The organism is Motilimonas pumila (assembly GCF_003596335.1).
GTDB lineage: Bacteria > Pseudomonadota > Gammaproteobacteria > Enterobacterales > CBDFNC01 > Motilimonas > Motilimonas pumila.
Map to the genome: position 1 here is coordinate 1 of NZ_QZCH01000018.1, position 57,540 is coordinate 57,540.

57 protein-coding genes, 1 tRNA gene and 1 pseudogene (1 of these 59 only partly in view) are annotated in these 57,540 nt (G+C 46.1%); 35 read left to right on the plus strand and 24 right to left on the minus strand.

Features of this window, described 5'->3' with window-relative positions; translation table 11 throughout:
* Position 1: 1 nt before the first annotated feature.
* Positions 2-77, minus strand: a tRNA-Gly gene (locus tag D1Z90_RS13480).
* Between the two features lie 136 nt (positions 78-213).
* Positions 214-759: an oligoribonuclease gene (gene orn / locus D1Z90_RS13485; protein WP_119911303.1), complete on the minus strand. Its 546-nt coding sequence runs from the start codon at positions 757-759 to the stop codon at positions 214-216.
* A 111-nt stretch (positions 760-870) separates the two neighbouring features.
* Here orn and rsgA point away from each other — a divergent pair, with 111 nt between their 5' ends.
* The 8 genes from rsgA (at position 871) to D1Z90_RS13525 (ending at position 12,176) form a co-directional block, all read left to right on the plus strand.
* Positions 871-1,911 (plus strand): small ribosomal subunit biogenesis GTPase RsgA, encoded by a 1,041-nt coding sequence (gene rsgA / locus D1Z90_RS13490; RefSeq protein ID WP_119911304.1) that lies wholly within the window; start codon positions 871-873, stop codon positions 1,909-1,911.
* 82 nt (positions 1,912-1,993) lie between these two features.
* Positions 1,994-2,854 carry an archaetidylserine decarboxylase gene (gene asd / locus D1Z90_RS13495; protein ID WP_198419191.1) on the plus strand — a complete coding sequence of 287 codons (861 nt, stop codon included), beginning with the start codon at positions 1,994-1,996 and terminating at the stop codon, positions 2,852-2,854.
* 45 nt (positions 2,855-2,899) lie between these two features.
* Positions 2,900-3,787, plus strand: a complete 888-nt coding sequence (locus tag D1Z90_RS13500) for a DMT family transporter (protein ID WP_119911306.1) — start codon at positions 2,900-2,902, stop codon at positions 3,785-3,787.
* A 71-nt stretch (positions 3,788-3,858) separates the two neighbouring features.
* On the plus strand, positions 3,859-7,137 hold the full coding sequence (mscM, locus tag D1Z90_RS13505; RefSeq protein WP_119911307.1) for a miniconductance mechanosensitive channel MscM: 3,279 nt from the start codon (positions 3,859-3,861) through the stop codon (positions 7,135-7,137).
* A 102-nt stretch (positions 7,138-7,239) separates the two neighbouring features.
* Positions 7,240-8,649, plus strand: a complete 1,410-nt coding sequence (locus tag D1Z90_RS13510) for an SLC13 family permease (RefSeq protein ID WP_119911308.1) — start codon at positions 7,240-7,242, stop codon at positions 8,647-8,649.
* 61 nt (positions 8,650-8,710) lie between these two features.
* Positions 8,711-10,660: an ATP-binding protein gene (locus D1Z90_RS13515; RefSeq protein WP_119911309.1), complete on the plus strand. Its 1,950-nt coding sequence runs from the start codon at positions 8,711-8,713 to the stop codon at positions 10,658-10,660.
* A 15-nt stretch (positions 10,661-10,675) separates the two neighbouring features.
* Positions 10,676-11,179, plus strand: coding sequence for a response regulator (locus tag D1Z90_RS13520; RefSeq protein ID WP_119911310.1), 504 nt, complete (start codon positions 10,676-10,678; stop codon positions 11,177-11,179).
* 70 nt (positions 11,180-11,249) lie between these two features.
* Complete coding sequence (locus D1Z90_RS13525; RefSeq protein ID WP_119911311.1) at positions 11,250-12,176, plus strand: hypothetical protein; 927 nt, start codon at positions 11,250-11,252, stop codon at positions 12,174-12,176.
* Here the strand turns inward: D1Z90_RS13525 and D1Z90_RS13530 are convergent.
* Positions 12,156-12,410 carry a DUF4404 family protein gene (locus D1Z90_RS13530; RefSeq protein ID WP_158587143.1) on the minus strand — a complete coding sequence of 85 codons (255 nt, stop codon included), beginning with the start codon at positions 12,408-12,410 and terminating at the stop codon, positions 12,156-12,158. The two genes, D1Z90_RS13525 and D1Z90_RS13530, sit on opposite strands and share 21 nt — an antisense overlap.
* Before the next feature lie 270 nt (positions 12,411-12,680).
* Between D1Z90_RS13530 and D1Z90_RS13535 the strand changes: the two genes are divergently transcribed.
* Positions 12,681-13,202 carry a YfiR family protein gene (locus D1Z90_RS13535; RefSeq protein ID WP_119911313.1) on the plus strand — a complete coding sequence of 174 codons (522 nt, stop codon included), beginning with the start codon at positions 12,681-12,683 and terminating at the stop codon, positions 13,200-13,202.
* Complete coding sequence (locus tag D1Z90_RS13540; RefSeq protein ID WP_119911314.1) at positions 13,202-15,124, plus strand: diguanylate cyclase domain-containing protein; 1,923 nt, start codon at positions 13,202-13,204, stop codon at positions 15,122-15,124. The genes D1Z90_RS13535 and D1Z90_RS13540 overlap by 1 nt, the downstream gene beginning before the upstream one ends.
* A 71-nt stretch (positions 15,125-15,195) precedes the next feature.
* On the opposite strand, the gene D1Z90_RS13545 is transcribed toward D1Z90_RS13540, so the two are convergent.
* Positions 15,196-15,411, minus strand: a complete 216-nt coding sequence (locus D1Z90_RS13545) for a hypothetical protein (protein ID WP_119911315.1) — start codon at positions 15,409-15,411, stop codon at positions 15,196-15,198.
* Between the two features lie 14 nt (positions 15,412-15,425).
* Positions 15,426-16,388, minus strand: coding sequence for an elongation factor P--(R)-beta-lysine ligase (gene epmA / locus D1Z90_RS13550; protein ID WP_119911392.1), 963 nt, complete (start codon positions 16,386-16,388; stop codon positions 15,426-15,428).
* Between the two features lie 353 nt (positions 16,389-16,741).
* On the opposite strand from epmA, the gene frdA reads away from it, so the two are divergent.
* The 6 genes and pseudogenes from frdA to D1Z90_RS13580 form a co-directional block, all read left to right on the plus strand.
* Entirely contained in the window at positions 16,742-18,532 is a 1,791-nt protein-coding gene (frdA, locus tag D1Z90_RS13555; protein ID WP_119911316.1) for a fumarate reductase (quinol) flavoprotein subunit, read from the plus strand.
* Entirely contained in the window at positions 18,525-19,262 is a 738-nt protein-coding gene (locus tag D1Z90_RS13560; protein WP_119911317.1) for a succinate dehydrogenase/fumarate reductase iron-sulfur subunit, read from the plus strand. The genes frdA and D1Z90_RS13560 overlap by 8 nt, the downstream gene beginning before the upstream one ends.
* A gap of 11 nt (positions 19,263-19,273) precedes the next feature.
* Positions 19,274-19,666: a fumarate reductase subunit C gene (locus D1Z90_RS13565; RefSeq protein ID WP_119911318.1), complete on the plus strand. Its 393-nt coding sequence runs from the start codon at positions 19,274-19,276 to the stop codon at positions 19,664-19,666.
* A gap of 8 nt (positions 19,667-19,674) precedes the next feature.
* The gene (gene frdD / locus D1Z90_RS13570; RefSeq protein ID WP_119911319.1) at positions 19,675-20,052 is read left to right on the plus strand and encodes a fumarate reductase subunit FrdD; all 378 of its coding nucleotides are present in this window, start codon (positions 19,675-19,677) and stop codon (positions 20,050-20,052) included.
* A 262-nt stretch (positions 20,053-20,314) separates the two neighbouring features.
* The gene (locus D1Z90_RS13575; protein ID WP_119911320.1) at positions 20,315-20,998 is read left to right on the plus strand and encodes a GAF domain-containing protein; all 684 of its coding nucleotides are present in this window, start codon (positions 20,315-20,317) and stop codon (positions 20,996-20,998) included.
* 264 nt (positions 20,999-21,262) lie between these two features.
* Positions 21,263-22,789, plus strand: a pseudogene (locus tag D1Z90_RS13580) (methyl-accepting chemotaxis protein); the annotation flags it as partial.
* A 90-nt stretch (positions 22,790-22,879) separates the two neighbouring features.
* Here D1Z90_RS13580 and efp read toward each other — a convergent pair.
* Positions 22,880-23,446, minus strand: coding sequence for an elongation factor P (efp, locus tag D1Z90_RS13585; protein ID WP_119911322.1), 567 nt, complete (start codon positions 23,444-23,446; stop codon positions 22,880-22,882).
* A gap of 31 nt (positions 23,447-23,477) precedes the next feature.
* Here efp and epmB point away from each other — a divergent pair, with 31 nt between their 5' ends.
* Positions 23,478-24,497 (plus strand): EF-P beta-lysylation protein EpmB, encoded by a 1,020-nt coding sequence (epmB, locus tag D1Z90_RS13590; RefSeq protein ID WP_198419192.1) that lies wholly within the window; start codon positions 23,478-23,480, stop codon positions 24,495-24,497.
* Between the two features lie 36 nt (positions 24,498-24,533).
* Here epmB and D1Z90_RS13595 read toward each other — a convergent pair whose 3' ends face one another.
* A complete protein-coding gene (locus D1Z90_RS13595; protein ID WP_119911323.1) occupies positions 24,534-24,719 on the minus strand; it encodes a hypothetical protein in 186 nt (61 codons plus the stop codon).
* Between the two features lie 87 nt (positions 24,720-24,806).
* Here D1Z90_RS13595 and D1Z90_RS13600 point away from each other — a divergent pair, with 87 nt between their 5' ends.
* Positions 24,807-25,127, plus strand: coding sequence for a hypothetical protein (locus D1Z90_RS13600; protein ID WP_147378769.1), 321 nt, complete (start codon positions 24,807-24,809; stop codon positions 25,125-25,127).
* A 5-nt stretch (positions 25,128-25,132) separates the two neighbouring features.
* Here the strand turns inward: D1Z90_RS13600 and D1Z90_RS13605 are convergent, their stop codons facing one another.
* Positions 25,133-25,777 (minus strand): flagellar brake domain-containing protein, encoded by a 645-nt coding sequence (locus tag D1Z90_RS13605; RefSeq protein ID WP_119911325.1) that lies wholly within the window; start codon positions 25,775-25,777, stop codon positions 25,133-25,135.
* A gap of 8 nt (positions 25,778-25,785) precedes the next feature.
* On the minus strand, positions 25,786-26,286 hold the full coding sequence (locus D1Z90_RS13610; protein ID WP_119911326.1) for a DUF3087 family protein: 501 nt from the start codon (positions 26,284-26,286) through the stop codon (positions 25,786-25,788).
* A 112-nt stretch (positions 26,287-26,398) separates the two neighbouring features.
* Between D1Z90_RS13610 and rluA the strand changes: the two genes are divergently transcribed.
* Positions 26,399-27,064: a bifunctional tRNA pseudouridine(32) synthase/23S rRNA pseudouridine(746) synthase RluA gene (rluA, locus tag D1Z90_RS13615; RefSeq protein WP_119911394.1), complete on the plus strand. Its 666-nt coding sequence runs from the start codon at positions 26,399-26,401 to the stop codon at positions 27,062-27,064.
* A 14-nt stretch (positions 27,065-27,078) separates the two neighbouring features.
* Here the strand turns inward: rluA and D1Z90_RS13620 are convergent, their stop codons facing one another.
* The gene (locus D1Z90_RS13620) at positions 27,079-27,465 is read right to left on the minus strand and encodes a DUF2799 domain-containing protein (protein ID WP_119911327.1); all 387 of its coding nucleotides are present in this window, start codon (positions 27,463-27,465) and stop codon (positions 27,079-27,081) included.
* Positions 27,466-27,869: 404 nt separating this feature from the next.
* Between D1Z90_RS13620 and D1Z90_RS13625 the strand changes: the two genes are divergently transcribed.
* From D1Z90_RS13625 to D1Z90_RS13635, 3 genes are all read left to right on the plus strand, one after another.
* Positions 27,870-28,583, plus strand: a complete 714-nt coding sequence (locus tag D1Z90_RS13625) for a substrate-binding periplasmic protein (protein ID WP_147378770.1) — start codon at positions 27,870-27,872, stop codon at positions 28,581-28,583.
* 1 nt (position 28,584) lies between these two features.
* Positions 28,585-30,120, plus strand: a complete 1,536-nt coding sequence (locus D1Z90_RS13630; RefSeq protein WP_119911329.1) for a phospholipase D family protein — start codon at positions 28,585-28,587, stop codon at positions 30,118-30,120.
* A gap of 123 nt (positions 30,121-30,243) precedes the next feature.
* Entirely contained in the window at positions 30,244-30,612 is a 369-nt protein-coding gene (locus D1Z90_RS13635; protein WP_119911330.1) for a DUF2799 domain-containing protein, read from the plus strand.
* Positions 30,613-30,648: 36 nt separating this feature from the next.
* Here the strand turns inward: D1Z90_RS13635 and D1Z90_RS21330 are convergent, their stop codons facing one another.
* Both D1Z90_RS21330 and D1Z90_RS13640 read right to left on the minus strand, forming a co-directional pair.
* On the minus strand, positions 30,649-30,807 hold the full coding sequence (locus D1Z90_RS21330) for a hypothetical protein (protein ID WP_158587144.1): 159 nt from the start codon (positions 30,805-30,807) through the stop codon (positions 30,649-30,651).
* Between the two features lie 130 nt (positions 30,808-30,937).
* Positions 30,938-32,020 (minus strand): beta-N-acetylglucosaminidase domain-containing protein, encoded by a 1,083-nt coding sequence (locus tag D1Z90_RS13640; RefSeq protein WP_119911331.1) that lies wholly within the window; start codon positions 32,018-32,020, stop codon positions 30,938-30,940.
* A 566-nt stretch (positions 32,021-32,586) separates the two neighbouring features.
* Here D1Z90_RS13640 and D1Z90_RS13650 point away from each other — a divergent pair.
* Positions 32,587-33,180, plus strand: coding sequence for a superinfection exclusion B family protein (locus tag D1Z90_RS13650; protein WP_119911333.1), 594 nt, complete (start codon positions 32,587-32,589; stop codon positions 33,178-33,180).
* A gap of 155 nt (positions 33,181-33,335) precedes the next feature.
* Here the strand turns inward: D1Z90_RS13650 and D1Z90_RS13655 are convergent, their stop codons facing one another.
* The 4 genes from D1Z90_RS13655 to D1Z90_RS21335 form a co-directional block, all read right to left on the minus strand.
* Complete coding sequence (locus D1Z90_RS13655; protein ID WP_119911334.1) at positions 33,336-35,225, minus strand: hybrid-cluster NAD(P)-dependent oxidoreductase; 1,890 nt, start codon at positions 35,223-35,225, stop codon at positions 33,336-33,338.
* Between the two features lie 87 nt (positions 35,226-35,312).
* A complete protein-coding gene (locus D1Z90_RS13660) occupies positions 35,313-35,891 on the minus strand; it encodes an HAD family hydrolase (RefSeq protein ID WP_119911335.1) in 579 nt (192 codons plus the stop codon).
* A 74-nt stretch (positions 35,892-35,965) separates the two neighbouring features.
* Entirely contained in the window at positions 35,966-36,427 is a 462-nt protein-coding gene (locus tag D1Z90_RS13665) for a methylglyoxal synthase (RefSeq protein ID WP_119911336.1), read from the minus strand.
* Positions 36,428-36,437: 10 nt separating this feature from the next.
* The gene (locus D1Z90_RS21335) at positions 36,438-36,599 is read right to left on the minus strand and encodes a hypothetical protein (protein WP_158587145.1); all 162 of its coding nucleotides are present in this window, start codon (positions 36,597-36,599) and stop codon (positions 36,438-36,440) included.
* 48 nt (positions 36,600-36,647) lie between these two features.
* On the opposite strand from D1Z90_RS21335, the gene D1Z90_RS13670 reads away from it, so the two are divergent.
* Together D1Z90_RS13670 and aroG are read left to right on the plus strand one after the other, a co-directional pair.
* Positions 36,648-37,133, plus strand: coding sequence for a hypothetical protein (locus tag D1Z90_RS13670; RefSeq protein ID WP_119911337.1), 486 nt, complete (start codon positions 36,648-36,650; stop codon positions 37,131-37,133).
* Positions 37,134-37,286: 153 nt separating this feature from the next.
* Positions 37,287-38,342 (plus strand): 3-deoxy-7-phosphoheptulonate synthase AroG, encoded by a 1,056-nt coding sequence (gene aroG, locus D1Z90_RS13675; RefSeq protein ID WP_119911338.1) that lies wholly within the window; start codon positions 37,287-37,289, stop codon positions 38,340-38,342.
* A 42-nt stretch (positions 38,343-38,384) separates the two neighbouring features.
* On the opposite strand, the gene D1Z90_RS13680 is transcribed toward aroG, so the two are convergent.
* Both D1Z90_RS13680 and D1Z90_RS13685 read right to left on the minus strand, forming a co-directional pair.
* Positions 38,385-40,211 carry an ABC transporter ATP-binding protein gene (locus tag D1Z90_RS13680; RefSeq protein WP_119911339.1) on the minus strand — a complete coding sequence of 609 codons (1,827 nt, stop codon included), beginning with the start codon at positions 40,209-40,211 and terminating at the stop codon, positions 38,385-38,387.
* A 217-nt stretch (positions 40,212-40,428) separates the two neighbouring features.
* Positions 40,429-41,025 (minus strand): LysE family translocator, encoded by a 597-nt coding sequence (locus D1Z90_RS13685; RefSeq protein WP_119911340.1) that lies wholly within the window; start codon positions 41,023-41,025, stop codon positions 40,429-40,431.
* A 127-nt stretch (positions 41,026-41,152) separates the two neighbouring features.
* Between D1Z90_RS13685 and D1Z90_RS13690 the strand changes: the two genes are divergently transcribed.
* The 7 genes from D1Z90_RS13690 to D1Z90_RS13720 all read left to right on the plus strand — a co-directional run bounded on the left by D1Z90_RS13690 (position 41,153) and on the right by D1Z90_RS13720 (position 48,418).
* A complete protein-coding gene (locus D1Z90_RS13690) occupies positions 41,153-42,559 on the plus strand; it encodes an aminotransferase-like domain-containing protein (protein WP_119911341.1) in 1,407 nt (468 codons plus the stop codon).
* A gap of 555 nt (positions 42,560-43,114) precedes the next feature.
* Positions 43,115-43,885, plus strand: a complete 771-nt coding sequence (locus tag D1Z90_RS13695) for a hypothetical protein (RefSeq protein ID WP_119911342.1) — start codon at positions 43,115-43,117, stop codon at positions 43,883-43,885.
* Between the two features lie 72 nt (positions 43,886-43,957).
* The gene (gene ppnP / locus D1Z90_RS13700) at positions 43,958-44,242 is read left to right on the plus strand and encodes a pyrimidine/purine nucleoside phosphorylase (protein ID WP_119911343.1); all 285 of its coding nucleotides are present in this window, start codon (positions 43,958-43,960) and stop codon (positions 44,240-44,242) included.
* A gap of 239 nt (positions 44,243-44,481) precedes the next feature.
* Positions 44,482-45,237 (plus strand): DsbA family protein, encoded by a 756-nt coding sequence (locus D1Z90_RS13705; protein ID WP_119911344.1) that lies wholly within the window; start codon positions 44,482-44,484, stop codon positions 45,235-45,237.
* 191 nt (positions 45,238-45,428) lie between these two features.
* Positions 45,429-46,358 carry a LysR family transcriptional regulator gene (locus D1Z90_RS13710; protein ID WP_119911345.1) on the plus strand — a complete coding sequence of 310 codons (930 nt, stop codon included), beginning with the start codon at positions 45,429-45,431 and terminating at the stop codon, positions 46,356-46,358.
* Positions 46,359-46,367: 9 nt separating this feature from the next.
* On the plus strand, positions 46,368-47,336 hold the full coding sequence (locus D1Z90_RS13715) for a LysR family transcriptional regulator (RefSeq protein WP_119911346.1): 969 nt from the start codon (positions 46,368-46,370) through the stop codon (positions 47,334-47,336).
* Positions 47,337-47,356: 20 nt separating this feature from the next.
* The gene (locus D1Z90_RS13720) at positions 47,357-48,418 is read left to right on the plus strand and encodes a DUF2157 domain-containing protein (RefSeq protein WP_119911347.1); all 1,062 of its coding nucleotides are present in this window, start codon (positions 47,357-47,359) and stop codon (positions 48,416-48,418) included.
* 50 nt (positions 48,419-48,468) lie between these two features.
* Here D1Z90_RS13720 and glpX read toward each other — a convergent pair whose 3' ends face one another.
* Positions 48,469-49,479, minus strand: a complete 1,011-nt coding sequence (glpX, locus tag D1Z90_RS13725; protein WP_119911348.1) for a class II fructose-bisphosphatase — start codon at positions 49,477-49,479, stop codon at positions 48,469-48,471.
* A gap of 183 nt (positions 49,480-49,662) precedes the next feature.
* Between glpX and msrA the strand changes: the two genes are divergently transcribed.
* Together msrA and D1Z90_RS13735 are read left to right on the plus strand one after the other, a co-directional pair.
* Positions 49,663-50,292 carry a peptide-methionine (S)-S-oxide reductase MsrA gene (msrA, locus tag D1Z90_RS13730; protein WP_119911349.1) on the plus strand — a complete coding sequence of 210 codons (630 nt, stop codon included), beginning with the start codon at positions 49,663-49,665 and terminating at the stop codon, positions 50,290-50,292.
* A gap of 153 nt (positions 50,293-50,445) precedes the next feature.
* Positions 50,446-50,760, plus strand: coding sequence for a hypothetical protein (locus D1Z90_RS13735; RefSeq protein WP_119911350.1), 315 nt, complete (start codon positions 50,446-50,448; stop codon positions 50,758-50,760).
* Here the strand turns inward: D1Z90_RS13735 and D1Z90_RS13740 are convergent.
* Positions 50,757-51,617, minus strand: coding sequence for an NAD(P)-dependent oxidoreductase (locus D1Z90_RS13740; RefSeq protein WP_119911351.1), 861 nt, complete (start codon positions 51,615-51,617; stop codon positions 50,757-50,759). The genes D1Z90_RS13735 and D1Z90_RS13740 overlap by 4 nt on opposite strands.
* A gap of 139 nt (positions 51,618-51,756) precedes the next feature.
* Between D1Z90_RS13740 and D1Z90_RS13745 the strand changes: the two genes are divergently transcribed.
* On the plus strand, positions 51,757-53,118 hold the full coding sequence (locus D1Z90_RS13745; RefSeq protein WP_119911352.1) for an aminotransferase-like domain-containing protein: 1,362 nt from the start codon (positions 51,757-51,759) through the stop codon (positions 53,116-53,118).
* Here the strand turns inward: D1Z90_RS13745 and D1Z90_RS13750 are convergent.
* The 4 genes in view from D1Z90_RS13750 to D1Z90_RS13765 are tightly spaced (at most 54 nt apart) and all read right to left on the minus strand, a layout consistent with a single transcriptional unit that may run on beyond the window.
* Positions 53,108-53,920 carry a DUF1338 domain-containing protein gene (locus D1Z90_RS13750; RefSeq protein ID WP_119911353.1) on the minus strand — a complete coding sequence of 271 codons (813 nt, stop codon included), beginning with the start codon at positions 53,918-53,920 and terminating at the stop codon, positions 53,108-53,110. The genes D1Z90_RS13745 and D1Z90_RS13750 overlap by 11 nt on opposite strands.
* Before the next feature lie 36 nt (positions 53,921-53,956).
* On the minus strand, positions 53,957-55,417 hold the full coding sequence (gene astD, locus D1Z90_RS13755; RefSeq protein WP_119911354.1) for a succinylglutamate-semialdehyde dehydrogenase: 1,461 nt from the start codon (positions 55,415-55,417) through the stop codon (positions 53,957-53,959).
* A gap of 8 nt (positions 55,418-55,425) precedes the next feature.
* Positions 55,426-56,445 (minus strand): arginine N-succinyltransferase, encoded by a 1,020-nt coding sequence (astA, locus tag D1Z90_RS13760; protein WP_119911355.1) that lies wholly within the window; start codon positions 56,443-56,445, stop codon positions 55,426-55,428.
* A gap of 54 nt (positions 56,446-56,499) precedes the next feature.
* Positions 56,500-57,540, minus strand: the 3' portion of a protein-coding gene (locus tag D1Z90_RS13765; protein ID WP_119911356.1) for an aspartate aminotransferase family protein. Its footprint extends 177 nt past the window's final position; the window shows 1,041 of its 1,218 coding nt (coding positions 178-1,218); its start codon lies beyond the right edge, outside the window; its stop codon occupies positions 56,500-56,502.

The window sequence follows — 57,540 nt, forward strand, 5'->3', positions numbered from 1 at the left end:
TTGGAGCGGTACACGAGGTTCGAACTCGTGACCTCGACCTTGGCAAGGTCGCGCTCTACCAGCTGAGCTAGTACCGCTTCATAGGTTGCAAAGGAAAACTTCTCTCCCCTACAGGGCTGCGCATTATAAATAGGCCGTTTCAGAATGCAAGCGTTTTTATGCAAGATTTTTTTGTTTGCCCAAAAACTCAGCAATCTACCAACCGCTTCAGCATTAGAACTTAAAAAAGTGCTGACGGTAGTAGACCAATTCCGCAATAGACTCACGAATGTCGTCCAGTGCTAAGTGCACACCGCGTTTTTTAAAGCCTTTTACCATATCCGGAGCCCAACGACGACCTAGCTCTTTAACCGAACTGACGTCGATATTACGGTAGTGAAAAAATGCCTCTAATTCTGCCATATGCTTCACCATAAAGCGGCGATCTTGACCTATGCTATTACCACACATAGGCGCGACACCTGCAGGCACCCATTCGGCTAAAAAAGCCAAGGTTTGTTCGCTCGCTTGGGCCTCAGTGATTGTGCTTTTTTGTACTCGCTCAACCAAGCCGGAGTTGGTGTGCGTGGTGGTGCACCAATCATCCATTTTATCTAACTCTGCTTGCGATTGATGAATCGCAATAACGGGGCCTTCAGCCAAGATGTTTAATTCACTGTCGGTAACAATAGAAGCAATTTCAATCACCTTGTGTTGCTCAGGATCTAAGCCCGTCATTTCCATGTCGACCCAGATCAAGTTGTTCTCATTTATACTCATGCTTGTTACCCACTTACTTTGATGAAGATTGTGAATCGCTTAATGCAGCAATTACAATTAATTCCTAGTATCATACCCCCTTTAACAAGCTAGACAAACCAAAGGTATCGCGTGGCTAAAAAAAAGCGTCTCAGTCAAAAACAAACTCGCCGGGTAAAAGCCAACCAAAGTAAGCGGCTTAAAGCCACTGAAACAGAGATTGTTGACGAGTCACAACTGGGCCAAGCGATAGAGGGTGTCGTTGTCAGCCGTTTTGGGCAACACGCAGATATTGAAGGGGAAGATGGCACCATTCAACGTTGTAATCTGCGCCGTTCCATTGAGTCTCTGGTCACCGGCGATAAAGTAGTGTGGCGCCCAGGCAATGAAACCCATGACAGCATCAATGGCATCGTTGAAGCCGTTCACCCGCGTCAATCTGTGTTATCTCGCCCAGATATGTACGATGGTATCAAAGCCGTTGCCGCCAATATTGACCAAATCATTATCGTCTCAGCAGTATTGCCCGAGTTCTCTAACAATATTATTGACCGTTATTTAGTGGCATGTGAAGAAAGCGGCATTGACCCTATTATTTTGCTCAACAAAGTAGACTTGCTGGAGCCAGACGAGTTGGCTGCGCTGGATAAGGTGCTACAAATCTACCGAAATTTGGGTTATCCCGTATTTATGAGCTCCGCAGAAAGCAAAACTGGCTTGCAAGCCATTCAAGATTTGCTTAACGACAAAACCACTATCTTTGTCGGTCAATCGGGCGTTGGAAAGTCCTCTTTAGTCAATGCCCTAATGCCAGAAGTTGCCGCACTCACTGGCGATGTCTCTGAAAACTCGGGACTTGGCCAACATACTACGACGACAGCTAGGTTGTATCACTTCCCTACAGGGGGAGATTTAATTGACAGCCCAGGGATACGTGAATTCGCTTTATGGCACTTAGAGCCCGAGCAAGTTACTCACGGTTTCCAAGAACTTCGCGAGTTCAGCGGTCAGTGTAAATTTAGGGATTGTAAGCATAAAAATGATCCCGGTTGCGCCATCATAGCAGCAGCAGAAAGCGGTCAAATAGACCCACTGCGCTACCAAAGTTATCAGCGCATCATAGAGTCAATGACAGAAAACAAGCCAAACCGGGTGTTACCAAAACACAAATAATCATTTGGCTTGCGCCAACGAGCTGTTTTCATTGGCCAATATTGTTAATATCACGCACATTATTTTTAGTTAAGGTATTCCAGTGTTAGATCAAATCAAAATTGCCGGACAATACGTCTTACCCAAACACTTACTGTCCCGTTTACTGGGCAAACTGGCTAGCGCCCGCGCAGGCAGTTTAACCACAACATTGATCAAAACCTTTATCCGTAAATACCAAGTAGATATGTCAGAAGCGCTGCACCCAGAGCCAGAGCACTATCTCACATTTAATGACTTTTTTACTCGAGCGCTCAAACCAGAGGCCCGTAGCATTGTTGAAGATGCAAATACTTTGGCTTTACCAGTAGACGGTACGGTAAGTCAATTGGGGGCCATCAGTCACGGCCGCATCTTTCAAGCAAAGGGCCACGACTTTAGCGCCAGAGAGTTGCTAGGTGGATATGACCAAGATGCAGCCTTGTTTGATGAGGGTGATTTTGCCACCATTTACCTCGCGCCAAAGGATTACCACAGAATTCACATGCCAATGGCAGGTAAGCTTGAAAAGATGTTATTTGTGCCGGGCGATCTGTTTTCAGTCAACCCACTTACCGCCGAAAATGTGCCTAACCTGTTTGCTCGTAATGAGCGTGTAGTTGCCATTTTTAGCTCAGAGCAAGGGCCATTCGCGATGGTTTTAGTTGGCGCGACCATCGTGGCTAGCATTGAAACGGTATGGGAAGGCACTATCGCCCCCGCGCGTCAAGGTGGCAGCAAAGAAGTGAAGGTTTGGGATTACAGTGAACAAGACATACGCCTTGAAAAAGGGCAAGAGATGGGTCGCTTTAAACTTGGCAGTACCATCGTCGCGTTATTCCCTAAAGATACACTCACCTTTGCGCAAGAATTGTGCCCAGGCAGCGTCACCCGTTTGGGTCAACCTTTTGCACACCTTAAGTAACGTGATGCAATCACACGCGCTCAAAGGCTACCTGCGGCCAACGGGGTGAACTACTGTAAACTTAGCCCTGAGCACAAAGGGCTATGGTCAGTTCATCTTGCCATTTTATTACTGGGTGGTACCGGGCTTTTTGCGCAGCTGGTTGAACTTCCGGCCCTCGATATCACCTTTTATCGTTGTGCCATTGCCGCCATTCTGCTTTGGGCCGTATTGCTGTTTAGCCAGCAACGCATCCGCTTGGTTAGTAAAAAAGACATTGCGCCAATGCTCTTTTTGGCCGTGCTGGTCGTCAGCCATTGGGTTACCTATTTTTACGCCATGCAATGGTCTAGCGTGGCCATGGGCATGATAGCACTCTATACCTACCCCGTGATAACCGTACTCATCGAGCCCGCCATCACTAAAAAACCGTTGCAACGAGCTGACCTAGTATGCGCGACCGTGGTATTTTTTGGCATTGTCATTATGTTGCCCCATGATAGCCAGGATGCAAACTTAGTGGCAGGGCTCTTACTTGGGGTATTGTCAGCGTTGCTGTTTGCTGGTCGGAACTTGTTATACAAGTACAAGCTAAGCCATTATAACGGCCCTCAAACTATGTTTTATCAAGTAGTGAACGGGGCCCTGATGCTGTTGCCGTTTTTCTTTCAAGGCATTTCTGGTAACGGCTTACCGCCATTACACGACGCGTATTTACTCATCTTACTCGGTACCGTATTCACGGCTTTACCACATGCATTGTTAGTGACTTCTTTGCGCCATTTGGCCGCTAAAAGTGTTGCGCTCATTGCCTGCTTACAACCCCTTTACGGTTTGTTATTTGCAGCGGTTGTTCTGGCGGAAATACCTACTTGGCAAACTTTAGCCGGCGGAGCATTGGTACTTTCTGGCACACTTTATGAAACCTTGAAACCGGCCAAAAATATGCCTTAGGCTAGTGCTTTTTTATCTGACCTTACTAAGCTATTATCAATGGTTTAGGCTAATTAGCGAAGATAAACACTATGCTGTTACGGGTTTTAGTACTGTTTCTGGGATTGATCTATTCGGTATTAGCTGTGGCCGCACCGGATATTTCACGGCTACAAGACAAGATAGAGCAACTCAACAAGCAACCCGAAACAGAGCAGGTTCAAGCGCTCAAAGAGACCTATGAAAAAACCATAGATCAACTTACCAAAGCCCAAGACTATGCGCAGCAAGCCAAGCAATATCAAAAGGCAATGGATGACTTTCCCTATCAATCCAATGCTTTAAGAGAGCGCATCAATACCTTTCAAGCCCCTGAGTACCTTGATCCCAGCAAGTGGAATAAGCAACAACTGGAATCACAACTGGCGCTGCGATCAGCCGAACAAGCTGACCTCAAACGTAAGCAACAAAAAGTCAGCAACACCCTGAACAACATTGAAAACCAGTTATCTGGCTTTCAACCTAAAGTGGACGTACTGCGACAACAGCTGTCAGACGCACAACATAAGTTGGATTTACAAAAATTCAGTGCGCAAACCGACGAGTTATCACAAGCCAAGTTAGTAAAAAGCCAAGTCCTTGAAACCTCTCTTTCCAATCAGATTCTAATGTTAGAGCTCGAGCAACTAAGTGCCAGTAGCCGTAATGAAATTAGCAATTTAGAACTTACATTAACCAACCTCAAATTAACGGCTTTGCAGCAATACATTGATCGTTTACAAGCGGTGCAAAGTGAAATTCGCAAGCTAGCTACCGAAAAAGCCATCAAAAAAGGCCAAGAAATTGCTGAACAGCTAGCCACGAACTCGCCGGTTTTACGAGACATCATCAGCGGTAATAAAGCGTTCAGCGATTCACTGCATAGCTTGAATCAAGACTTAGAAACAGCGCTGGCCACACAAAGTAACGTGGCCAATCAAATGACCGAGATAGACAAGGCCGTTAGCAGTATGCGCGAGCAGGTTGAGTGGTTAAAAGTGTCGAGCGCGTTTGGTGAAAGCTTGCGTAACCGCCTAAAACAACTTCCTAATCCGCCACCATTACAAGCGGTGGAACAAAACATCGTCTCAGCGCGGCTGGCCAAATATAAATACCAACAAGAGCTCGATATTTTGGCAGACCCAAGCAAATACATCAGCCAGCTCGAAAAAAGTCACAAAGAAAAGCTCAATAATGACGAACACTCGGCAGTATATGCCTTAGTGGGGGCACGTAAACAATTGCTCAGGCAACTCCTCTCTTTGAGTGAAAATTACATTTATGAGCAAGCCAAATTAAAAGTCGCGTACAGCCAAATGACCGCCAAAATTGCGCATATTCGCGAAATGGCAGAGCAGTACCTATTCTGGATCCCGAACGTTAACCCGGTCAACTTCAGTTTTATCAAAGACACTTTGCTGGCCATCGGCTGGTTAGTGGAACTTGAAAACGCGCAACAAGTCCCGCTCGCCCTTAAAAATGCAACCCAAGATTTTTGGCTACTCTATCTTATTGGCTTCATGCTACTGCTGTACTTCTGGTACTTTGCCAATCACTTCTTTCGCCCTTACCTCAAAGAAACGGCTGATCAAGTGGGTAAGGTGACACGAGATAAATACATCTACACCTTTAATACCCTCATATTATCGGTTTTGTTAGCCTTACCACTGCCACTGATTATGTCGTTGTTTTCTTATCTATTATCCAACAGCTGGCAATACCCGATTGGCCAAGCCCTTGGCGAAGCTATGACAGTGTTAGCCTGGGTGGTGCTCTTCTTTATGGTGGTAAAAAATATGTGCCGTGACAATGGCCTGTTTATCGCCCACTTTAAAATGCAAGCCAACCGGGTAAATCGCATTTATGGCTTTTTCCAGCAGTGCTTTATTACTGCATTTCCGGCTTTGGGTTTGTACCTATTTTGCCTCGAGTTTGAAAGTTCAAATCTCTACAGCACGATAGGCCGTATTGCTTTTATTGTGTTAAACCTCTCTTTGGCTTGGTTTTACTGGCGTTTGTATCGCGATAAGTTACCCATTACTTATCGCCACCAAACAGGAAAAAACCCGCATTTACTGCACCATATCATGTGGCCTATCTTGGCCGTCGCTCCGGTCTTTTATGCCTTGATGGCCGTGGCCGGTTATTTCTTTACCGCAAATTCCCTGATGAACCAAGTTCAGTTATCCGTGTTGTTAGGCCTAGCTTTTTTACTGCTGTATTACTTAGTGCACAGGTGGATGTTTATTCAAAAACGTCGGTTAGCATTTGATCGCGCTAAAACGCGGCGGGCTGAGATATTGGCGCAACGGGAAAAAGAAGAAGAAAATGAAGTATCGAGCTCTGAATCTGGCCTGGATGCCATTGAGGAGCCAGTGATCGACCTAGAGACCATTAGCGCACAGTCACTGGGCCTGCTGCGCACAGTATTAAGCTTGAGCTACATGTTATTGCTGATTTACTTGTGGGCTCAAATTTACTCAGCATTTTCATTTCTTGAAGGCGTGACCATTTGGAATACAACCTCAAGCAGTAACGGCATCGACACGGTCGATCCAATCAGCTTGCAAGACATCATTTTTTCCATTTTTAGCATATGTATTACCGTTGTTTTGGTCAAAAACCTGGCCGGTGCTTTAGAGTTATTAGTGCTTCAGCATTTTGATTTAGCACCAGGAACCGGCTTTGCGATTACAACCTTGACCAAATACATCGTCATCTTCAACGGTATTTTGATTAGCTGTGCATTTCTTGGCATAGACTGGTCGAAAACCCAATGGCTTGTCGCGGCGCTAACGGTTGGCTTAGGTTTTGGTTTACAGGAGATTTTTGCCAATTTTGTATCCGGCCTGATCATTTTGTTTGAGAAACCTATTCGCATTGGCGACACGGTAACGATTCGGGAACTCACCGGCACCATCGCCAAAATTAAAACCCGTGCAACCACTATTATTGACTGGGATCGCAAAGAAATTATTGTGCCTAACAAGGCCTTTATTACCGAACAATTTGTTAACTGGTCGTTGTCAGATCCGATCACTCGAATCATCACCCGCGTCGGGGTCGCTTATGGCTCAGACACCAAGCAAGTCACCGAACAACTGTATGAAGCCATCAAGTCCTGTACCTTAGTGCTGGAAACCCCAGCCGCGGAAGTCTTTTTTGTCGGCTTTGGTGACAGCACTTTAGACTTTGAAATACGCGTATATGTTAATGAGTTAGGTCAGCGAATGCCTACCTTACATGAACTGCATAGCGCCATTAATTCTCAGTTTAAACAACAAGGGATAGTGATTGACTACCCACAACTTGATCTGCATATCAAAAAATAACTGAGTAAATGATAAAAAGCAGATAAAAATGTCTGTTACGACAAAAAATACATACTTATTAAGTGGTAGTCTTAGGCCAGCTGTTACCACTGGAGCTGACTTATGCCAGAGCGAAGTACGTTACTGAAAGCCATTTTTTGTACCGGCATACCTTTGCTAATTTTAGCGATGCCGACAAGCTGGATCCCACTGCCAGAATTAACCCTGGTACAACATCGTATTATTGCTATTTTTGTCATGGCAGCCTTACTCTGGATCCTAGAGCCGGTACCGGTATTTGCCACTTCGCTATTGATCATCACCCTCGAAGTGGTAATGATTTCAGACCAAGGCTGGCAAGGGTTTACCCATACCCAAGGTAACGTGCCTTTGGGTGAGTTGTTGCCTTACCAGAGTATATTTGCCAGCTTTTCATCGCCCATCATCATCTTATTTATGGGAGGCTTTGCCCTCGCCATTGCCGCGTCTAAATATGAATTAGATACCAACCTAGCCCGCGTATTGCTAAAACCTTTCGGCAACCACATTCACGCAGTCATGCTTGGATTAATGTTGATCACCGCAGTGTTCTCTATGTTTATGAGTAACACCGCTACCACAGTCATGATGCTGGCTATTCTCAGCCCGATTATTGCCACTGCACCGCAAGGCGATCTTGGCAGTAAAGGTTTGGTATTAAGTATTCCCATCGCCGCGAACACCGGAGGAATAGCGACGCCAATAGGCACACCACCTAATGCCATTGCCTTGCAATATTTACCTGAGGGCAGCGTCACATTTTTAGAGTGGATGATGATAGGCTTACCCTTTGTCATCATTCAGCTGGCCATCGCCTGGGTGTTATTGAAACTGTTATATCCCGCCAAAACGGCTCGCTTACCACTCGCATTAACTGGTCAGTTCTTACGCAGCCCAAAAGCGTATATTGTCTATGTCACTTTCGCTACCACCATTTTGCTGTGGCTAACAACCCAACTCCATGGCATGAACGCTTACGTGGTGGCCATTATTCCACTGGCCGTTTTTACCCTCACAGGGGTCATTAATAAACAAGATCTTAAGCTGATTAATTGGGATGTACTTTGGCTGGTCGCAGGCGGTATCGCGATGGGCATGGCGCTAGATGCCAGTGGTCTAGCGGTGAAAATAGCCAATAATATTGATTTTGCCAGCATGGGAACCTGGCTGGTCATTGTGAGTTTATCGCTCATTTGTTACATGATGGCGAACTTTATGTCGAATACCGCGACCGCTAACTTGATTATGCCTATCGCGGCTGCCGTCGCCATGACCATTCCAGCGTTCGCAGGCAGCGACACAGGACTGACCAGCTTATTGATGATAGTCGCGTTCTCTTCCTCCCTTGGCATGATCTTACCGGTCAGCACCCCGCCTAACGCACTGGCTTATTCGACCGGTTTCATTGAGACAAAAGACCTTTTAAAAACCGGTTTATTGATCGGCGGAACGGGATTAGGCCTAATTTACTTGGGACTATGGTTATGGTTTTAACACAATCGCCCTACGGTCATCGTACTGATCAGTGTTTAAACCGCAGGAGTAAAGAGTAGACATGGCAAACTTTGTCGTTTTAGTCGTGCACAGCGACCCACAAATATTGCAACAAATTAAAGCAAGTTTAACGCCGCTTTATCAACATTTTGAAATATGCTGCGTAAAGACCGTACGCCATTGTAAAAGCAAGTTAGCGCAATACCAGCTAAACCAACAGGCGGTCGCTTGCTTGATTTGCTCACCCAGTTTATTAGCCAGTTGTGAGAAATTAGGCGTTGATGAATACGAAGGTCCCAACAAGCCTACAGTTCGTCGTATTCTGGTAGGAGAAGTAGAAGACGTAGAAGCATTGATTAACTGGCTTAATAGTAGCCAGATCCACCAGTTTATCTACCAAAACAAGGTGGAGCAAGAAATCCTCAACGGCGTAAAAAAACAGCTTTGCCACTTTGCCATCAGTGAAAACTTACCCATCGCACAATACTTGCAATCTATTGAAATCGATAACATTCTGACCAATCAATTGATCAAACAAAACAAAAAGCTGCAGCATGGCTTTTTTGATTACACCCGATACAGTGACGAAGAATTGTCCAAAGTCGTGATTGATTCCTTGTACTATATCTTTGAGCACAACGACGACCATCACGTATGTCGGCGCTATAGCGCTAATCATTTATTAACCCAAGAAGGCAATACCAACGACGTATTGTGGTTTATCGCCAGCGGCGAAGTGATGTTGAAAAAGCTGAATTCAGTAGGCGAGCAGCAACAAGTGACCGTTATGCGGGCCGGCTCTATGGTTGGTGGCATGTCCTTTATTACCGGCGAACCTGCCTTTACCACCGGCATAACCCTGACGCCAACAGAAGTGATCAAGCTTGATAAAAATAAATTCGCAGAAGTGATGAAGTCACATCAAGCTTTGCTCGCGCCATTTACTAATTTATTACTGCGCAACTTTAACCGCCGCTTGCAAAGCAGCATTAGCACTAAGTTACAACTAGAAGAAACCATGTTGTCACTAGACGCCGCCCACCAGCAATTGCTTGAAACTGAAAAAATGGCGGTATTGGGTCAACTGATTGCGGGCGTTGCGCACGAATTAAACAACCCTGTCGCTGCCATTTTACGCGGCGCGGAAACCCTAAAAAACAAAGTGCCACACTTGCTTGCCAATGAAACTGAGGTTGCCATTCGTAAGCTGGGTTCAGCAACCTTAGACAGTGCCATGCATTTAACGCCTATGTCGACCGCGCTAATACGGCAAAAAACCAAGCAGGCTCAAGAGCACTTTCCAAGTCAACTGTTGGCCAAAAAAGCGGTTAAAATGGGCTTAGATGACAACGACAACTACCAGAACTATTGCGCCCAAAATAAGGTAGATAGCGCCGCCTTAATCAATGAGCTCGACAATTATTACCAAGTCGGTAACTTCCTTCGCAGTATTGACGTGTGTGCAAAACGTATCGCTGACCTAGTAAAGGGTCTAAAACACTATGCTGGCCAAGACACGGCGCAAGCTCAGTTTGTAGACCTGCGCTTGGGCATAGAAGAAACCCTGGTGATTTTCGAAAACCGACTGAAACAATTTGAAGTCATAAAACACTATCACGATATTCCCAGCGTGCAGTGCCATGCCATTGAGTTACAACAGGTATGGACGAATTTTGTCGCCAACTCTATCGACGCCATTGGCAGTAAAGGCACCCTAACCATTACCACTCGCACCATTGATTATCGTGGCCAAGCGGGCGTGAAAATCTGCTTTGAAGACAATGGTCCAGGTATCTCTGGCGATAAAATAAATAAAATTTTCGATTTAAATTTCACCACTAAACGCGAAGGACACTTTGGATTGGGCATAGGGCTGACTGTATGCCAACAAATCATCGCTCGCCACCACGGTGAAATCAATGTATGCAGCGAAATAGGTGAGTTTACTCGCTTTGAAGTATTGCTGCCCGTGGCAAACGCCAATATCAAACAACAGCGGGCTGGCCAATAAGCCACAGGAGGCAATATGAACAAATACCTAATATTATGTATCGACGACGAGCGCGAAGTACTCGAAAGCGTACTCACAGACTTAACCATGTTTGAGCAACAGTTTGACATAGAAGGCTGTGAAAGCGTGGCAGAAGCACAAACATTTTTAACACAACAACTTGAAGCGGGACAAGCTTTAGCGCTTATATTGTGCGACCACATGATGCCAGACATACAAGGCGTAGACTTTTTAATTGAGCTTAACCAACAGGCTTGCTTTCAGCCAACCAAGAAAATCTTACTCACCGGACAAGCAGGCCTCGAAGCTACCATAGAAGCCGTAAACCTTGGTGGGCTAGACTGTTACATTGCGAAACCTTGGCAGGCGGGGCAATTACAACAACATGTTAAACACCATTTAACCCAGTACATCATAGAACAAGAAGCCGATATGATGCCTTATGCTCCCGTGCTCGAGACGCAAACCATCGCCGACGCTTGGCAACAACGACGCTTAGAAATCGCTGCTCAGTCCTAAACAAGCCTTTATTTATTGCTTCAAGGCAAGTATAAAGCTAATCACCTTTTAGCCAGTAGAGAGCGACACCTTGACCCACGAGCCAGAGCCCAACTTACCTTCAAAAGCATCGTTTGCCGACCCTTGCAAGGAACCCGTTGCTGATTCTTTTGAGGCAGTTGAAAAACGCTTTCATATTGCGCTGCGCTCATCACCTTCAAGCCCCCGTTGGCAACAATGGTCTCAAGCTCAATGGCAAGATTTATTAAACTTGTGCGGCGCCAGCATTTTATCTCACATGAGCAACCCAACCTGGCGAGCATTTGTGTTATCAGAGTCGAGCTTGTTTATCAGTCAACGAGAAGTCATCTTGCTGACATGCGGGGATTGCCCATTAATTCACACCCTGCAATCATTGCTGAAATTAGTGGCGCCAACGGATATCGCCTTCGTGAGTTATTTGCGCCAGGCCGAGCTCTTTCCGGCCAAGCAACGCACTAGCGGGCCTCAAGATATTCGTTTGTTGTCGCAACTATTACCGCTTCAAGGGCAACGTGATAACAGTGCAACACTCACTGAGGAGCAGCCACCGTTTTCCTTCGTTTATGGCGTTCAAAGTGAGCAGCAATTATCAGGCTCTTTGGCACGTATCACGCCCCATTATCAAAAGCGAGGTCATGGCCTTTCAGGCAAGGCTTTGCGTGCATGCCAGAACGCGGAAAATAAGGATGCAGTGCAAGCATTACTGCAATTAAGTACTCACTTTCCAGGCTATCAGTTTGATGATTGGCTATTCAAGCCAATGGGGTATTCAGTGAATGGGTTGAAAGGACAAGAATATTTAACGCTGCACCTAACGCCTGAAGATGACATCAGTTATATCAGCGTTGAAGGTTCTGAAGAAAATCACATTGCCACCTATGGCGCTTTTTTAGAGCGCCTGTTTCAGGTGAACTTGCATGGCACGCTATTGGGCCGAGCGATAACTGACGCGAGATTAAACGCCCATCCCGCTTAAGGTATTAATTAAGTTGCGAATAGCTTGAGCAACCCTTGGGTGCTCTTCCGAAAATGCTAATAACTCGGTTTCTAATTGTTGGTTAAAGTCTGCTTGCGGAGAGTGCCCGGTTTCCAGGGCTAAATGTATTTCTTGAGCCACCTGTTTTAAACTAGCAGCGGTGCACTCGTCTGCCGGTAACTCGTGATTGATGGCTTGGTGCAACCCTTCTAAATCTTGCTTAATTTGCTTCATCGTAGCCTCCCAGCGTGACTCAAAGATGCTTTTATTAAGCATAGCTGCTTCCGCAGTGGCAAAGTGCTTTGAGCTTCACAATATTGCAGATTTCACTAAAATCCGCCAAGTATCTAGCCTCATGGCAGTGAAATATGCTTTATTAAATTTCGTTTAAATCGTTAAAAATATGAAGCAGATCGAGGTATCGACAAGGTAAAGGGTTTGCTGATTGCTTAATATACCGCCAAAATTTACACTATTAGGCTGCAAAATTGAGAAGCGAACACCATGCCCTTTTTTATTCAAAAATGCCTCTTATTCTCAATCCTAGTCACTTTCTGGGGTAGCCTCTCTGTGGCTCACGCTGCGCCGAATCAGGTTGCTGAAGCAAAGGCTGGCTTCATTGTGCAGTACAGCCAATATGTACGTTGGCCTAATGCTTCTCGCATTAAACCTTTTACCATTTGCAGCGTCGGCAGTAACGACGTGAGCGACGCTTTAGTCAAACAGCTGCAAAAAAATAAACCTATGTTTAACGGCCACCCTATTCAATATTTACAGCTATTTAATCAAGTGGCCGATAAAAACTGTCACCTTATCTACTTTGCTAACCAGCAAAAGCCTCGAGCTGGCCGCACTGGTCGCGCGATTCTAACCGTCAGTGATGCACCAGGCTTTAGTCAAGTGGGCATGATAGAAATCAGCCAACAACAAAACAAACTCGTCACTATTATCAATCAAGCGTTGCTGCAGCAAAACAATTTGCAAGCCAGCGCGTTACTCTTACAAGTTGCAGAAATAAAGCACTAATGAACGCATCGATTAAAGGCCAACATGGCCGCAGTTTTATCGCCCTTCTTTTATTCATTTTTATGGCTACACTCGGGTTGTTTATTAGCAGTTACCAACTCTATCAGCAGCAATCCGCTTTGTTACAAAACTACCAAATACAAATTAGCCAATACGCTAAGTTTTTGGCCCCAAGCTTGGCGTTTGCGGATCGCCAACTGGCGAATACGACAGTAGAAGAATTGGCCCAGGACGCCAATATTGAACAAATAGCCATTGTGAAGGCTGACAAAAGTATCATGGCCGCTTCACCGCGACAAATGAACATCAACGAAGCCTTTCAAACTCCGCCAAGCCCTTGGTTTAATAGTTTTCATTGGCTGTCTGCTGACATCAGCAACCAACAACAGCATTACGGTCGCTTATACATCAAACTGGTATTTGACAACAGCTGGCAACAAGCCAAACAAGGCTTTTACCTTGCTTTGTTCTTAAGCTTTGCTTTTAGCGTGCTGGTAGGCTTTTCACTGGCCAGACAGCGCCGACAGCAGCAACAAAACTTGATTGAACTTAACCTTACCCTGCAACAAATGATTGATGAGATAGGTTTTCAGGCGCCGCATATCCAAGCTGACCAAAAGCAAACATTGAAGCATAACTTTGAGCACTTACTCAACGAAGTGCGCAACCGTGAAAGCCAGCAAGCCGAAACGGTTAAACAACTTGAAAAACGGAAAAACTTCGCCGAAACCATCATCGAAACGGTGCAGAACAGCTTGGTCGTGGTAGACCGCAGCCTATGCATAAAAATGCTCAACCAGGCCTTTTACCAGCTCTTAAATGAGCAAGACGACGACATGTTAGACTTGTTCTTGCCGGATATCCTGCCCACCCTCAAGCCGCATCAAAAGGCCTTAGAGCAAGTATTCAATGGCGAGAAAGCCACCGTAACCGAGCAATTCTCTATTTATGTAGCAGGCAAAGTCAAACGCGTGCGCTTCACTGCTACCAGGTTGAGCTTAATCGGTAAAGCGAGCCAATTATTGCTGGCCTTAGAAGACATTACGATGGAGATCAAAGCAGCGCGTCAAACCCAATTGGCGGCGAAAATGTTTCAAGCTAACCGTAACGCGGTATTGATTCTAGACAACCAACAACTGATTCAAATGAGCAACCCAGCGATGGCCAGCTTATGCCAGCAAAAAACGTTGAGGCATTGCCACATCAACGACTTGTTTAACCAACCTGAAGAGCAAGCTAAGTTGCAGCAGATCTTGGCCAGTAACAACACTTGGCAAGGCTCGCAAGTATTGACGCTCAACCATGAAAAAATTCCATTTGAGCTGCACTATACCGCCATATTCAGTAAAAAAGCCGAAAAGGAATACAGTATTTTACAGCTGGTTGATCTGCGCGACTCGGTAGAAATGGAGCGATTGGAAAAAATGGCGCTGCATGATCAGCTTACTGGCCTACCAAACCGCGCTCATTTGATGCAGCGATTGCAACAAACACAAAATAGCCACCAACACGATCAATATCAGTATTGCATCGCCTTCTTGGATCTCGACGGCTTTAAACTGATCAACGACACTTATGGCCATGATGCAGGTGACTCATTACTGCAACAGGTCTCTAAGCGCTTGCAACAAAATATCCGCCAATCTGATTTGGCCGCGCGTCTAGCCGGTGATGAGTTCGTTTTAGTTCTAGAAAACACACAGAGCATTAATGACTTACAAATCTTCGCAGACAAATTGCTGACAGTTCTGACCAAGACCTATCATTATGGTGAAATTGATTTTGCAGTATCGGCCAGTATTGGCATGGTTTATATTGACCATCATAATATCAATATGGATATTTCAGAGCAGTTAAAACTGGCCGATGAAGCCATGTATCAGGCCAAACAAGCGGGTAAGAATCAGGTGATTATTCGCTAACTAAAACGGCCTTGCTCATCGCACGTTCAGCAAGGCCATTTGTGGTCAAACGCTCAAAGTTTGCTTAGCAGTCATTGGCTGTAATCTATTTCATTACTGCCGGGCTGACGCGTTAAAAAAATGTAGAGCGGCAGCGCAACTACGGCCACTGCGGCGATGCCTAACCAGCCGTAATCTGGGCTATCAATCCACTTTTGCACAACGCCTATTATGGCCATCACAGCTAACCAGTATGCAATCCTTGCAACTTGGCTCCAGCTTGAATCAGTGACTTTTCTCATTCTCATACTGCTATTCCTTATTATGCCCGCGTAACGGCAAAGCTCAGCACTTGTTCTATGCTGTCCACTTGCAACGCTAACATGACTAATCGATCAACGCCAACAGCCACTCCTGCACATTGAGGTAAACCTTGTTGTAATGCGGCGATTAAGTGACGATCTATTGGCATCACAGGCTTGCCGGCAGCCGCCCGTTGCGCATTGTCTTGTTGAAACCTTGCTAACTGCTCTTGGGCATCGGTCAGCTCGTGAAAACCATTTGCCAGTTCAATGCCTTTGAAATACAACTCAAACCTCTCGGCCACCCGGTTATCTGTCGGGCTAATATTAGCCAATGCCGCCTGAGATGCGGGAAAATCGTATACAAAACAGGGCGCTTGCTGGCCAATTTTAGGTTCTATCTCGGTGCAAAAAAGCAGCTGCAGTAAGGTGTCTTTGTCAGCATCTTTAGCGATATCTGCAAAACCGTAATGGCAAGCTTGTTCAATCAACTCTGACAAACTAATGGTAAGAGGATCAAACCCTAGGTGTTGCACAAAAGCTTGCTGATAACTTATCTGTAAAGGCTGGTCGCAGTTAAGCAGCAATTGCACCAGCTCAGCCAACTCAGCCATCAAAGCAAAATGATCGTAACCGGGCTGATACCACTCTAGCATGGTAAATTCTGGATTATGGTAACGCCCTGACTCTTCATTTCGAAAAGCTTTCGCCATCTGATAAATAGCGCCACTGCCCGCAGCCAATAAACGCTTCATATGAAATTCTGGCGACGTTTGTAAAAACAACGTTTGGCCTTGTGATGCACCAGGCCCAACAAACTCGGTTTGAAACGGCACCAAATGATAATCAGTGATACTGGCTTGACTCATCGCTGGGGTATCAACTTCCATTACATTTCTAGTCGCAAAGAACTGCCGAATAGATTGCACTATCTGCGCTCGGCGTCGCAAGTTTTCAATGCTGGCATGAGGTAAAAAAGACATGAAAAGCCCCATAAGACTCAAAGAAGGCAGAGTGTACTGACTCGGGTTTAAATGTCTAGCGCGTCGTGTTTTAAGGCCACCAGAAAGCTGCATGGCGGACTGTAAAATATGGTCATTTAGGTCATCAAAAGCGGCGTTTGTCACAATTAAACTAGGGTTTTTTATCATCTGGCTTTCGAAAGCTATTTTTTCAACTAAGTTAAAAACTTAACTAACGTCGCAACGAACTTAAGTTGGCGTTAGCTAAGGTTAAAAAACTGCAAATTTCAGAACAGATATTTGACCCTGATCAAGCGGTAATTCCCCCATCAGAGGATGATTAGGATATAAAAAATACCCCTTAGGAGGCAGATGTGGAAATCATAAAAACCGACGTCGCAATCATAGGAGCAGGAGGCGGCGGATTACGTGCAGCCATCGCGGTCGCTGAATCGCACCCAGACTTGGAAGTCGCGTTGATCTCAAAAGTCTACCCCATGCGAAGCCATACGGTTGCGGCCGAAGGTGGCGCAGCAGGTGTAGTGCAAGATCATGATTCTCTTGAAAACCACTTTAATGACACTGTTTCCGGGGGCGATTGGCTTTGCGACCAGAACACGGTGCAGTACTTCGTTGAAAATGCCACCCGTCAACTCACCCAGCTAGAGCATTGGGGTTGTCCTTGGAGCCGCAAAGAAGACGGCAAGATTAATGTTCGCGCATTTGGCGGCATGAAAATCGAACGCACCTGGTTTGCCGCTGATAAGTCTGGCTTTCACATGCTGCATACTTTATTTCAAACGTCGATTAAATACCCTAGCATTCGTCGCTTTGACGAACACTTCTGTCTCGATTTATTAAGCTTTGACGGCAAAGTACAAGGCGCGGTATTACTCGATATTGCAGAAGGTACTACCAAGGTCATTCAAGCAAAAACCGTGATAATGGCGACCGGCGGTGCTGGCCGTGTTTATAGCTACAATACCAATGGCGGCATAGTGACCGGAGACGGCATGAGTATGTGTTATCGTCACGGTGTGCCACTGCGAGATATGGAATTTGTACAATACCACCCCACAGGTTTACCCGGCTGCGGCATTTTAATGACCGAAGGCTGTCGCGGTGAAGGTGGCATACTTGTTAACAAAGATGGCTACCGCTATTTGCAAGACTACGGTTTAGGCCCAGAAGTGCCAGTAGGACAAACCAAAAACAAATACATGGAACTCGGACCTCGAGACCGTTTAAGCCAATGTTTTTGGCAAGAGCAGCAAAAAGGCAACACCATAGAGACCAAACGGGGCGACGTGGTTCACCTTGATTTACGCCACCTCGGGGAAGAAAAAATTAATGAGCGCTTACCTTTTATTCGTGAGCTATCAAAAGCCTACGTTGGCGTTGACCCAGTTAATGAGCCCATTCCAGTAAGGCCTACTGTGCATTACACCATGGGCGGTATTGAAACTGACGCCAACACAGCAACCCGTTTACCCGGCTTATACGCAGTGGGTGAATGTGCTTCAAATGGCTTGCATGGTGCTAATCGATTAGGTTCGAACTCGCTCACTGAGCTTGTAGTATTTGGCGAAACAGCAGGCCAACAAGCGGCTCAATTTGCCATTGATACGAAACATGTTGCGGTAGCAAAAGTGCGCCAAGCGGCCCAAGAAGTGATGGACCGCACTCATGCCTTACTTCACAGCGAAGGCACGGAAAGCATGTCGGCGATCCGCAAAGAAATGGGCGATACCATGGAGCAAGGTGTCGGGATTTATCGCACCGAAGCCTCTATGCAACAAACCATAGACAAGCTCGCCGAGTTAAAACAGCGCTATCAAAATATTGCCATTAAAGACAAATCCAGCGTCTTTAATACCGAGTTTTTATACGCCATCGAACTGGGCTACTTGCTTGATACAGCTGAAGCTATGGCTCACAGTGCAATCTTAAGAAAAGAGTCTCGCGGCTCTCACCAGCGCATTGACGGCTTTGAAAAGCGCGACGATGAAAACTACTTAAAACATTCATTGGCTTTCTATCAAGCGGGCAACGCTCCTCAAATTGACTACTCTGAAGTAGTTATTACTACAAGCCAGCCTGCCGAACGCGTCTATGGCGCGGCGGCAGAAGCAAAAACCGATGATGCGGAGGTAAAACATGGCTGAGACCCTAATTGATATCGACATTCTTCGATACCGGCCAGAAGAAGACGACGCACCTCATCTACAAACGTATCAAATACCGTTTGATGATGAGATGTCGATCTTAGAAGCCTTACAATACATCAAGGATGAACTCGACAGCACGGTCAGCTTTCGTTGGTCTTGCCGCATGGCAATATGCGGCAGTTGCGGCATGATGGTAAATGGCGAGCCTAAATTAGGCTGTAAGGTCTTTTTACGCGACTATTTCCCCAATAAAATCACCCTAGAGCCTTTGGCTAACTTCCCTATCGAGCGCGATCTCGTGGTGGTGATGGATGACTTCATTGAGAAATTAGAAAGCATCAAGCCTTATATTATTCCGGCACAAGAAAAGTCGATCGATGACGGCGAATACATACAAACTCCGGAGCAAATGGCCAAGTACAAACAATTTTCAATGTGTATTAATTGTGGCCTTTGCTATGCGGCATGTCCGCAATACGCATTAAACAAAGAGTTTACCGGCCCCGCGGCCTTGTCATTATTAGCCCGGTATAATCGTGACTCTCGAGACGCGGGTGGCGCAGAACGGATGAAAATTGTTAACGCCGAAGAAGGTGTATGGGGTTGTACCTTTGTGGGTTATTGCTCCAAAGTCTGCCCGAAAGGAGTAGACCCTGCAGCCGCGATTCAACTGTTCAAAGTTGAAAGCGCCAAAGATTATTTAATCGCCATGTTTAAACCAGATTAAGGAGCACAGCGATGAGTAAGCGTAAGCCGTACGAGCGTGAACTACCCACAGACTGGTGGCTCAAACACGCGTTTTATACCAAATACATGATACGTGAAGGCAGCAGTATCCTAATTACTCTTTACAGCTTGATTTTAGCTTGGGGGGTGTTTCGCTTAAGCCAAGGCCCAGAGGCATGGCAAGCATGGCTAGACTGTCTCACCCACCCTTTATCCATCTTATTGCATTTAGCGGTCTTGGTGCTGGCTTTGTACCATACCATTACCTGGTTTTCGCTTGCCCCTAAAGCGGCCGATTTATGGATAAAAGGCAAAAAGCTCGAAGATAAACCCATAGTGATAGGCCATTATGTTGCGCTAGCCATCACCACCATTGTTGCTTTAATCATTGTCGCTGCATATTAGGAGGAGCCATGAGTCATTCCCAACATACTGAACCCAAGCGCTCTCATGAACCCATTTTTTGGGGTTTGTTTGGTGCCGGTGGCATGTTAACCGCATTTCTCACCCCAGTGATGGTTTTAGTCACCGGTATCTTGGTGCCGCTAGGCCTAATGAGTCCAGAAGCATTGAGCTATGAGCGCATTCATGACTTTGCAACCACTTGGTACGGCGCGGCAGTATTATTTGTCCTGATAGCTTTACCGTTGTGGCATACCTTACACCGCATCTATCACGGCTTACATGACATAGGTATTCATCGCGGACGTGATATACAGCAGGTTGTCAGCTACGGCTTTGCGTTTGCCGTCAGCGTATTTGTCTTTACCTTGCTGTTACAGATGTTTTAATCCCACCTCAGCCTAAACCTTCTTAATACGCAAGGTTTAGGCTGATGCCTCCTTACCGACTACATTCAAATACCATAACTGCAGCCCCTACCTTTCTGATCACGAGCTATTGCCACAGGCTAACACGCTGGTTAGGCTTTTTGCTCTGTGAGCCAGCGCTCACATTAAGCCAGTAAATTTCACTATAGTGAGTCATTAAGATAAGCAATATAGCTGACACAGTGTATGCTTAAATTAAGCGCCAAGCAGAAGTGGTATAATTATGAAATATAGCAATGTAGTATCGCCATATTTAGACCTGAACCCGCAGGCGAACGCTGATCGTGATGCTCAATCACAAGCGAATTATATGCAAGCCATGTTACAAATTTCTTCGCTGCAACAGAAAAGTTTGCCTCTCAATCATTATTTATTACAACTGCATAAAATTGTTAATCAGTGTATGCACGCTGAAAACTTTTTTGTCGCTATTTACAATGCCGACAAATCGCAAGTATCAGTGCCTTATTTTGTCGACCAGCACGACCAGCATTTTGATCTTGCCACACCGGTAGATGCACAGGAATTTTTAAGTAACTCACTATTGGGCTATATTTTACAGCGCAAACAGCCCCTATTGGCTGACAAAGCAAAGATAGATCGCTTGAAACAAGCTCAGGTGCTGAGCAGTCGCGGCACAGATTGTACTAGTTGGTTAGGCATGCCATTAATTCACCATAGCCAAGTATGGGGCGCCATCGCCGTTCAAAGTTATGATGAGCATAAACACTATCAAACCTGCCAGGTGCCATTCTTCCAGTTTGTGGCAGAGCAAGCTGCAACGTGTTTGTATCAACATATTGAGTTGACCCAGTTAAAAGATTACCAACACCAGCTAGAAGATCTCGTTGATTGGCAGGTGGACGAAATTCGTATCCTCAAAAGTAAACTTCAAAAGGCGTCGTAATCTCACCGCATCTAGCCAACTCACATGGTTAGATGCCGATACACTTCAAATATTTCTACCTAGTAATAAAACTGACATTAAGTGTATTGGTTGCATCACACTTTTTTCTTACGCAACATTTTATGCTGGCATTAAGACTGACAAAAGCATGAGAAAGAAATGCAGCTTACTTTAAAACAAAAAATCCTTGCCATCTTAGTCATGGTCGTCATTGCCCTGTTAACGCTCGCGGCTACCAGTGGTTGGAGCCATTACCAGTCAATTTTGCATGAAAAGCGCGCTTATACTCGTAGCTTTATCGATTTAGCTCAGCATCACTACCAACAGTTGACCGCTAAGGTAAAGCAAGGTGAAATAACTGAAACGCAAGCGCAGCAGCAATTTATCCAGTTTATCAATGACACCCGCTACGAAGCTGATCAAAGCGGCTATTTTTGGCTTCAGGATACCTCGCCAGAGATGGTTGCTCACCCCTTAAAACCGGCATTAAATGGTAAAAACCTTGCTCAAGTCAAAGATCAAAACGGCCTTAATTTGTTTGTGGCCATGGCAAATATTGCCCGTAACCAAGGCGGTGGCTTTGTCGATTACTTCTGGGCTAAACCTGGACAAGATGGCAGCTTTAAAAAAATATCTTATGTACAATTACTGCCAGAGTGGGACTGGATAGTCGGCACAGGTATTTACGTTGACGATATCAACGAGACCTTATACCAAGCGTTTACCGGCATGCTGATAGAGGTGCTCATTCTTATCACCCTAGTCAGCCTAGTGTTAATTGTGGTGGCTAAACAGCTGTTACGGCAAGTCGGAGGGGAACCTGAAGAAATAGAACATAAAGCCCAACAGATCGCCCAAGGTCAGTTTTCACCTGAAATAGATACCAAAGGGCTGACAGGCATCGCCTATTCGATGGCTGTAGTTAACAATACCTTGTCTGCCAGTACTCAAGCCATCAGTGATGTCTCCAACCAAGTTGCCAATAGTTCAGCGTCTCTGAATGACATCAAACAAGTGATCCACGACTCCGTGGCAGGGACTACGGAACAAGTGCAAATGTCAGCAACCGCGGTTAATCAGATGTCTAACTCCATTGCCGAAATCACCCGCAGCGCTACCTCTGCGGCAGACCAAATGTTGCAAACGCAGCAACAAGCTCAAGCCGGCAGTGATAAGGTGAAACATACATCACAACTGCTGCTTGATATCACCACGCAAGCCAACAGTATGACCAAGAATATGGCCGGCTTGGTTGAAGAAACCAAAAGCGTAAACGACATATTAGACAGCATTCAAGGCATTTCGGAGCAAACCAACTTATTGGCGCTCAACGCCGCAATTGAAGCTGCGCGAGCCGGTGAAGCGGGTCGCGGCTTTGCTGTGGTTGCTGACGAAGTAAGGACTTTAGCGACCCGCTCAAAACAGTCGACTAGCAATATTCAAGCGCTACTGTCGTCTTTAATTAGCCAAGTAAATCATACCTCTGAGTCGATTGAGGCAACTCTCACCTTAGCCAACTCAGCAGTGCTCAGCGCTAACGAAGCGGACCAGGAAATTGCCAAAATCACCGAATCCATGGCGCTGGTAAGTGATATGAATACTCAGGTTGCCGCTGCGGTAGAAGAACAAGCCGCAGTCTCAAATGAAATCAGTGAGTCGATTGAAAGTATCAGTCATGGCGCCACTCAAAACGACACTCAGGTGCAACACCTTAACCAGCATACCGAACAATTAAGCCAGTTTGTCAGCACCCTTACCACTGCGGTGCAAAAAATCCGCTCGAGTTGTTAACCAACTACGAGACTTAGGCAAAAAAAACGCCTCATCATGGATGAGGCGTTTTATTCTTTTTAGGCAACTGCTTTGCCTAAAAACACATTATTATTTGACTCGGCCAACGTATTCTGCAGAGCGCGTATCAACTTTAATCACTTCACCAATTTGGATAAACAGCGGCACACGGACTACAGCGCCCGTGCTCAACGTAGCAGGTTTACCACCTGTTCCCGCCGTGTCACCTTTTAGGCCAGGATCGGTTTCAATCACTTCCAACTCTACAAAGTTAGGTGGCGTAACAGCAATCGGGTTGTCGTTCCACGTCGTGATGGTGCAAACGTCTTGCTCCACCAACCATTTAGCTTGCTCGCCAATGGCTTTTTCATCCGCAGCAATTTGCTCAAACGTGTCATTGTTCATGAAATGCCAAAACTCACCATCGTTGTATAGGTAAGCTAGGTCAATATCCATTACGTCAGCAGCTTCAACGCTTTCACCTGACTTAAACGTTTTCTCAAGCACTTTGCCTGATAATAACCGACGAATTTTAACACGGTTAAATGCTTGGCCCTTGCCTGGCTTAACAAATTCATTTTCAATAATGGCGCAAGGCTCATTATCAAGCATAATTTTTAGGCCACCGCGAAAATCACTGGTACTATATGTCGCCATTTTTTCCTCTTAGAGAATCGAGTTAATGCTAATGCCACAAATAATAACCCGAAACGCGCCTTCTGTGCAGGGGCATTGGCAAAAAGAACTGGCAAATGCGATCAAAAGCCCTACGCAGTTGCTGCAAGCCGTCGGCTTATCAGCCGAAGACTTAGGGAACGACTATATTGCAAAGCAAGACTTCCCTACTTTAGTGCCATTGCCCTTTGTCGCGCGAATGCGCTCTGGTGACCGTCACGATCCTTTATTATTGCAAGTCTTGCCATTACAAGCTGAGCATGTGCAGCAACCCGGGTATGTACAAGACCCTCTGGAAGAGCACGACACCGCCGCCCCCGGTTTATTGCATAAGTACAAAAGCCGAGTGCTGTTAATGCTAAAAACCGCTTGCGCGGTAAATTGCCGATACTGTTTTCGACGTCACTTTCCTTACCAAGAGAACAGCGTAAGCAAGCGAGATTGGCAACAAGCCGTGGATTACATCGCCGCAAGACCAGAAATAAACGAAGTGATCTTAAGTGGCGGCGATCCATTAATGGCCAAAGACGAGCATTTAGCTTGGCTACTTTCACAGCTAGAAGGCATTAATCACCTGACGCGCTTACGTATTCATACCCGTTTGCCGGTCGTGATCCCGTCTCGCCTAACGCCTGAGTTAATCGCACGTTTGCAGCAAAGCCGATTTAACGTTGTGATGGTGCTGCATATCAATCACAGCAATGAAATAGATGATGTACTGAGAAAAAAACTGCAACCGGCTCGCAGTGCGGGTATTCACCTACTAAACCAGGCCGTCTTGCTGAAGGGCATTAACGACAACTTAGCCAGTATGGTAGCGCTCAGTGAAACTTTATTTGACGCAGGCGTCATGCCGTATTACCTACATTTGTTGGATAAAGTCAGTGGCGCCGCGCATTTCGACACGCCCACGCACTTAGCACAAGAATTAATACAACAGATGTTATTAGAGTTGCCCGGCTTTTTAGTGCCTAAATTGGTCAGAGAAGTGGCCGGGGAAGGCAGTAAGACGCCTCAGGACATATTCTCATAGACATAAAAAAGCCCAGTCATTGACTGGGCTTTGATGTTACACGGTAATATTGATGTTTTGACCTACAGGGCTAGCTGGGTCGACTTTAGGGGGCGTTTGAGCCATAGGTTGCTGAGTGGCTGATTGAATCAGCTGCAACGTTTGTTGGCCTTGTAAGGCCTGCTCTTTTTTCCCCATAGCCGCGGCCCATGCTTGCTGGCCAGTGCTGCCTGATACTTCCATTCTCCCTCCTGTGCTAGGTAAAAGCTGGTTGGAATTATCGTCATTGTTCCGCTTATAATGTTGCCATTACTTACTTGGCGAATCATTATGACACACGAACAAATTTTACTCAGATTGAAAGAGAATATCCAGCTGGTTTATCGTCAATCTGTCGATGCCGATCACTCTATTGAAGCCTTAAGAAAAGACGATAAGGCTAAATTCAGCGCCATTTTTGGCGATAGTACACCTTTTACTACTCGCTCCAACCTCTTTCTTCCATACGTTGAAGAGTTGGCTGCAGATCTCTTAGCCGTTCAGCAAGCCAGCGATGATAAGTCGTTCGAGCAAGGGTTGGCCACGCTAGTAAAAAAAATCGAGTTAATGTTCAGTACCTTGGGTGCTTTTAAAACAAACTTAAAAGCCTAAAAATATCACAGCTTAACCAGCATTTGCTGAAATAGCTTTTCAATCTTAGGCGCTGCTTTTGCATCAAGCTTCACCCCTAAAGACCAGCGTCCATTTTCTTGTTTTTGGTTGCAGGCGACCCCGAGCAACTTGGGTAAGGGGTTCTGCTGCGCACTTTCTAACAAAATCGAAATCTTTTGGCCTTTGAACTCGGCTTGCTTGATTGGGTCAGCCAGTTGTACCCGACAACCGCTGGCTGAAAGATCCAGAAGCTGCGCTTGTAATACGTTATCGCCACACTGTACTCGGGCAGGCAAGCGTGTCGGCAAACGAGGCTCTGCTCTTAGTGGCTGCTTTTGTACTTGTTGTGGATAAGCCAGTACCAGCATTTTACTCGGCCTGCTCACCGTTGGCATTATGGTGCTTTTAAACGCCATAACAGCGCCTTCTTCACCTTCAATCAGCACCCTGACCACGACATCATAGCCTTCTTTCAGTACTTCAAATTTATCCCCCCACTTAGCGGCTTCGGGGTATTCCAGCAATAAATACTCATTGGCCAGCATACCAATCAAAGGTAACTTCATTTTGTCATGAATGCCCGCCGGTGTTACCGCTTCTACGTGTAGCATCATGCCTGGGGTTAAACTCTGTAAGTACTGCAAGCTCATATTCAGTCCTAGTAGTCGGTTAACCAAGCAACATCAAATACACTGCTATCCAAGGTAACTTGCTGCTCATCTGCCAATGCCTGCAAGGTTTGCATTTGCACCTTAAGCTCATCGATTGTGATGGTGTTGTCATCAAGTTGCCACAATTGCTCTGAGCCAACATAGCTAAAATGCAAAACTTGCATCGCCCGCTCATCGCCTTTTTTTGCCGCCGCCAGTAAAGGGCGGTACTTACGATTGATAAGGTTAAGTTGCTGCTTTAAATCCCACACATACATCACCTCGTGCATGTATGGGTGATTACGTAAGCTGCGTAATAATTGCAGGACAACAAAACCCGCCAACACCACACCGGCTAAATTCAAAATAAAATTTGAATCAGAACCCCAAAAATGAATCATCACGCTGGATGCCCCTAAAGACACCACCACTAAAATGGCAATGCAAGCAAAAATAATACGGTTTAAACGTTGTCGATAACGGGGCTTATCTATTTCAATCAGGGTCATAACAAAAGTCTCGAGGGATTTTGCTTTAGTTTAATGCCGACAGCCATAGGCAACAAGGATCTAGCGCAGATTGTAAGGAAGGAGTATGCTTGCGCCAATTGTGGAGAGCCTTATGTCTGACTTTATATACCAACCACCCACTTCACCTTGGCTAGATATCTTGTACCAAGATGAAGATATTATTGTGATTAATAAACCCAGTGGATTATTGTCGGTGCCAGGCCGTGCGCCTGAGCACAAAGACAGCGTTTGGCTTAGGGTAAAAAGTGTCTACCCCGACGCTCAAATAGTGCACCGCCTTGACATGGCAACCTCGGGGATTTTAGTGATGGCGATGCACAAAGAGGCGGAACGCCATCTACAACAACAGTTTCGTGAGCGCACCACAGAAAAATCCTACTACGCCAAAGTGGTTGGCCTATTAACTGTCAAGACGGGCATCGTTGATTTACCGTTAATCTGTGATTGGCCAAACCGGCCGAAACAAAAAATTTGTTACGAAACGGGCAAACCTTCACAAACCCGCTTTCAAGTGGTGCGGGAACATCCGCAGGCTAATACCAGTTTAGTCAAGTTAACTCCTATCACTGGCCGCTCTCACCAATTACGGGTTCACATGATGGCCTTAGGTCATCCCATTTTAGGTGACAAGTTCTATCACCTAGACGGCTCAGAACGCATGAGTGAGAGGTTAATGTTGCACGCCACCTGGCTCAAAATCACCCACCCACAAAGCGGCGAAAGGGTCATCTTTGAGGTGGAGCACAACTTCAACTAAAGCGGAAAGTCTGTTTATCTAACATCGGGCAGCTCAACGCTTAGAAAGCGTTCCCAGCCTCGCTGCCAATGTAACTTGAAACTGCCCCCATTGGGTAGATCGGCGCACACGTCATTGTAGAACTTGCCTTCAAGTCCAAGCTGAAACGCGTCTTGCTGACAGTAACTTTGTACACCTTGTTGGTATTGCTCTGAATATACGCTGTAATCTGGCGCGTCAACTTGTTGCTTAGCGGCAAGCTCTGCCAACTGCTCTGAGGTTTTTTGAACCTTACCTAAGCGGCCATCTCGCTGGCCTAACTCAGACCACTGCTGCGCTTTTGCAAGATTATTATTGGTGGGTAAACTGCTACATCCTTGTACCAGTAGAAATGTGCAAATAACAACGGCTGTTTGCTTCATGGCTTTCTCCTGATAACTGCTTTTTAACAGCCTAATCAAATGATCTTATGGATACAAGAGCCAAACTTCACATCCATGCACTAATGCTGCGGCAGTCGCATTTAAATGTCGGGCTCGATTGAACCTGTGTTGGTGTTTCAATTTACATTGCTCTGCGCTGCCGTCGCAGAGAGTATTCCGTAAAAATATCTCAATATCCCTCTCCATTACTGGTGACTCACCAGGCCATTCGTTATAATTTATTGTTGATATATCCACCAAAATGACTATGGAAGGTTTTCCTTATTAACGCTCTTACATCTGCTTTTAGCATTATTATCAGGGTTCTCTTGCTCACCGGCATTTCAAATGTAGCCATCGCCGAAGAAACACAGTTGACCATCTTGACGTCTAATGAGCCACCCATGAACTTTGAGCATCAAGGCAAGATCACCGGACTCATCACTGAATACGTAGAGCTGCTTAGGCAAGATACTCCCGCCTCAGAGCCGATTAAACTGGCACCGTGGGCTCGCGTGCTTGAAGCGGGCAGAACCCAACCCAATACCATGATATTCAGTACAGAAAAAAGCCCGAGCCGCAGTCCAAATTTCCATTGGGTTGGCCCCATCATGGCGAAACGCTGGTTCTTTTTAGCAAAACACCCAGAAGACTATAGCTTTAACACATTGGATGATTACAAGCAGGTTGAAAATATTGGTGTTCTGCGCGCAGACAACCGTGAATCATGGTTACTTGAGCAAGGCTTTGACAATCTGTATCCCGTTAACAACCTTGAACAAGCGTATAAAATGCTGCAAGAAAAGCGCTTAGATATCGTATTAACCGGTGACGTAGAGCACAGCTATATGGTGCGCTACTTCCCTGAATTTAATAATTTACATGGCGTTTTTGACGTCAACGTAGCCTACAGTTATCTGGCATTTTCCAAGTTTACTTGTGAGTCAATTCTGCAAGCTTGGCAGCACGCCTTTGAAGCAAATAAAAATCACCCTCAGCTACAAGAAATGAAAAAAAAGTGGGGCCAACATATTGAGCAAACGCTGGTCCTCAAAGATGGCATGTTTAGTTTAGCCCAAGCCGACTCTGTGGCTATCCGCCAGCCAAAGGGTAAGTAAGATGAAACTGGCATTGAGTTGCGCCGCATTATGGCTCAGCCTAACCTTACTGACAGGTTGCAGCAGCAAGATAGAACCCGTAGATAAACCCGAAAGCTACAGCCACAATGTCATAATTAAAGACTCAGCAGTACTCAAGCAATACAGTGACCAAGCCACACAGGGTCAAGGCAGTGACAGTGGTTTATACCCTTTAAGTCATGGTGAAGAAGCCTTTGTTTCACGCTTGAGCATGATTGCCGCAGCTCAACACAGTATCGATTTGCAATACTATATTTATCGCTTAGACGAAACAGGAAAGCTACTATCGTGGTATTTACTTAAGGCTGCAGACAGAGGCGTAAGGGTACGCCTATTACTTGATGATATGACCACAGGGCCACACGAAAAAGCCCTTGCCGCCTTAGCCACGCACCCTAATATTGAGGTCAGACTATTTAATCCATTTTATCACCGTAATAGTCGTTGGCTGGAAATGCTCGGTACCTTTGAGCGAACCAACCGGCGCATGCACAATAAGTCGCTTATCGTCGATAATCACTTTACCGTGGTAGGTGGCCGGAACATTGGGAACGAGTACTTCTCGGCTGATTTAGCCGTGGACTTTGGTGACCTGGACTTACTTGCCATAGGCCCAGTTGTGCATGAAACCGCGTTGCAATTTGATTTGTATTGGAACAACGATTTTGCCATTCCCGTAGAAACCTTGGTTGCAAGACCAGATAATGAGCCATTTTTAGACTCACAACAGGAAGTCGACAAAGAAGCACAAGCCATGTTCGAGGGCGAATACTTCACCCGTTTAAAACACAACACCTTGCTGCAGCAAATCAAACAAAAGCAAATACCTTGGGTTTGGGCACCCGCTTCATTGTATTACGATAACCCTGAAAAGCTGCAGCAAAGCCAAGAACAACAAGTAGATAATTTAGCCTCCCAGCTAGCGACTTGGGGCGAGCAAGCCCGGCAAGAGATGGTGTTGATATCGCCTTATTTTGTCCCGACTCAGTTCGGTGTCGACCGCTTAATCAAACTCAAGCAAGAGCAACAAGTAGAGATAATCATCTTAACTAACTCGCTCGCGTCAACGGACGTCGTGGCTGTACACTCAGGCTACCAAGGCTACCGTAAACAGCTGCTCGCGGCAGGCATTCAATTATACGAAGTGAAAGCAAACCCTGATAACAAACCGGGCATGTGGTCAGGGAGCTCACGCTCAAGTTTGCACGCTAAGACCTTTATCCTGGATCGTCATGCCATTTTCATCGGCTCGATGAACTATGACCCACGCAGCGTATGGCTAAATACCGAAATGGGCATAGTGGTAGAGTCCCCCATGCTTGCCCAGACTTTACTGGCTAACAAAGCACAATCTCTCGACCGCAGCGCTTACCAAGTGAAGCTCGCAGAAGATGGTCAACTAGTCTGGTACGACGCAGTAAAAAATCGCTATTATCAAAATGAACCCGACGCCGGGTTTTGGCGTCGCTTTGTCGCCAGTTTTTTGAGCATGCTACCAATAGAAGAGCAGTTGTAATCTTTTGAAACTTTTATGAGCTTGTTACGGTCTTTATACGTAAGTGTAATATGAGCTATATCACACTTATATTCACGACTGTGTCATACTCATATTATCTGGAACTCTTTGAAGGAGCACATCATGAAATACCTAACACTTCTAATCTTCAGCATCTTCCTGAGTGCTTGCGCAACGACCGAGCAACAAATGTTTGCTGCCGAGAGTAATTGGTTTGAACTTGGCAAATACGACGGTGAGCAAGGGTTCAATGAGAAATCCCAAAAAGACCTCACCAAACTGGGTGATAACATTGATTTAGCAAGCCTTGACGTGGAGCAATATCAAAAAGGTTATCAAGAAGGCCTTGATAGTTATTGTGTACTCTCAAACGCTTGGGTACTGGGTGCAACAGGCCAACCCTACAGCGGCGTTTGTGAAAACAGACAAAATGGCTGGCAGTTCCACGAAAACTGGGTCAGTGGACGTCATTCTCAAGTAGGTAGCCTTTAACCGGTTTAGGCTTAATAGAGAGGTTGCGTAACCTCTCTATTGCCAACCTTCGTCTCTCTTAGTTCTGCGCTTATCTCGTTGGGTTTCTTGTTGCTTTACCCTGCGCTTTTTTTGTTGTTTGTACGATACACCGTCAACCAGCTCATCTTCATAATTTGTGTCCAATTCATCCTCATAGTGAAATGACTTGCCCATTTTTCTTTCCTCGCTGCCTTAGCTTTGTCATTGCTTAAAATGCTTTGCCTAGAGCAGAATTGTTACCTAAAAAAGGTCACAATTTTATGTCAGAAATATGGCAAAGAAGCGAAGCGAGATCCGCCGCACTTTACTCTTGCTCCCACAGCTGCACCTTGGTTTTATCAAAGGTATACTTGCCCGTTAGCCAATCCACCATTTCTTGAGCCATAGCGAGGGGCAATTGTTGTTGGTAACGCTCGAGCATCGCTGCTTTTTGCGGTTCTGACAATTGATTGAAGCCTTGCTCTGCCAAACCATCAGCATCTGCTAATAAATGCTGACCTAACTGACCCGGTGCCAATGTCTTTATCGCCTTGATAAGCGCCTGTTGCGGGTTGTATTTCGCCCCTTCTCGATATAATTGCGGTAACGTCATCAGTGGGATCTTTGAAAGCTGGGCTTGATTCATAGGGTTAACAAAATGCCCTCGAGTTAGGCTTGGCATTTGCGCTAACCTGTCTTTAAAAGCGTGTAAAAAGATCAGGTGCCAGTTCTTCATGTCATTGACGGGGTAATTATCCCAAATCACGGGCTGGCGTCGTAATTTGTCTGCCACTTCCTCTAGATGCTCAGGGGGATAAGATACAGACCACACGCTCGGCCCCGTCCAAAAGACGTCTATCTCAGGCAATAATGCTGCGCCCAGGTCTTGTAAATAGTGCTTTGGCTGCTGCCCAAATATCTTTTCTAGAACAGGGTCGTAAGAGTAATACGTTGGGCATAAAATCACTTCGGGCGCAGCAATAAGGTCGTTCATAAACGCCGCTATTTCCGCTTGATTTTTAGCCAGATCAGGCACATCACCGCGCATGTCATCAAACAAGATGCAGACAATATCTGGTTGTAACTGATTTATCTCGGCAAGCTTAGCGGTAAGTGCTTGCCGGGTTGTTGCGTTCCACGCTTGATAAACCTCATAAGGGCTGAGCGCAATACCAAATTTAATGCCTTTACTGCGATAGACCTGGCTCAGCTGCTGCAACTGACAGAACTGTTCCTCACTCCAACTTTGCTGCCATTGCTCCCTAAGCTTGGCATCATTTTTAGGGCCATATATATACGCGCCATAGCCCTGTTGAAGCATGAAGTCAGCATAATCTTTGCGGGTTTGCCACGTCCAAGGTTTACCATAAAAACCTTCGATGATGCCTAAATTGAAGTCTGTTGCCATTACTTAATCCTCAGCTGATAGCTTGCCATTGCCAAACGCAATCATTCAATAGGCAGCATACTATAAGACAAGGTTGCTGCGTATAGGCTTATGAAATAGGCAGCTAAAAGTATGAAAAATGCCAGCCACAGCCCTCTGTCAATAAACTGTCATTTTGGATCGTTAACCTGTCTAGGCTTAAACAAAACTTAGCGAATTTAGCTTATGTGGGTTGGTAAACTGGTTTCATATCCCAGGCGAAGCAGGGATTTTAGTGAAGGTGTGATCATCAACCATGATCCCTTTTCTGGATTAGTACAGGTACGTGACTTTTCAGGCGAGCACTGGAGCGGTCATGTACATTTGATTTCATTGTTATAACTCCCACCATTGCTGAGTGACCCATTCTCAGTAGTGCCATTCGAGCATTGGGGGCCTTGCCCCCTTTTTTTACATTCAAATTTGTCCATAACATAAAATATGGCACACCTATTGCTTTATATTTCACGTGACTCTTTTTAAATAGCTTAAGGACAAAATGTCGACGGGAACGTCCATACGAACCGTCATGGCAAGGGGTAAAGACGATGAAACAATTTCTTTCTCAGTTATCTTTTGGTGCACAATTTACGTTAGTGTTAGCTTGGGTGTTTGTTGCTAGCAGTACGGTACTTTTTTTACCTGACGGCTTAGCACAAATGTTCAGTCTCGGCGGTATTCAGCAAACTTCACGCCCAGTATTAAGCTTAGTAGTGATCATCAGTAGCTCTTATTTTCTGGCTAAGTTGCTGATGTTAGGTCACCACGCCCTGACGTACAAATCGGCTCAAGAGCAAGAACGAGGCCGTATGGTAGAGATGGTTAAACGCCTTGATTTTGAAGAAAAAGCGGTATTGCGTGAATACATAATCCAGCGTAAAAATATGCTCACGCTGCCATTAAACGAGCCAGCGGTGAACAACCTATTAGAGGCGGGAGTATTAGTTCCGGCTATGTCGACACAAGAAATCAGCGGTGAAAAGCGACTGGTCAAATTAGCCATAAGCTTAGAAGCGAGACCGCTATTAACTCACAAATTACTGGGGCTGCCGGTGGGTAAAATGACCGAGGAAGACGTAGAGCGGTTGAAATCAGCACGGCCAGATTATGCCCGTCAAAACTTCATTGGTTTGCGTGGTTAAAATAAAGCGCAACACGCCTGACTCAAAAAAGTGACAACCCTCGCTAGGTGTCACTTTTTTGGCTAATGATTCAAAGGGAATTCATCAATCGACTAACACACTGATAATTTGCCAAAAAAGTGGCGAAATACTTCCTCTTTAACGCCATAGCTGTCTTAGTGCTGACTAATCACTAAATCCGTTTGCGGGATACAACTACAAGCCAGTATGATCCCCTGCTCTTGTTCTTGTGGGGTTAATGCCGAATCCGACAAGGTGTTAACTTCACCACTATCAAGACGAACTTTACACGCCCCGCACATGCCACCTCGACAAGAGAAGGGTAATGCCAGCCCAGCGTTTTCAGCCTGTTCTAATACCGTTTGCTGGTTGTTTCCGCTGACCATGGTATCCCAACTATCAAATAAAATTTGGCAATCGACTGCTGGGCTCTGTTCACACTCAAACAAGCCAAAGCTCTCATCAAAATACTGCTCCTTGGGTAAGCCTAATGCCAGTAAATCTTGTTTAACTTGTTCCATGAAAGCTGCTGGTCCACAGACAAATACCTGTCTCGTAGTTAAGTCAGCCACTTTTGCTAAGTCACCTTGGCTAATGCGTCCCGCCTGGTAACCCAATAACTCAGCCTCTTTTGCCGTAGTTTGAGTAAGAAAGTACTGCCATTGGATCTGCGGCTGCAAAGAAGCAATAAAATCGAGCTCAGACTGGCATAACAAATCCTGTGGTTGTTTGGCACTGTGCAAAAAGACAATGTCTCTGGCTTGATGCCCGTCGCTGATTTGGCGCAACATCGATAGCATAGGCGTGATCCCAACGCCCGCAGAAATCATTAATAAAGGGGCCTGGTCGGCTTTTCCTAAATGAAATTGCCCCGCGGGAGGTAAAGCTTGTAACGTATCTCCAGCTTGAAATGTGTCATGTAGCCAGTTAGATGCTTTTCCCTTTGGGACTCGCTTTACCGTAATGCTGATGAGATCGGGCCGACTAGGCGTCGATGATAAAGTATAAGTACGCTTTACTGGGTGACCATCTATCTCGAGGCTGATGCTGATATATTGACCCGCTTGATAATGAAATCTATGCTCGGGCTTGGCCATAAAGCGAAACGTCTTTACGTCATGACTTTCTTGCTCTACCGCAACACACAGCAAGGTTTTCAGTTCTCCAGCAGGCCATTGGTTATGCAATGGCGCGGCACTTAAGTGCTTTGGCGCATGATTGACGTATTGCTCAGGTTGACGAACGTCAAGTACCTCTACCTTATCAAACACTGAAATTTTTCCGCGGTTAAGCGGCTTAAGATTTTGCCCAAAGTAAACATTGCCATCTTCACCTTTTCGGTATTTCTGTAATGTTTGTAAAGGTTCATTATCAGGGCTTTTGGTTGCAGTTTGAGGGTCTAGAGTGGTAAATACACAGCGTGAACAAGGCTTTTCTACGCTGAACTCTACTTCGCCAATGCGAATTTTACGCCAAGAGTCTTCCGCAAACGCAGGTGTACCGGAAACTACCAAGTTTGGTCGAAATTGGTCCATCACTACCGGGCTTTGCGCCCGCTGATTTAAATCATCGAGCGAGGCTTGAGAGATTAGCAACAGAGGGTAGCCGTCCGCAAAACTCAGCGCGCCGTCATTATCGGCTTGATTACGCAAACTGTCGTGCTCATCTCCGATAAATACTAAGCGGCACTTTTGACCTAAGAATTCACTGAACCAAGTGTCATAATCGCGATGGCACCAGACTGCTTTAAAGTCATCAGACCACACGGTGACGTCCAACTGCATGTCACCAAAATTACGCTTATCTATAGTCAGCGAGGGCATGCCCGGCGCCCTCACCTGTAAGCCGTTATCAACTATTGCAGTGTGTACTTGGGTTAATTCGGGTACCGTTCGAGCGGTGATAAATTGCCCTCGGGGATTAACCAGCATAAAGCGTCGATCAAAACTCAGCCCAAGCGATTCCACATAACTGTGGTTAGTGTGGATACCTGCGGTGGATTTAATAGGGTAAACGGTTATTTGTTTGAGTTGTCCTTGGCTCACAGCTTGCTCCTACTGTTTTTAACTCCAATCTACTCTGGCTTTGCGCATTTATCCAGTTCAAAACCCAGTAAGACACCGCTTTAAAAGTCAGTATTGCAGGTGAAGCCAACCATGACGCTGAGCGTGCGCGGTTAAAGTTGGGTTTAAACAAGACACGACCGGATAGGTTACATGTTGCAATAATTCCAACGTGCTATCGCAGCCTGAATAGCACCAAGAATGGCTTAACTCAACCTCTTCATCCCATAATATACTTTGTAATAAGCGCTTTTTACTGCTTGGCTCTTTGCCCAGTAAGCGACCTGTACATATACCATTAAGGGTTTCCAATTGCGGGCTTAACAAGGTCGTCATTTGCAAGGATTGTGCGAGCGCTTGCGTGAAGCCGTGGTGAAACTGCGAGATCAGTATGGTGCGATGACCAACAGCGAGGTGCTCTTGCTGCAGCTTTTGTAATCGATAAAGCGTATTTTGTGTTAACCAAGATTCGGTAAACGTGGCACTCAGCTTTGTCACACTCGCAAACGAAATACCCTGTAGGCGAGTCACTTCTTGCCACTGCCAATCGTGAGGAAGACTTGAACTGCGTTGAACACAATCGCGCCATAACTGTTGCGCTATTGGCTGTTGTAAATGGAAATCGAGGTCAAAGATTGCCAGCGCCATGGTACCGCCTCCGCAAATACAACCATGCTAAAATGGCTATATGAAAGCTTGATGACGCTGGGATCTTATAAAGCTTAGGCTTGAGTGCGTTCTGCTAGGTAACCCGCATAGTCCGGGATTTCAATGTTAACTTCTTGATTCATAAATTCTGCATTCATCAAAAAATTGGCGCTGGATTTATTGGTCGCAGAAGGAATATTCCAAACCGCCGCCAGGCGTAAAAGCGCTTTTACATCTGGGTCGTGTGGCACTGCATCCAATGGGTCCCAAAAGAAAATCATCATGTCTATTTCGCCTTCGGCAATTAGCGCTCCAAGCTGCTGGTCGCCTCCCATAGGACCGGATAATAAACATTTAACCGGTAAGCCGATGTGTTTGCTCAATAAAGTGCCGGTTGTACCGGTCGCAAACAAATGATGGAATTTAAGTTGATCCGACTTATCTTTGGCCCAAGCCAACAAATCCGCTTTTTTATTATCATGAGCTACCAAGGCAATACGTTTGGTGGCAGGCATGATTCTCGTCGTGGTTTTCAATGCTTTCTCCTTACTCGCTCAGCACGCCCTGTGCCGGCACATCTGGTGTGGATTTTATCATATCACTTAATCGTACTATGCCTAGCTGATTGATATCACCAATCCCTTTATGAAAGCGCAATAAATTGCCTGCAAACACGAGAAAAACTTGTGCTAAAACAATTCTTTTCATGCACTTTTATCGCATGATATCCGCAACCTTCACAATAATTAAAATAATATGCTAACCAGTGAGCAACTCGCGCCAACCAGTCTGGCAAACCTCAGCCAACAGTTCATCAGTCAACCGGGCCTTAAATTGATGGGTTTAGCCATCACTCAAAAAGCCAACCGCCCTCAATTACAGGCGATTTACATCGAGAAAGAGCAAGTATCACAAGAATTGCCTTTTCGGGCGCAGCTCACCATAGGGGCATGGGATGATACCGACGACAGCGAAGAGTTTTTTATTGAAGCATTAACGGCGACGCGCTTAGTTGAAAAGTTAACCCACTTTATTAACCAAGCAGATTTTGTATTTTTCGCGGTCCCACCTTCATTGACCATTGATGTGGTCAACATGTATCCAGATCAAATGATCCACACTGTTTTTCCTGAGCTAGGAGAATATTGCCACTCCCTTAGTAAAGAGGAAATCACCGCCGCCCGGCAGGGAGCAACCACCATCATTTCTCGCCTCAGAGCAAGACTACCTAAGGTTATCTAAGGTTAAAGCACCGAATATGGGTCAAATTTGACTCATTATGGACGATTTAATCAGCAGAGTTTGCGAGCTTAGGATAAGGCTGATACATTATTAGCCCTATAAAGGACACTATGCGTCAATATGGACAGACGCACATTAACAAGAGTAATCAAGATGCAGTACCAAACCGATGACGTTCGCATTCGCGAAACGAAAGAACTATTACCTCCTATCGCAGTATTAGAAAAATTTCCTGCGACAGAAAAAGCAACTAACACAGTATTAGCGAGTCGCGCTGCCATCTCTGATATTTTGGCAGAAAAAGATGACCGCTTATTAGTCATTATTGGCCCTTGTTCGATTCACGATACCGAAGCAGCCGTAGAATACGGTAAAAAGCTGCTGGCGCTTCGTGAAGAATTGAAGCAAGACCTTGAAGTGGTAATGCGTGTGTATTTTGAAAAACCGCGTACAACGGTCGGTTGGAAAGGCCTGATCAACGACCCTTACCTTAACGACAGCTTCAAAATTAATGATGGTCTGCGCATTGGTCGTAAGTTATTGCTTGATCTCAACGACCTTGGCATGCCAACAGCCAGTGAATTCCTTGATATGATTTCACCACAATACGTGGCTGATTTAATGAGCTGGGGCGCAATTGGCGCACGTACGACTGAATCTCAAGTTCACCGTGAACTGTCTTCGGGACTATCTTGTCCGGTCGGTTTTAAAAATGGTACCGATGGCACCATCAAGGTAGCAATTGACGCCATTGGCTCAGCAAGCGCTCCGCATCACTTCTTATCGGTGAATAAATTTGGCCACTCTGCGATTGTATCTACAGCCGGTAACCCTGACTGTCATATCATTCTTCGCGGTGGTAAAGAGCCAAACTATAGCGCAACTCATGTGAACGCGATTTGTGAAGACCTAGCAAAAGCTAACTTGCCACAAAAAGCCATGATTGACTTTAGCCATGCTAACTCAAGCAAGCAGTTTAAAAAGCAACTAGAAGTTTCAACTGACGTTGCGGGTCAAATTGCAGGTGGCCAACAAGCTATCTTTGGTGTGATGATTGAGAGTCACTTAGTTGAAGGTCGTCAAGATCTCGAAAACGGTGAAGCGAAAACCTATGGCCAAAGCATCACTGATGCTTGTATTGGCTGGCAAGACACCGAAACCGTATTGCGCCAACTGGCGCAAGCGGTACAAGATCGCCGTAAAGCGTAACCTTGTAGATAGCAGCTGTGCCTGACACAGCTGCTATTAATATTAATCCCCTAAAAAACCACCCGTTTGATGAGACCACAGCTGGGCATAAATACCTTCACTGGCAATCAGTTCTTGATGACTTCCTTGCTGAACGATTTGTCCTTTGTCTAGCACGACCAATTTGTCCATTGCCGCAATAGTGGATAATCGGTGTGCGATGGCAATCACGGTTTTACCTTCCATTAATTGATACAAACTCGCTTGAATGGCTGCTTCGACTTCAGAGTCTAGCGCAGACGTCGCTTCATCAAGAATCAGGATAGGTGCGTCTTTTAACAATACCCGCGTAATGGCGATACGTTGCCTTTGACCGCCAGACAGTTTAACCCCGCGCTCACCTACGTGAGCATCATAACCTTTACGGCCACTTGGGTCGGTTAAGCCTAAGATAAATTCATGGGCTTCAGCCTGTTTTGCGGCAGCTATCATTTCCTCTTCGCTGGCCTCTGGTCTGCCATACAATAAATTTTCTCTCACCGAGCGATGCAATAATGAAGTATCTTGAGTCACCATTCCGATGTGCTTACGTAAAGTATCTTGCTGGATGTCTCTAATGTCCTGGCCATCCACCAAAATAGCTCCAGATTCAACATCATGAAAGCGCATTAACAGATTAACAAGCGTTGACTTACCCGCCCCAGAACGCCCTACAAGACCGATTTTTTGCCCTGGTCGAATGTGTAAAGACAAGTTATCAATAACACCTTTATTTTCGCCGTAATGAAAGCCCACTTGCTGCAAGGCTATTTCGCCGTTATTCACAGTAATCGGCTTAGCACCTTCTTTGTCTTGTATTTGCAGTGGTTTAGACAAAGTATTCATGCCATCTGTCACGGTACCCATATTTTCAAATAGCGCACTGACTTCCCACATTACCCATTGCGCCATGCCATTTAACCGCAAGGCCAGGGCAACCGCGATTGCGATAGCACCCACGCTAATCGCTTCTTGCATCCATAACCATATCGACAATCCACCGATACTGAACACCAAGGCGTAGTTTAAGCAGTTAACCGCCATTACCAGCTTGGTAACAAGACGCATTTGTTTATGCACTGTTTGCATAAAACCGTCCATGCCTTCCTTGGCGTATTCCGCTTCCCGGTTGGTATGGGAAAAGAGTTTAACCGTTGCAATATTGGTATAGGAATCAACAATTCGACCACTCATTGTCGAGCGCGCATCGGCCTGCTCGGTAGAAATGGCTTTTAACTTAGGTACAAAATGATACTGAATACCAATGTAAATCAATAGCCAAGCTAACATTGGCAACATCAGAATAACGTCGGCGCTGGCCACCAGCACTAAAGTTGACGTAAAGTAGACCAAGATATAAAGCAAGACATCGCACAGCTTCATCACGGTTTCTCTGACGCCAAGGGCGGTTTGCATGACCTTAGTCGAAATGCGCCCTGCAAAATCATCCGCATAAAACGACACGCTTTGCTTTAATAAATAGCGATGGGCTAACCATCGGATAGACATGGGATAATTACCCAGCAAAGTTTGATGCACTATCAACGCATGTAACAGACTCACCAGCGGCATCGCAACAAGCAACACCAAGGCCATCATGAGCAATGTTTGCCCTTCTTCCGATAAAAATGTGGCCGGATTTTTAGTGCCTAACCAATCAACTAACTGTCCCATAAAGCTAAAGAGCGAGACTTCTAATATCGCAGCTAAAGCCGTCAGTATAGACATGAATATTAAAGGAATGATCATGCCTTTACTGTAATGCAGGCAAAACTGCATAAGGTTCTTGGGGGGTTGAGTGGGCTCTTCGGGAGGAAAGGCTGCCACTAAGCCTTCAAAAAAACGAAACATACCTAGCCTTAATAAAAAATGTCTTTATCAGCATACGCCAATTCAACTCGTAACGCTTGCTTAATCGATGCCTTATTTATCCGCTTAACTTACTGAGTTGCAATCAATTTAATGGCTCAAATTAGTCAGTTTTTTGGGCCACTCGATGCACCTAGTTGATGCTACAACAGCCCCTGCCCTTACGGATGGATATGCCTTATACGCAAGCAAAAAAGCGTTACTGCCACATCATATAGATCGACCAAAGTAAGCCCAACGCCATTAAACCGTTAAACATTCGCCAGTGCCGCGGTGTGGTCAGCAACCGAGAGACTTGTTCTCCACATAATGCCCAAAAACTCGTCGTCGGTATCTCAACCACAAAAAATACGCTTGCTATCAACAATAAAGACAACCAGTACTCCTGCCCAAAGCTGAAACTACTTATCGCAGTGATCACCATTAACCAAGCTTTTGGGTTTAGCCATTGAAACAGTGCAGCTTGTAAAAAGGTCAGCGGTTGCACCTTCTCCCCTTGCTTTGTCGGGCCTTGTGCTTGCCATACCTGCCAAGCGATGTAACCCAAATAAGCTGAGCCCATTACCTTTAACCCCCATTGCAGCATAGCGAACTGGCTAAACAAAGCGGCAAAGCCTACGCCCATCGATAAAATCATCATAGCGACGCCAAATATAATCCCCAACATATGAGGTAAAGTGCGACGAAACCCGAAGTTCGCCCCTGATGCCGCAAGCATAATATTGTTAGGTCCCGGTGTAATACTGGTGACAAACGCAAACACCACTAATGAAATAAACAAACTTGACTCAAACATCTAACCCCCCTTAAATTGAACCCATACAATTTGATACAAAAAAGACATAACGCCGATAAATCCACCATAACAAGGGAAATAATCGGCGCAAGATCTTTATTGTCACCATTACAATGACGAGAGAGTTATGTGGAGCATTGATTTTCACCAAGACAAGCAACCAAAATACCGGCAAATAGCAGACCATATTAAAGTGCTGATAGATCAACAGGAGCTCACCCCTAAAGACAAACTGCCCACACACCGTGATTTAGCCCAGCAATTGAATGTAACGGTAGGCACCATCACTCGGGCTTATGGGGAAGCAGAGCGCCGGGGGTTGGTGCAAGCCAGAGTGGGGGCTGGCACTTTTGTGCTGAGCCAGCAGAGCAGCCAGAAACACAGCTTTATTATCGCCGCCGAGCCCAAACAAGTAGCACAAGACAATCAATTACTGGCAGATTTCAGCTTTAACTTCCCGGTCAGAGACGATCGCACCCCGGCTCTTAAAGCCGCTTTTGAAAGCTTATTGAGTCAACCTGAGCAACTCAATTTATTGCTAGAGTATCAACCCGAACAAGGCGCATTGAGCCAACGAGAGACATTCTTACCTTGGCTTCATGCGAGGGGCATTGAAGCCAATGTCGAACAGGTCTTTTTCACCAATGGCGGACAAAATGCTATTTTACTGGCCCTCATGGCGGTGGCAAAGTCTGGCGATACTGTGCTGACAGAAGGGTTAACCTTTCCTGGCATTAAAAGCGCTTGCTATCATTTAAACCTCAACCTTAAAGGCGTTGAATATGATGATGAAGGCTTGTGTCCTATCGCTTTTACCCAAGCTTGCATCACTCACCGCCCTGTTGCGGTTTATTGCACTCCCACCCTGCATAACCCTAGCACCACGACTATGAGCCAAACACGCAGAGCGCAAATTATGGCGATCTGCCAACAATATCAAGTATGGCTAATTGAAGATGACGTCAATGGTTTATTGTCGGAGCTGTCGCCACCAGCATGCGCATCAATTGCACCGCAACAAACCATCTACATAGGCAGTACCTCTAAAGTGCTCGCCGGTGGTTTGCGATTAGGCTATATGCATGTACCTGAATGTTTAATTGCAAAGTTTAAAGAAGCCATTCGAGCTAGCTGTTGGATGGTAAATCCAATGATCATTGCCATAGTGTGCCATTGGATCCAATCTGGCTACGCCGCGCAACTGTTGCAGCAACAGCAAGCGCTATTGGCTCGGCGCCACAAACTCGCACAGCAGTACCTGTCTCCTTATTTACAAGACTGTTCGCTAAAAGGCATGCACGTGTGGTTGAACTTACCGGAATATTGGCGCAGTCAAGCATTCGTGCAAGCTACTGAGCAGTACAAGATAGCGTTGAGAGGGTGTGAAGTATTTGCAGTCGGCCAATTTTCAGGCCCCCATGGCGTTAGGGTTGCGATCAGTAATGAACCCGACATTCGAAAAGTGGAACAAGGCTTGTCGGTGTTAAAACAACTGCTAAAAATAGGTCCACAAGCCCCCGAAGCCATCTTATAACGGGCTATATGGAGGCTGCCTTGGCCCCCGAAGCCATCTTATAACGGGCTATTTGGGGGCGGCCTTGCCCCCGAAGCCATCTTATTACGGGCTATATGGAGGCTGCCTTGGCCCCCGAAGCCATCTTATTAACAGGCTATATGGAGGCTACCTTGGCCCCCGAAGCCATCTTATAATGGGCTATGTGAAGGCTACCTTGGCCCCCGAAGCCATCTTATTACGGGCTATTTGGGTCAGCCTTGACCCCCGAAGACATCTTATTACGGGCTATTTGGGTCAGCCTTGACCCCCGAAGCCATCTTATTACGGGCTATTTGGGTCAGCCTTGACCCCCGAAGCCATCTTATAACGGGCTATATGGAGGCTGCCTTGGTCCCCGAAGCCATCTTATAATGGGCTATATGAAGGCTACCTTGGCCCCTTTTTACCCTTCCCCTTCGCGCTTCAATGTCATATTTATGTCATAAAATTTTAGTATTTATTGCGCTCTGACATTTTTCTATTTTCACATCTCAAATGAAATCTGCGGGTTTTGTTGATGACAAGGAGCGGTTGATGATTAATCACAAACTGGCAGTAGTTTCTTTACTTGGCTGTAGTTTACTTCCGGGTATGGCCAGTGCTGACGATATAAAAGCACAATTAAAGCAATTGAAAGAATACTGTGATGAAGGGCTATTATCCCAAAAAGTCTGCGAGCAGCGCCAACTGGAGATTTTACAAGGTAACAATCCATCAGCTTCCGCGACGAAGTCTGCGGCAGTAGTTAGTGCAAGCTCTGCTGCAGTAGTTAGTGCAAGCTCTGCTGCTGGCGTATCAGCGAGCGAGGTTAACAAAGCAGCAGTTTCTGGCGTTGATGTTGAATCGCAATCTGTCAGTGGCTGGCAGGCTTTTATTAATAAGCACAAAAAACCGCTAACCTTACCCACTCCTGATGCCAGTTGCGCCGATTTATCTGGCCAATGGCAATACCAAGAAAAAGGCTTCCTGGAGTGCTTTGAAGCCGATGAAAGTGACGATTTTGATAACGACGTTTACCAAACTACAACATCCGTACAGTTTCGCCAGCAGGGATGTGAGCTTACCGTATTTGCCAACAATGCCATGGTAATGGAGGGAGCCATTAGCCAAGGCCAATTATACCTTACCAACCAAGTGAGTTTAATTAATGGCAAACAAGTAGACGTAAAAAGTGCACGCGTGGCTTATCAAGGTTTATTAGGTGAAAACAGCATGACGCTAAAAGGCGCTGGTGGTGTCGACGCTGAGTTTTTAATGCGCGATAAATATTGCCCGTACGAAAGTAAAGTTGCTCTTCGTAAATAGCGCTGAGTCTTGTGTCTAGTGGGCGAGCAAGGCATACTTGCCGCCGACAGTTCACTCACAAGGATATTGAAGATGTTTGATGTAAATGAATACTTTGACGGTAAAGTAAAATCAATCGCTTTTAAAGGTCAAGACTTACCGGCTACCGTTGGTGTAATGGCTGCAGGTGAATACACGTTCTCAACGGCTGCAAAAGAATACATGACAGTGGTAAGCGGCAGCTTAACCATCAAGCTAGCTGGCGCCAGCGAATGGCAAACTTACACAGACGGTCAAACGTTTGAAGTGGTTGCAGACTCAAGCTTTGACGTTAAAGTTGACGTCGATACTGCTTACTTGTGTAAATACGAAGGCTAATCGCCAACAGTAATGCACACAAAACCGCCCAACCGGCGGTTTTTTTTTGCCTAAAATGCACTGCTTGCATCAGCGGCACCTTCCTTGGCATCATTCAAGCTCTATACTCTAGAAAACCGTGAGAGTTAAATTATTATTTACTAAGCAAAGTTGCGTAAAGTTAGCGCCAACAGCTAGGCTATTGCGCTGCCTGGAGGCATAATCAATGACAATAATTACATTAGGGACAAGATTTAGATATGCATCAATTAGTCAAACTTAGCTTAGCCGTTGTGGCGGGCTTTACCCTAGCGGCTTGCTCGGAGCAAACGACAGAGCAAAGTTCAGCCAGTGTCACTCAAGCTCCGGTTGTCGCGACTGAAGCGCCAGCTGCAGAAACACCTGCACCGGCAGTGGATGAGCACGCTGGCCACAATCATGATGCTAAACCGGAAGCCACAGCCGCCTCTGAAGCCACCAAAAATGATCCCTTTCAACAAGACGTGCATTACCGCGTTTTAGAAACGGCGCTGCCTGTAGCTGCCAACCATGTGCATGAGTTCTTTTGGTACGGCTGCCCAGCATGTAAAGCAACCGAGCCTTTAATGCAGTCCCTAAAAGCAGACGAAAAACTCAAAGTAGAAGTAAACCCTTCTTTGCTTAATGAAAAGTGGGTGTTTGATGCGGTGATTTACCAAGCATTTAAGCACTTTGGCAAGTTAGATACCCTGCATCCTTTGTATTTTGAAGCACGTCAAAGCGGCTCTATCAAAGACCAAGCCGGTTTTGAGCAGTTTCTATCTGACAACGGTATCAAACCTGATGAGTTTAATGCCTTTGCTCAATCGGATGAATTAAAAGCGTCACTTGATGCCTCTTTTGAAGTAGAAAGACAACTGCAAAGTACTGGCGTTCCAACCCTAGTGGTAGGCGGTAAATACGTATTACTGAATCGCGGCTTTGACAGCACAGAACAAATGCACCAAGCTATCGGCTGGCTGAGCGAGAAAAAGTAAACCATCACTCACCTAACAAGGGAGCCTTGCTCCCTTGTTATCAACTTTGCGCCAAAGCAAAGCCCAAGATTCCTTCGTACGCCATTTCTTGATACCTTAACCTATGCTTTTATAGAAAGGCCCACAACGCCGCGCATTTCGCCTTGTGCTACCTACACGTTAATGACTAATGCTGATAACCTAGAAACACCATGACCCACGACTATTCCCATACCACAGATTTAAACCTGGCTAACTTAAACTTATTGGTCAGCTTAGCTGTGCTATTGGATGAAGCCCATGTGTCGAGAGCTGCGGACCGCTTGGGCATGACCCAATCAGCCATTAGTCACGTGCTCAATCGTGCCCGTGAGCTGTTTGATGATCCGCTATTAATCAAAGGCAAACAAGGAATGGTGCGCACCGTAAGAGCTGAGCAGTTACGATTAGAGCTAGTGGAATTCGTTCATGCCAGCAGCGTCATTTTCCAAAGTGAGCAATTTGATCCAAGCCAAGTAAAAGGCCAGCTGAGGTTTAGCTGTAACGATTTTATTGCCGAGCAGTGTATTAGCGAAATGCTTAACCAATTAGCATCCCAAGCGCCATTCCTTGAGATAAGCTATTGCCGTCATCATAAGAACAGCTTACAAGACCTACAGCAAGGCCAACTCGATTTGTTGATCGGCACTCACCGGCACATACCTAGTACCTTAAGGTATCAAGACTTGGGACCAGAGCATTACCATCTGATTTTAGGAAAACGCTACCTGGAACAAGGAATAACAAGCCTGACCCAAGCTTGGCATTATCCGCTGGCAGATTATTCCGCGGATGCCACCTTGAATCAATCCGTTGCTCAACTGGCTGAATCGCAAGCGCAAAAGCCACAAATAGGCCTCAGCTCCGGCTCCTTAATTGTACTGCAAACCGCGCTGTCCTCGGGCCTGCTAAACGCCATTGTGCCGCACTATGTGTGTGAGCGCTTTACAGCAGAAGATCCACTGCAACACCACGTTATTACAGACTTAGCATCACAGCCAATTAAGATGCTCTGGCCGGAACATTTAGACCAACAAGACTTACACACCTGGTCGAGGCAAATCATTCTGCAAGTTTGCCAACAACAGCTTTGGCCCAATTAGAGCAATGCCATGTTAAATTCCGATTTACTCAGCTTACAACAAACCGACATCAATTTATTACTGGCGTTGGATGTACTGCTGACACAAAAACAGGTCAGCAAAGCCGCAGAAGTCCTCAGCCTAACCCAACCAGCAATGAGTCAGCGATTGGCTAAGTTACGGCAATTATTGAATGACCCTTTATTAGTCAGGGGTGAGCAAGGCTATCAATTAACACCAGCAGCGCTGCAGCTTAAGCCTCAAGTGAGCGCTTGCCTCCAGTTAGCGCAGCATATTTTACACCCTGAACCTTTTGATATTTCACAATGTCGACGCACCTTTCGTTTCACCCTCATCGACTTTGGCATGAACGTAGCAGTGCGACCTTTGTTGGAAACCGTATTAGTGGATGCTCCTCATATCGGCGTTGAGTTTATTCGCCGGCCTGAAAACGTGTTTGAAATGTTAGAAAACGGCGAATTAGATTTAGCCATCGGAGGCATTAAAACTGCACCAAGTCATATCCACGCCCGTGCATTACCGGCTGAGACCTATCGATTTATGGTCGGTAAGCATCATCCTCTCGCAGCAACGCCAGAAGCTGATTTAGCCACGGTTATGAGCTATCCACACGCGAAATATACCCCCACAGGATCGCTCGAACCTACCCTAGAAGCCGCGCTTAAAAAACAAAAGCTGCAACGTCATGTCACGTTTAAGTCCAGCTCTGTGTTGATTTTGCAAAAAGCGCTCACTGCCGGTAAACATGTGGCGCTAATGCCTTGGAGCGACTCATCCAAACAATATCAAACATTGGAATTAGTGCCGTTACAAGCCCAGGTGATAGACCCTATTTCCTCTATGATGTACTGGCACAGCCGCAGCCATAAAGATCCTCTGCATATCTGGATAAGACAAGCTTGGTTAAAACTGCTGCAACACCTCATCGACGAATTTAGCCAACAAGGCAACCCCCTGCGCTGGCCAACCAACGAATAACCTGAGCAGCAAGGAAGTTTATGCAAGTCTCTCAGTCAGAAATGAAAACCATTAAGCGCGCACTAACCCATTGGCAGCAAATAAACACAGTTACGCCAGAACAAAGCCAAGCTATGGAGCAGAGCATTCAGCTGACGTCCTTTGATTGGTTTAAGTTGGCCAAATACTGCTTTTGGATTGCCCTTGCTTGCATCATCATTGCGGTGACTTCGGCGTTGCTTGATGACGCTCTGATAGCTTGGTTTGAAGAGTTCTTTAATAGCGCAGCCAGCACCAAAGCCATGACTTTAGCCGGTATTGCTAGTATTTGCTTTGGTTTCGCTTGGCACCGAAAAAAACGTTACCCAGGCAAATTTTACAGTAACGAAGGCTATTTCTTTTTGGGCGTACTTTTTAGCGCCTTGAGTTTACTTTACTTAGGTGTGTGGTTTGATCCAGAAGTGGCTCACTGGTCACTTTTGCTCTTGAGCGCCAGTTTGGTTTATGGCGCCTTAGGTTTAGCTTTTCCATCCCATTTAGTATGGCTATTTGCCATCTTGAGTTTAGTCGGCTGGTTTGGCGCCGAAACCGGCTATTTATCAGGTTGGGGGCAATATTACTTAGGCATGAACTATCCCTTGAGAATGGCCTTTTTTGGGCTGGCTATTATCGCTTTAAGCCAAGCTTTACATCGCTGGCCTGCACGCCGAAGCTTTAGTCAACTGACCTTAATTTTGGGTTATGGCTTATTATTTATGTCACTTTGGGTATTGTCTATCTTTGGCAATTACGGCGACTTACTCAGCTGGAGCGAGGTCAGCCAATGGCACTTATTGCATTGGTCTGCTTTATTCGCGGCTGTGGCCATCACGGTATTAATCTATGGCATTAAAACCGATCACAGCATAAGCCGAGGCTTTGCGTTGAGCTTTTTATTGTTGAATCTATACACTCGGTTTTTCGAGTACTTTTGGGATACTTCAAACAAAGCCTTATTCTTTGCCATTCTAGCATTCAGTTTTTGGCTGCTAGGAAGTAAAGCAGAGAGCATCTGGCAACTGACAAAACAACGCCAAAATAGCAGTGTTCAAGCCCAGAAATAACAAAAAAAGCCCTGATACTTATCAGGGCTTTTTAGCGTTTATTCCCAAGATTATAAAATAATATCTTTTAGAGCTTGGTCTTTTCTGTCGAGATAATGGGTCGAATGAATACGACGAACAGTACGCGACTTACCACGAATTAATAAGGTTTCGGTAGAAGCTAAACGGCCTTTCACCGCTACGCCTTCCAGTAAGTCACCTTTGGTGATACCGGTTGCAGAGAAGATCACATTATCATTTAGCGCTAATTGCTCGAGTGTCAGGACTTCTTTCACTTTAATATTAAGCGCGGTACAGCGGGCTTCTTCTTCTTCACCAATGCGGATATTGTCTTCTGTTGGCTCTTTGACCAAAGGACGCGGTAAAAGACGCGCTTGCATATTGCCGTCTAAAGCACGAACAACAGCAGCGGAGATAACGCCTTCAGGTGCACCACCAATACAGTATAAAAGATCCACTTCACTGTCTGGCATACAAGCCATAACAGACGCGGCTACATCGCCGTCAGGAATGGCAAATACGCGCACCCCCAAACCTTGCATCTCTTTGATGGCCTTGTCGTGACGAGGCTTTGCCAGCGTGGCACAAGTTAATTGATCCAGTGGCTTGCCTAATGCAAAAGCAATCGCTTTTAAGTTTTGCTCCAGTGAGCGATTTAAATCAATGGCGTCTTTGGCATCAGGGCCAACAATTAACTTTTCCATGTACATATCGGGGGCTTTTAAAAATGAGCCCTTTTCCGCCACTGCAATCACGGCCACCGCATTGGATTGGCCCATGGCTGTCATGCGGGTACCTTCAATAGGATCCACCGCGATATCCACCGCATCGCCTTTTTTGCTGCCAACATGCTCGCCTATGTACAACATAGGGGCATCATCGATTTCACCTTCGCCGATAACGATTTCGCCATCGATATCAATTTGGTTCAAAATATGGCGCATCGCTTCTACCGCGGCACCATCGGCAATATTTTTATCTCCGCGCCCAACCCACTTATGCGCAGCCAATGCTGCTGCTTCTGTGACTCGGGAAATTTCGATAGCTAACTCACGTTTCATCTTTCACTACTCCAAGTTGCTGCGGCGCGCATTCTAACATAAAGCTGCACTTTAAAGGCATAGTATTAACTGCTATATAGGGGAGAAATATTAGTTTTTTCTTATAGCAACTCATCACCGCTGGATTTTTCATTTTTATCAAGCTTATCTTACAATAAAACGACAGAAACAAAAGGAACTCACATGGCAGCTTCAAAAATAATGGTCAGCGCTGAAAAGGCCCTAAAAGGCCGCGAAAACGCCTTGCCAACTCCGAGCGAACACTTTGTTTTTCATACACAATTGCAAAGTGTAGCAAAGTTGAACCGGATCTGGTTTGGTATGGGCTGCTTTTGGGGTGCAGAGCGCTTGTTTTGGCAACAAAGCGGGGTCAAGTTTACCAGCGTAGGTTACGGCGGGGGCTTTACCCCTCACCCCACGTATGAAGAAGTATGCAGTGGTGAAACGGGCCATACTGAGTTGGTTGAGGTCATTTATGATCCCACTGAGATTTCGTTACGACAATTATTGGCCCTGTTTTGGCAACAGCATGATCCAACCCAAGGAATGCAGCAAGGCCACGATGTCGGAACCCAATATCGCAGTGCGATTTATACGAACAATGCTGACGACCTTGCTTTGGCTAGGTTGACCCAACAGCAATTTCAACAAGTCATTACCCAAGCGGGATACGATAACCAAATAACCACTGACGTTTTACCGTTAACAGATTATTACTATGCTGAACAATACCACCAGCAATACCTAGCAAAAAACCCGAACGGTTATTGTGGTTTAGCCGCGAATGGACTGTGCCTACCTGACGCGCCATAAACGCGCTCAGCAAGCTGCTACCGCAACAGTAAAATATCAGACCCACTCGCATACACTACAGATGCCTCAGTGCTTTTCAAACCACCTATATGGGCAGTTTGAAAAGCACTGAAACTTTCTATAATGAACCCACATATTACAAGGAGCGTCAATATGCTGGGTTTAACATTAGTGGCCGTGATGCCTGCTTTAGCCATGTGGTTAAGCGCGTTAATGCTTAATAGTCGTGGCAGTTTCCCCGTCTACTACATTGTTTGCCTGGCTGGTTTAATCACCATGCAATTACCCAGTTATGGCTTTCTTTTGGCGATTTTAGTGATATGTATATCGCTAAAACTGCTGACCAAAATGCCGCTGTTTCCCGAAATAGGCTTACAACTGGTGCTTAATTTGTTTGTGATGCTTGCCATCGTGCAAGGCTTTAATGACTCTATGCATCACTTATTAGGATTTATAGAGCATAACTAACTCAGTAATTTAATTAATGCTGATGTGTCTGCTCGGCCATGTCCTTGCTGCTGCAAGGATTGATAAAAACTGTCCACAACCTCCGTTATCGGCAGTTTAGCGCCGTTGTGTTTGGCCTCTTGTAGACAAATGGATAAATCTTTATGCATCCAGTCTATGGCAAAGCCAAAGTCGAACTCACCTTGCGCCATAGTGGTAGCACGATTTTCCAGCTGCCAAGATTGAGCCGCGCCATACTTAATCGTATCAATGACTTCAGTCACGTCTAATCCCGCATGTTGAGCAAAGCGGATCCCCTCAGACAAACCTTGCAGTAAACCCGCAATACAAATTTGATTAACCATTTTACACTTTTGACCGCTGCCATGGGGACCAAGTCGCTTAGCGCTTTTACTGTAACTACGCCAAATAGGCGCGGCGAGTGCAATGTCGGCCTCGTCGCCGCCAATCATCACGGTTAGCTGACCACTTTGCGCCCCCGCTTCTCCTCCTGACACTGGCGCATCTAAAAAGCTTGCGCCTTGCGCTTGGCACGCCTTGCCTAATTCTACCGCCAGCGAAGCTGAGGTGGTGGTGTGGTCGATCAGCAGCGCACCTTGCTTCAGGCCTGCAAGTATACCTTTGTCGCCATAAACAAGGCTGCGAACGTCGTCATCATTGCCCAAGCACATGCAGACGATGTCAGCCTCAGAGACCGCTTTAGCAACTTCGCTTTCAACCCGTCCGCCGTACTGTTTTGCCCAAGCTTGCGCTTTGGCAAACGTCCGGTTAAACACCGTGGTGTGAAGGCCTGCTTGATGTAAATGCCCAGCCATCGGAAACCCCATCACGCCTAAGCCAATAAATGTTACTTGCATACTTGATCCTTGCTTTTTAGCCTACTTTTTGTAGTACAGTTTCTAATAAAACCCACTATAGTCGATAAAAACCGGCTTATTTAGCCCTTAATTACGCTATAGTAAGAATATTAAGTAGTACACTTTGCGATGCGTAGTCATGCCTATTCCATTACCCTCCCCTTTTCCAGTTAAACCCGGTTATCAAGAAATTGCTCGCTGGCTGCGTCAAGGCATAGAGCAAGGGCAATTAAAAGCAGGCGCTAAACTGCCCGCCATTCGGCGCTTAGCAAATACGTTGCAAGTGGCACCAACGACAGCAGTGAGGGCATACAGACTATTAGAACAACAAGAGTTGGTGCAAAGTCGGCCCGGCAGTGGCCACTATGTCGCCTCTCAAGATAGCCTTAATCGTGTCATTAACCCTAGCCATCAAGGCTGTAACTTATCCATTATTCAACCCAACTTAGCTTTGATTGAAAACTTATGGCGCGAAGCTTGGCAAGATAATAACGCGGTTCCAATACCTGCCGCCGCACTCAGCTATCCAGACGAAAACAGCCTTCAGCCCTTTAAGGCTTGTGCTCAGTTATGGTTACAAGACCAGGGGATTGCTGCCATCCATTCGCAACAACTGCACTTTTGTCATGGCGCGCAGCACGGTTTAAGTGTCTTACTGCAATGTTTAACACAAGCAGGGGATTATATTGCCTTAGAGCAATATACCTACCCTGGCATGCTAAGCCTATGTCGTCAGCTGCAACGTCCCACTATTGCCATCGCCATGGACCAACAAGGCATGCTGCCTGAAGCTTTTGAACAAGCGTGTTTGCATAATAGAATACGTGCGGTGATGATAGTGGCTTCTTACCAAAACCCAACCGCAGCCGTGATGTCCAACCGTCGTCGCCAAGCATTGGTCAACATAGCCCAACGCTATAATGTTTGGATTATTGACGACGATATCTATGGCTTTTTAGATCAAGGCCAACACCTAAGCTTGTCGGTGTTAGCACCAGACCATTGCTTTACTGTCACCAGCCTCTCAAAGTCGTTGCTTCCTGGATTAAGAGTGGGGTTTATATATGGCCCAAGCAGCCAAGCACAAGCTATTGCGGAAGCTATTCGAGCCAGCATTTGGACCTGTGCCTTGCCCACTTTATACATGATGCAGAAGCTGATTGAGCAAGGCACCGCGACACGCATGCTGCAAGCTCAAATAGTCGAAGCGCAAGCAAGACAACGGCTGCTTCGTCAGCATTTAGGTAGCTATGAGCTGGATAGTCAAATTCGCAGTTTTCATGCTTGGCTACACCTGCCCAGCAGCTGGCCTTTAAACGACTTTGTGCAAGCATGCCAAGCTCATCAAATACTGGTCAGCCCTGCCCCCTATTTTTATAGTGGATCTGATAAAGCCGCAAACGCTGTTCGCTTGGCCATCATGACACCGGAAACACAAGCTGAACTCATTCAAGGTTTACAGTGTATCGCTCAAATTCTCGCGTGCAGGCCTACTTTGTGACCCTGTCGGTACTTTCAAAAATTCTGTCGGCGGACTCAGGCACAAAACCCTGAAATAAAGCGCCGCTCGACAGTGGGTAGCGATACGCAAACTCATAAAAACAGCTAGGAATAGTGCAAACCCTATCTGAAAATTGGACTTCAGCTTGATCCGCCAAAGTGGCTGACTGCACCAAACCATCGCTAGCCGAACCTTTAATTTCGCCTCCGCCTTGGTTAAGCGCAAAACCATTCTCCAGTAATAGTCGGTTTAACTGAGCCAAATCTTGAATGCCTGTGAGCCGGTGTACCGCAACAGTAAAGTGATTTGCCCGAAAGCCCCACGCAGCAAGCCAAGCGGCATATTCGCTGGCTTGCGCCAACGTCAGGTATTGCTGATAGCGCAACGGCCAAACTCTTCCCACGTTAGGCTCTAAGACTTGCGCTGATAATGCGTTGCAAGCCGCCTCCATAATAGGCCTTAGGATTTGCTGAACCGACACTGAAAGATTTTGCCACAATAATTCACTGATGAAGATATGGGGCAATTTACCGCTAGGATGAGAGAAATGCTTTGCGCGTAAGTGTTTTTTCGGGAATACGTAATCTTGTTGCCACTGATAGCCGCATTGCAGAAAAGATTGACTCAGGCTGGTGATATCAAGCCCGGGAAAGGCAAAGCCTCGTAATGCGATATGATCATTGATGATAGGTTGGTATGGCGCTAATAATTGGTGGATCTTAGCCGCACTGGGCGTCACTTCAATATATTGCTGCCATAACGCGGCGAGTATCTTTTGCCCTTGCTCAATTTGATGACTCATGCAGCCCCCTTCTAGCAAAAATTCACTCCGCTTAACTCAGCTCAAATCTAAACCAGGGCTAAGTTGTGGCGGTAACACCAGCTTTTCAACTTCAATCGATGCCACCGGATAGGCACAGTAGTCAGCGGCATAATATGCACTCGGACGATGATTACCACTGGCCCCAACCCCACCAAAGGGAGCGCTACTAGCAGCTCCTGTTGTCGCTTTATTCCAGTTGACGATGCCCGCTCGAACCGCCAGTGAAAAATGCTCAAACTCTTGTGCGTCATCACTGAGCAATGCCGCAGCTAACCCAAAACGCGTAGCATTAGCAAGGTTAATGCCTTGCTCAAAGCTGTCGTATCGTTGAACTTGCAATAAGGGGCCAAATATTTCTTCATCGTCAAGTTCAGCGATGTCATCCACCAATAAAAGCCCTGGGCTTAACAAAGCAGAATCCGGCTTGATTTGCCTCATGGGGACTATGGCAGTGGCTCCCTTGCTGATTAGTGCTTGTTGTTGAGCGAGCAATTTCTCAGCCGCTGATAACGTAATCACAGGTCCCATAAAAGGAGCAGGCTCGGCATTGCCTGGCGCCACCTTGATTGCTTTGACTGCTACACTCAATTGCACGAGCAAATCATCACCGTGACGATTACGGGGCAATAACAAACGCCTTGCGCAAGTACACCTTTGCCCAGAGGTAATATAAGCGCTTTGAATAATTTCATGCACGGCAGCAGGTACATGACTGACTTGGGTTACCATTAAAGGATTATTGCCTCCCATCTCTAACGCCAACAACTTATCGGGCTGACCAGCAAATTGGCGGTGGATAGCATGGCCCGTGTCACTGCTGCCAGTAAAGCAAACGCCGTCTAGTTGTGGCTCTTGCAACAAAGCTTGCCCCACTTCAATACGCCCTTGTACTAAGTTCAACACACCGCATGGTAACCCTGCTTGTAGCCAGCAATCTGCCATCATTTGGCCTACTTTCGGGGTCAGTTCTGACGGCTTAAAAACCACACAATTTCCGGCCAATAAAGCCGGAATAATATGACCATTGGCCAAATGACCAGGAAAATTAAACGGCCCGAATACCGCTAATACTCCGTGCGCGCGATGACGCAAGTAACTCACGGCCGGCCCTAACGCGGCTTTTTTATCTGGGCAGCGTTGCTGCTGTGATTCGATGGAAATGCTGGCTTTGTTGATCATCGCCGTGACCTCAGTCGCCGCTTCCCACAAAGGTTTTCCCATCTCTTCACAAATGGTGACAATAAGATCCTCTTGGCGCAATTTTAATTGCGCCACATACGCCTCTACAACCAAAATACGTTCAGCCTGTGTTCGCCTTTGCCATGCCATAAAAGCGTGCCGCGCTGCGATAACGGCGTGATGCACTTGCTGCGCTGACGCTTGGCGTCCCTGCCAACATACCTCATGTGTAGCGGGGTTGATAGAAAGTAAAGTTTCACCTTCGCCTTGTTGCCACAAACCATTTAGCAATAACATATTCCCTCCTATAACAAAGTCAGTACTCTCACCGTATCGCCTTGGTTCACTCCTAGGGCATTTGCGGTTGCTTGGTTGATCACCACTTTACTGTGCTTGATTGCAATACTCCCACTGGCTGCAACGGCCCGGTATTGACCTAAGCTGATATTACTCATTAATAACTGTTGCCCTGCGATGGGCTGGCTAATATCGACCTGTAACCTTAAGCATGTTTGTACTGAACGAATATGCGATAAGTGGCATTGCACCGTTGGCCCAGCGTCAAAAATATCTACGTAACCATTTGGATAAAAACCTTCTTTTTCTAACAAAGCCAGCGCCGGCTGGGTCTTATCGTGAACTTTACCTATCACCTGCTGCGCTTGTGGGCTCAATAGGCTGACGTAAATGGGGTACTTGGGCATGAGTTCAGCGATAAATTGCTTGTTACCTAAACCCGTTAAATAATCTGCGGTAGGAAAGTCGAGCGAAAAGAAGTGTTGTTCTAACCAAGCCCAAAATGGCGAACGACCATTTTCATCAGATACCCCGCGCATTTCCGCAATCACTATGCTTGCGAATAAGGCACAGTGCTCTGCCATTAGCATAAAGCGGCAACGTGACAACAACCGACCAGCCATGCCACGGCGAAAGGCCTCTCGCACAAACAAGGTACATATTTCTGTGGTGCCAGTGTAATCGTTATTGAGGGTTAAAATCTGCGCCGCGTTATGCACGCCAAGCTGATGCGAACAATGGATAACTTGGCCAAGGTGATAATGATATAGCGGGCTATGGCTGCCTACCGCGGCTTCAATCGCTGTGGTACCAACAATTTGCTGGGTGTCGGAATCTTCACCTACCATTAAGTAATAGGCTTGAGAGGGGTTATCTAAGGTGCCAGCAAAGGAAGATTGTGATAACGCCACCTTACGCTGTAATAATGCTTCGTTAACAGGTAAGGAAGTGAAGCCAGTACCAGACTCTTTTGCAAGCACAAGGAGCTGAGCTAGATCCTCAGGTTGAATCGGTCTCACCACTATCATGCTCGCCTCCTAAATCAGCCTAAGCAGTAGACGCACCTGCCTAGGCTGATATCATTAGCTGTTTACCACCTTGGCAATAGCTTGGCTTAGGCGCTCAAAACCTGTCTCTATTTCTTCGTCGGTGATAACAAGAGAAGGTGCAAAGCGCAGTACGTTCGCTCCTGCCACTAAAACCATCAAACCGGCGTCAGAAGAAGCCACTAATATATCTCTCGCTTTGCCTTGCATCTCATCAATCAGCTCGGCTCCCACCAGCAGGCCCGCACCACGAATATCTTTAAAGATGCCAAACTCTTGGTTCAGCTGTTCTAGCTTTTGTTGAAAGATTTGCGACTTTTGCTTTACGCCATCAAGTACACTGGCTGTATTCACGATATCAAAAGCAGCCTCGGCAACCGCACACGCCAATGGGTTACCGCCATAAGTGCTGCCATGCGTGCCTACCTTAAAATGCTCTGCAATCGCTGTGCTAGTGAGCATGGCGGCAATGGGGAAGCCACCGCCTAACGCTTTTGCGGAAGTCAGAATATCAGGCTCTACGCCCAATCCCATGTATGCGAACAGCTCACCAGTACGGCCCACCCCGGTTTGTACTTCATCAAAAATAAGCAAAGCATTGTGTTTGTCACACAGCTCTCTGACGCCTTTAATAAACTCATGGCTCGGCGGGATCACCCCCCCCTCACCTTGTAGCGGTTCGATCATCACGGCACAAGTGTTGTCGTTAATGGTGGCCGCTAAAGCATCTAAATCGTTATAATCAACATGATGAATGGCGCCAGGCTTTGGCCCAAAACCGTCTGAATATGCCTTTTGACCGCCGGCAGTTACGGTAAAAAAAGTCCTGCCGTGAAAACCTTGATTAAAAGCAATGATGTCAACTTTATCCTGATGATAAGTATCTATGGCATAACGACGTGCCAATTTCAGCGCAGCTTCATTGGCTTCCGCGCCTGAGTTTGCAAAAAAGACTTTTTCCGCAAACGTTGCATCCACCAGTTTTTGCGCTAAACGCAATGCAGGTTCATTGGTCCAGATATTACTGACGTGCCACAACTTCTCGCCTTGAGTTTTAAGCGCTTCTACTAAAGCAGG

Bases quoted from the DNA above. Each gene is read 5' to 3' on its own strand.
- epmB (WP_198419192.1), top strand. From the start codon at position 23,478: ATGCCACAAATAATAACCCGAAACGCGCCTTCTGTGCAGGGGCATTGG.
- D1Z90_RS13640 (WP_119911331.1), bottom strand. From the start codon at position 32,020: ATGGCAACAGACTTCAATTTAGGCATCATCGAAGGTTTTTATGGTAAA.
- D1Z90_RS13515 (WP_119911309.1), top strand. From the start codon at position 8,711: ATGGCAAACTTTGTCGTTTTAGTCGTGCACAGCGACCCACAAATATTG.
- glpX (WP_119911348.1), bottom strand. From the start codon at position 49,479: ATGAAACGTGAGTTAGCTATCGAAATTTCCCGAGTCACAGAAGCAGCA.
- D1Z90_RS13560 (WP_119911317.1), top strand. From the start codon at position 18,525: ATGGCTGAGACCCTAATTGATATCGACATTCTTCGATACCGGCCAGAA.
- D1Z90_RS13625 (WP_147378770.1), top strand. From the start codon at position 27,870: ATGAACTTTGAGCATCAAGGCAAGATCACCGGACTCATCACTGAATAC.
- epmA (WP_119911392.1), bottom strand. From the start codon at position 16,388: ATGTCTTTTTTACCTCATGCCAGCATTGAAAACTTGCGACGCCGAGCG.
- D1Z90_RS13750 (WP_119911353.1), bottom strand. From the start codon at position 53,920: ATGAGTCATCAAATTGAGCAAGGGCAAAAGATACTCGCCGCGTTATGG.
- D1Z90_RS13635 (WP_119911330.1), top strand. From the start codon at position 30,244: ATGAAATACCTAACACTTCTAATCTTCAGCATCTTCCTGAGTGCTTGC.
- D1Z90_RS13535 (WP_119911313.1), top strand. From the start codon at position 12,681: ATGCCCTTTTTTATTCAAAAATGCCTCTTATTCTCAATCCTAGTCACT.
- frdD (WP_119911319.1), top strand. From the start codon at position 19,675: ATGAGTCATTCCCAACATACTGAACCCAAGCGCTCTCATGAACCCATT.
- D1Z90_RS13680 (WP_119911339.1), bottom strand. From the start codon at position 40,211: ATGTTTCGTTTTTTTGAAGGCTTAGTGGCAGCCTTTCCTCCCGAAGAG.
- D1Z90_RS13545 (WP_119911315.1), bottom strand. From the start codon at position 15,411: ATGAGAATGAGAAAAGTCACTGATTCAAGCTGGAGCCAAGTTGCAAGG.
- D1Z90_RS13735 (WP_119911350.1), top strand. From the start codon at position 50,446: ATGCTGGGTTTAACATTAGTGGCCGTGATGCCTGCTTTAGCCATGTGG.
- D1Z90_RS13600 (WP_147378769.1), top strand. From the start codon at position 24,807: ATGACACACGAACAAATTTTACTCAGATTGAAAGAGAATATCCAGCTG.
- msrA (WP_119911349.1), top strand. From the start codon at position 49,663: ATGGCAGCTTCAAAAATAATGGTCAGCGCTGAAAAGGCCCTAAAAGGC.
- D1Z90_RS13690 (WP_119911341.1), top strand. From the start codon at position 41,153: ATGTGGAGCATTGATTTTCACCAAGACAAGCAACCAAAATACCGGCAA.
- D1Z90_RS13605 (WP_119911325.1), bottom strand. From the start codon at position 25,777: ATGAGCTTGCAGTACTTACAGAGTTTAACCCCAGGCATGATGCTACAC.
- D1Z90_RS13685 (WP_119911340.1), bottom strand. From the start codon at position 41,025: ATGTTTGAGTCAAGTTTGTTTATTTCATTAGTGGTGTTTGCGTTTGTC.
- D1Z90_RS13695 (WP_119911342.1), top strand. From the start codon at position 43,115: ATGATTAATCACAAACTGGCAGTAGTTTCTTTACTTGGCTGTAGTTTA.
- D1Z90_RS13530 (WP_158587143.1), bottom strand. From the start codon at position 12,410: ATGAAGCAAATTAAGCAAGATTTAGAAGGGTTGCACCAAGCCATCAAT.
- astA (WP_119911355.1), bottom strand. From the start codon at position 56,445: ATGATAGTGGTGAGACCGATTCAACCTGAGGATCTAGCTCAGCTCCTT.
- D1Z90_RS21330 (WP_158587144.1), bottom strand. From the start codon at position 30,807: ATGGGCAAGTCATTTCACTATGAGGATGAATTGGACACAAATTATGAA.
- D1Z90_RS13520 (WP_119911310.1), top strand. From the start codon at position 10,676: ATGAACAAATACCTAATATTATGTATCGACGACGAGCGCGAAGTACTC.
- D1Z90_RS13565 (WP_119911318.1), top strand. From the start codon at position 19,274: ATGAGTAAGCGTAAGCCGTACGAGCGTGAACTACCCACAGACTGGTGG.
- D1Z90_RS13660 (WP_119911335.1), bottom strand. From the start codon at position 35,891: ATGGCGCTGGCAATCTTTGACCTCGATTTCCATTTACAACAGCCAATA.
- rluA (WP_119911394.1), top strand. From the start codon at position 26,399: ATGTCTGACTTTATATACCAACCACCCACTTCACCTTGGCTAGATATC.
- D1Z90_RS13710 (WP_119911345.1), top strand. From the start codon at position 45,429: ATGACCCACGACTATTCCCATACCACAGATTTAAACCTGGCTAACTTA.
- D1Z90_RS13705 (WP_119911344.1), top strand. From the start codon at position 44,482: ATGCATCAATTAGTCAAACTTAGCTTAGCCGTTGTGGCGGGCTTTACC.
- ppnP (WP_119911343.1), top strand. From the start codon at position 43,958: ATGTTTGATGTAAATGAATACTTTGACGGTAAAGTAAAATCAATCGCT.
- D1Z90_RS13610 (WP_119911326.1), bottom strand. From the start codon at position 26,286: ATGACCCTGATTGAAATAGATAAGCCCCGTTATCGACAACGTTTAAAC.
- D1Z90_RS13575 (WP_119911320.1), top strand. From the start codon at position 20,315: ATGAAATATAGCAATGTAGTATCGCCATATTTAGACCTGAACCCGCAG.
- aroG (WP_119911338.1), top strand. From the start codon at position 37,287: ATGCAGTACCAAACCGATGACGTTCGCATTCGCGAAACGAAAGAACTA.
- D1Z90_RS13620 (WP_119911327.1), bottom strand. From the start codon at position 27,465: ATGAAGCAAACAGCCGTTGTTATTTGCACATTTCTACTGGTACAAGGA.
- D1Z90_RS13510 (WP_119911308.1), top strand. From the start codon at position 7,240: ATGCCAGAGCGAAGTACGTTACTGAAAGCCATTTTTTGTACCGGCATA.
- astD (WP_119911354.1), bottom strand. From the start codon at position 55,417: ATGTTATTGCTAAATGGTTTGTGGCAACAAGGCGAAGGTGAAACTTTA.
- D1Z90_RS13650 (WP_119911333.1), top strand. From the start codon at position 32,587: ATGAAACAATTTCTTTCTCAGTTATCTTTTGGTGCACAATTTACGTTA.
- D1Z90_RS13540 (WP_119911314.1), top strand. From the start codon at position 13,202: ATGAACGCATCGATTAAAGGCCAACATGGCCGCAGTTTTATCGCCCTT.
- D1Z90_RS13740 (WP_119911351.1), bottom strand. From the start codon at position 51,617: ATGCAAGTAACATTTATTGGCTTAGGCGTGATGGGGTTTCCGATGGCT.
- D1Z90_RS13595 (WP_119911323.1), bottom strand. From the start codon at position 24,719: ATGGAAGTATCAGGCAGCACTGGCCAGCAAGCATGGGCCGCGGCTATG.
- orn (WP_119911303.1), bottom strand. From the start codon at position 759: ATGAGTATAAATGAGAACAACTTGATCTGGGTCGACATGGAAATGACG.
- mscM (WP_119911307.1), top strand. From the start codon at position 3,859: ATGCTGTTACGGGTTTTAGTACTGTTTCTGGGATTGATCTATTCGGTA.
- D1Z90_RS13630 (WP_119911329.1), top strand. From the start codon at position 28,585: ATGAAACTGGCATTGAGTTGCGCCGCATTATGGCTCAGCCTAACCTTA.
- D1Z90_RS13745 (WP_119911352.1), top strand. From the start codon at position 51,757: ATGCCTATTCCATTACCCTCCCCTTTTCCAGTTAAACCCGGTTATCAA.
- efp (WP_119911322.1), bottom strand. From the start codon at position 23,446: ATGGCGACATATAGTACCAGTGATTTTCGCGGTGGCCTAAAAATTATG.
- D1Z90_RS13670 (WP_119911337.1), top strand. From the start codon at position 36,648: ATGCTAACCAGTGAGCAACTCGCGCCAACCAGTCTGGCAAACCTCAGC.
- D1Z90_RS13720 (WP_119911347.1), top strand. From the start codon at position 47,357: ATGCAAGTCTCTCAGTCAGAAATGAAAACCATTAAGCGCGCACTAACC.
- D1Z90_RS13715 (WP_119911346.1), top strand. From the start codon at position 46,368: ATGTTAAATTCCGATTTACTCAGCTTACAACAAACCGACATCAATTTA.
- D1Z90_RS21335 (WP_158587145.1), bottom strand. From the start codon at position 36,599: ATGAAAAGAATTGTTTTAGCACAAGTTTTTCTCGTGTTTGCAGGCAAT.